This window comes from Rhizobium oryzicola (assembly GCF_030504645.1).
Lineage (GTDB): Bacteria > Pseudomonadota > Alphaproteobacteria > Rhizobiales > Rhizobiaceae > Neorhizobium > Neorhizobium oryzicola.
Genome location: NZ_JAUKWQ010000005.1, coordinates 57,672 through 114,461, shown reverse-complemented (window position 1 = coordinate 114,461; position 56,790 = coordinate 57,672). Strand labels below are relative to the sequence as shown.

Below are 56,790 nucleotides of genomic sequence, written 5' to 3'. Positions count from 1 at the left end.
GCGTCTTGCCCTGATCAGTTACCAGCTGGTCGAACGTCACCTTGCCATCCTTCAGCTGCGCGGCAGCGGCATCGGCCATGTCCTTGTTCGGGAAGGTCAGCTGTTCGATGCTACGGGTTTCCGCTGTCTTGTAGCTGTTCTTCGTGCGCTCGTACTCGTCCTTGATCGCCTGGTCGGTCACGGCCTTTTCGTCCGCAACATCAGAGGCCTGAAGCGTGACATAGGCGAACTTGCGCTGCTCGGCGGCACGGTAACGGTTCTTCACGCCATTGTACCAGGTGGTGAGAACGTCATCTGCCGGCGCCTTGACGGGATCGATGTTGGCAAAGGACAGCAGCAGGTAATCGACGCTGCGGCTTTCATCGCGATACTGGCGCAGGGCGTCAATGAGTACCTTCGGCGCCTGGAAGCCATCCGACACCGCATCAACGACCTGGGCGCGCACGGCCACCTTGCTGCGCTCGCTGATATAGTCGTTCTCGCGAATGCCCGCATTGCGCAGGCGCGATGTAAAGAGCTGGCGGTCGAACTGGCCGTTATTGCCCTTGAAGGCGGGGTCTTCGGCAATCAGGCCCGCAAGGCGATCCTGCGAGAGACCGATGCGCATGTCACGCGACAGCTGATCCAGTGCTGCACCGGCGGCGAGCTGGGCAAAGACCTGCTGCTGCACGCCAAAGGCCTTGGCCTGTTCCGACGTCAGCTGGGTGCCGAACTGACGGCTGAGCGCGCTCAACTGCCGCTGATAGGCGAGGCGGAATTCCTCCGGCGTGATCTTCTGGCTGCCGACCGTCATCACCGCATTGCCGGTGGAGCTGACCAGCGAAGACGATACCCCCCAGATGCCGAAGGACACGACGAGAAGCAGAAGAAGCGACTTCGCGACCCACGAACGGGCAGCATCTCTCAGGGAATCAAGCATCGAGCGACATAACCTTCAAAAAAATCGAGCCGCCTCCCGGCGGTTTGAGGGTCAGTCTCTAAAGCAAAGCGTAACGATTTTGAAGGGATGGAACCGCAAAAGAAACGTTGTTGCCGACCAGAAATGCCATGCTTCTGCACAGGGTGCCTTGATGAGGTCCTCGTGACCGCGCCGGTTGCTGTCAAATCAGCTCGCCCAAGGCCCGGTTCCACTCCATGCCCTCGGAGAACTCAATGAAGATCGGGCAATCGCCAGGCTTGTGGTTCTTGTTGTGGGCCGTCTGGACCGGAGCAGGGGCAGCGCCATGATAACGGCAGTCGGTCGTCATCCAAACTCCTCCCATTCTTTTCGATGTGTCTGACCCGAAAGGGGAGCAAAAAGCTCCGTGCCTCTCGCCAACAATCCGTTGTTCATGTTAGGAGCAGAAGACGAACGAAAGGCGAACATGAGCCAGAGATCAGGCAGTGCAGATCTTCCCCTTCACGGCGGGCGCGTACCGCGCTGGCTGGGAGACCGCATGACCAGACTGGGCTCCGTCATCGTCGAGGCGGTGGTTCACCATTATGGTCGCGACGAGCTGCTGCATCGTCTGGCGCACCCCTTCTGGTTCCAGTCCTTCGGCGCCGTCATGGGCATGGACTGGCATTCCTCCGGCATTACCACCAGTGTGATCGGCGCTCTGAAGCGGGGACTGACGCCGCTTTCCCGAGAGCTTGGCATTCATGTCTGCGGCGGGCGGGGCAAGCATTCCCGGCAGACGCCGCAAGAGTTGATCTCCATTGGTGACAGGGTCGGGTTTGACGGCGTGGCGCTTGCCCGCACCAGCCGCCTTGTTGCGAAGGTGGATAGTGCGGCTGTGCAGGACGGCTTCGACCTCTACCTGCACGGCTTCATTGTCACCGATGATGGCAAATGGGTCGTGGTGCAGCAGGGCATGAACGACGAGCGACGACAGGCGCGCCGCTATCACTGGATGTCTGAGGGCCTGAAGGGTTTTCTCGATTCGCCGCATGCGGCGATTGAGGGGCGAGAGCAGGGGACGATCATCAATCTGGCGGATCACCGTGCCAGGCAATCACGCGACGGGCAATTGGATCTTCTGGAGCATCTCGGGCCTGACCGGATCGTCCGCGAAGTGAGCGCCTTGAATGGATCAAACAACGCCCCCGCGCAGCAACCGCTCCTGCCGCATCTCATCATGCCTGACCATCACGATGTCAGGCAGAAGGACGTCAACATGCGCCGCCTTCATGGGGCGCTGGCGGCTGCCGCCGAGCAGGGGCCGAAGGATTTTCAGGACCTGTTGCTAACTCCGGGCGTCGGGGCGCGAACGGTTCAGGCGCTGGCGATGGTCGCGGAGGTCGTTCACGGCGCGCCGTGCCGCTTTTCCGATCCGGCCCGCTTTTCGCTCGCCCATGGCGGCAAGGATCGCCATCCGTTTCCTGTGCCGCTCAAGGTCTATGACGAGACGATCCGCGTGATGAAATCCGCTGTCTGCAAAGGCCGGCTGGGCCGTGAGGAGGAATTGCAGGCGCTGCAGCGTCTCGACACACAGGCGCGCATGATGGAGCGCTATGTCACCGGGCCTGACCTCAAGGAGATCGTCGCTGGCGAATTCGCCCGTTCGCCGGGTTATGGCGGGCGCAGCGTTTTTGGCTGGGAGGCTGATATTCAGCGGTCTCAGAAGGATGATCTACGCGCTTGAGGAGGGTGCGGCGGCGTTCAAGGGTGCGGTCTCCGTTTCTTTCTTCCGTGCCTTGGCGACGCGGAACACGCCTTCGGAAATCAGGGAGACGGGCAGGGCGATCGCCAGCGGAATGAAGAAATAGATGACGCGGAAGGCGACGAGCGCGCCGATGGATGCCTGCTCGCCCATCACATGCCGGACGGTCACCTCCAGCACGCCAAGCCCACCCGGCGCATGGGTGATCAGGATCGCCACATTGGCGAGAACGAAGGCCGTCGCGGCCTTGAGATAGCTGACGTTCTCCGTCGCCTGCATCAGCTCCATCAGGCAGGCGGACACCAGCGCGAAATTCACCGTTCCCACCACAACCTGGGCAATGGCGAGAGAGACAGGCGGCATCTGGAACGACCAGGAACGGATTTTTAGTGGCGTGCGGAGCACTGCCGACAGGACGATGTAGGCGATGGCTGTCGCCAAGCATGCCGCGCCGATCAGGAAGACCGCCGACTGGCTTATGCGGAGGATTTTGGCGGTATCGGACGGGTTCAGGACCATAACGATGCCGCCAAGCACGGCAAGGCCGAGGCCAACCGTCACGCCCGACATCAGCACGATCTTGGCGACATCTTCAGTCGACATGCCCCAATGGGCGTAATAGCGATAGCGGATCGCGCCGCTGCTCAAACCTGCAAGACCGACCGTCTGGCCAATGCCGAGGCTGACAAAAGAGGCCAAGGCGATCTTGGGGTAGGGCAGGTCGTTTTTCACATAGCGCACGCCTGTCCAGTCGAAGGCCGTCAGGCAGAGGTAGGAGAGGGCGCAATAGAGCAGCGCCAGCGCGAAATTGGCGCTGGGTATCGCGTAAACGGAATCAACGATCTGCCGGTAGGTGAACGGGCTGAGGCCCTTGTAAAGCAGGAAGGCTGCCAGGCCGAAACCGATGACCATGGTGACATAGGTGAAGATGCGCTTGCGCCCGCTCATCGGTCACCTCCGCAAAGGCTGCAAAAGACGGTGGCGGCAAGGCTTGAATTGGAAAAGACCATGGGCGTGCTGATCCGAGTTAACCCGCATCAACACGCCCACGGCAAAAATGTTCCGCAACTTCAATGGGTAGTTCAGAGAGCCGCCGGATCAATCCTCGCTGGCGGCAAGCTGCCCCAGAACCTCGCCACGACCGCGTGCCCTGAGAATCAGCGGTACGATCAACGCCAGCGCGGCGATCGCCAGAAGTACAGCGGCAATCGGCGAGGTGACCAGCACCGTGAAATCGCCCTGGCTGATGGCCAGCGCCCTCCGCAATTGCTGTTCCGCCAGTGGCCCAAGAATAAGCCCCACGACGACTGGTGCGATCGGGTAGCCGAAGACGCGCATCATGTAGCCCATCACGCCGAAGGCCAGCAGCATGCCGAGTTCGAACACCGATGGGTTTGCCCCGATGGTTCCGAGTGTCGCAAACAGCAGGATGCCCGCGTAAAGCCACGGCTTCGGAATGGTCAGCAGACGCACCCAAAGGCCAATGAGCGGCAGGTTGAGCACGAGCAGCATGAAATTGGCAATCAGCAGGCTCGCAATCAGACCCCAGACGAGCTGCGGATTGGTGGCGAACAGCAGCGGTCCCGGCTGTAGTCCGTATTGCTGGAAGCCCGCCAGCATGATCGCAGCCGTCGCCGTGGTGGGAAGCCCGAGCGTCAAGAGCGGCACCAGCGTGCCGGCCGCAGACGCGTTGTTGGCGGCTTCCGGTCCGGCCACCCCTTCGATCGCGCCATTGCCGAATTCTTCCGGATGTTTGGTCAGCCGCTTCTCTGTCGCATAGGACAGGAAGGTGCCGATCTCTGCGCCGCCCGCCGGCATGGCGCCGATCGGAAAGCCGATGATCGTTCCGCGCAGCCAGGGCTTCCAGGAGCGCGCCCAGTCTGCCGCCGTCATCCACAGCGAGCCCTTGACGGCCTCGACCTTGTCCGGCCCCGTATTGCCCTGTGCGGCGATGAAGAGCGTTTCGCCAATCGCGAACATAGCAACCGCCAGCGTCGTCACCTCGATGCCGTCGAGCAGGTCCGGCACTTCGAAGGCCAGCCGCGTCTGGCCGGTCAGCTGATCGATGCCGATCAGCGCCAGCGCAAGGCCGATGAAAAGCGAGGTGAGGCCACGCAGTGTCGAGTCACCGAAGGCAGAGGATACGGTGACGAAGGCCAGCACCATCAGCGCGAAATATTCACGCGGACCGAAGACCAGAGCGAGCTTGACGATGGCGGGTGCGATGAAGGCCAGTCCGATCGTGGCAATGAGACCCGCCACGAAGGAGCCGATGGCGGCTGTTGCCAGCGCCGGTCCGCCGCGTCCGTTGCGGGCCATCTTGTTGCCTTCCAGCGCCGTGACGATGGAGGAACTTTCTCCGGGCGTATTGAGGAGGATGGACGTGGTCGAGCCGCCATACATGCCGCCGTAGTAGATGCCGGCAAACATGATAAGCGAACCCGCGGGGTCCAGGCGATAGGTCACCGGCAGCAGCAGCGCGACAGTCAGTGCCGGGCCAATGCCGGGGAGAACACCGACCGCCGTTCCCAGCGTCACGCCAATCAGCGCGTAGAGAAGGTTCATGGGCTGGGCCGCGACAAGCAGGCCCTGCAGCAGAAAATCGAATGTGCTCATGGCAATGCCTTCAAAGGAACAATTGTTCGAGCGGCCCTGCCGGCAGGGACAGTTGCAGAAGGCCCGCGAAAATCAGCCAGACGACCAGACAGAGGACGATGCCGAGCGGCAGCGAGATCCACAGTTTCCGGCGACCAAAACCCGCCGCCGTGGCGGCAAACAGCACGCCGGTCGCGATGGAAAAGCCTGCCGTGTTCAGGAGCAGCATTTGCGCTGCAAGCCCTCCAACGATCCAGACGACGGGGCCGACCTCCTGCCGCTCCCGTTCCGGGAAATCGCCACGGAAGGCGGCAATCACGGTCCAGATGGCAAGCCCCAGCAGAACGACCGCGACAGCGCCGGGCACGGTCGCCGGGCCAACGGGCGAATAGCCGGTGACTTCCCTGAGGCGAGACGCATCGAGATAAATGACGGCGGCGATTGCTACAAGGACGGCGGCGATGACAAGCGCCGCCCAATCGGGGCGGCGCTGTTCAACCTTGTTGGGGTGATCGAGGCTCATTTGACGAGTCCGATGTCCTTGAGGACGGTTTCGGTGGCGGCGACATCCTTGGCAAGCTGCTCCTCAAAGGCCGGCCCTGCGAGATAGGTATCCTGCCAGCCCTTGGTCTTCAGGGCTTCCTGCCAGGTCTTGGACTTGGCAAGCTTCTCGACATCCGCCGTCACAGCAGCCTTCTGTTCCGCCGTCAGGCCGGGAGGTGCCGCAACCATGCGCCAGTTCTGGACCACGACGTTGAGACCGGCTTCCTTCAGTGTCGGCGCATCAATGCCGGCAATGCGCTGATCGCTGGACACGGCGAGCAGGCGCAGCGTGCCGGACTTCACCTGCGATTCGAATTCGCCATAGCTGGAAATGCCGACGGTCACCTGAGAGCCGAGAATGGCAGCCAAAGCCTCGCCGCCACCGGAGAAGGCGATGTAGTTGATCTTGGTCGGATCGACACCCGCTGCCTTGGCAATCAGGCCAGCCGCGATATGGTCCACACCACCGGCCGAACCGCCGCCCCAGGAAACCGCGCCCGGGTTCTTCTTGAGCGCGTCAACGAGGTCTGCGACAGACTTGATATTGGACGAGGCCGGGACGACGATCGCTTCATACTCGCCCGTCAGGCGCGCGATGGGTGTGACTTCCTTCAGCGTCACCGGTGCCTTGTTGGTGAGGATCGCACCGACCATGACATAGCCGCCGACGATCAAGGCGTTGGCCTTGCCCTTCTGCTGGCTGGCAAACTGCGCGAGGCCGATGGTGCCACCGGCACCCGGCACATTGACGACCTGAACATTCTTGGAAATGCCCTCCTGCTGCAGGGCGGTCTGCAGGGTGCGGGCGGTCTGGTCCCAGCCGCCGCCCGGCGCTGCCGGTGCCATTATGGTATAATCGGCGGCAAAAGCGGGCAGGGCGATGGAGCCTGCGATCAGCGAGGCGATAAAGACGTGCTTCAATGTATCCTCCGTAAGCGTCCCGGACGCTGGTGCATGGACAGGGACGGGGAGGATGAGGGCGCGGCGGCTGGATATTGCCCCGGCACGAAATCCCCTCCCGCGTCAGCCGGACTCGCCTCCACGAGCCCGAATGCGGCAAATTGACCACAATTTGCTGTCATCCACCTGTCGCTGCACTGCGAAGGTTTTCATTGGCCATTACTGAAGCCGAAGGACGCGGTTCCAGTGAGCGATCAGCCGAGAGCGCTTGACCTGATCCAGATAGACCATCAGGCCGGGGCTGACCGGAACGGGCTTCAACTGCCCGCCCAGCATTTCGCGCATGGTGGTCGCCGTATTGCCCTCGGCTACGTCAGGGTTGACCGCTGGTATCTGGAGCTGCCGGGCAAGGATCGTCTGGCCCTCGCGGGACATGAAGAATTCGAGGTAGCGGCGTCCAAGCTCCGGCGAGGCGGCGGCCTGCGGCACAAGGCCGATACGCGACATGACAACCGTATAATCCCTTGGCAGTGTAATGCCGATGGTGGGATGCGTGGACGCCCAGGCAGCCGCGTAGGAGCCGAGGATATTATAGCCCATGACGAAGCGGCCATCGGCGACGCGCTCTAGGATTGCCTGGCTGGTTGAGTAGAGTTTGACCCCTGCCACCCCCATGGCCCGGACAACGGTCCAGATATCATCGAACTGTTCCTGATCGCGCGACATGAACAGGAAGCCGACGCCGGAGCGTTCGATGTCATAAGTGCCGATCCGTCCGAAAATGCTCTCGCCCTTCGCTTGCAGATACTGCACGAATTCCGCCCGCGTCGATGGCGGTGTTTCTGCCTGAAAGCTCGGCTTGTGGTAGACGAAGACGGCAGGCTCGAAGGTCAGCGCGTAAGCCGTGTCGCGCCAGTTGGCCCAGCCCGGCCAGCGGGCGCTCAAGGCAAGACGGCTCGGCTGCGCATAGCCGTCATTGGCAAGCTTCACCTGGAGATCCATGGCGGAGGAAAATGCGAAGTCAGCTGTCTTCTGGCCGCTATCGGTTTCGCGTACAATGCGATCATAGATCTCGCCGGTCAGCATGTCCTCATAGCGTACTGCGACCTCCGGATTGGCCGCCTGGAAGGCTTTGATCATCGGCGCTGCAAGTGGCTCGTCCAGCGAAGAATAGACCTGCAGAACCGAGGCATCCTGCCTTCCGGACACTGCCGGAAAAAACACGGCCTCATCCGCGATGCAGGGCAGGGCGCTGGCGAGAAACAGAAGGGTGGCGGCAATCCTCATGAGAGCGATGATGACGCAAGGCACTTCCCCGGACAAGCGCAAGCCGCCAGCAACACGCGCGGGCCGCGTGACATCAGGCAAATTCCTCTTTATCTTCATGGCACAAGAGGGGGATAACGTTGCGCATCTTGCTGGTCGAAGACAATGTACCGCTTGCCGAAGGGCTATCGGCCATTCTGCGGGGAAGCGGCTACGCAGTGGATGTCGTGGGCGACGGCGCCTCCGCGGAAGCCGTGGCGCTTGCGGAAAGCTTCGATCTCATCATCCTCGACCTCAACCTGCCGGAGATGGATGGGCTCGAGGTGCTGCGCTCGCTGCGCGCCCATCAGTCGCAGGCCGCCGTCATCATCCTCACAGCGCGTGGAACGCCGGAAGAGCGGGTGAAGGGCCTGGATCTCGGCGCTGATGATTATCTGACAAAACCTTTCGATGTGTCCGAACTGGAGGCACGCATTCGGGTGCTGCTGCGGCGTCAGGCAGGCTTGCGAACTTCGAGGGTAGATTACGGCGGCCTGACCTTTGATCTGACCTCACGCAGCTTCAGCGTCTTGGGCAAGCCGCTCGACATTCCCGCCCGCGAACTGGCGCTTCTGGAGGTGCTGTTCCTGAAGGCCGGCAAGGTGGTTTCCAAGGATGCCATCATCAATTCGCTGACCGGATTCGATGACGATCTTTCCTCCAACGCCGTCGAACAATATGTCAGCCGGCTCCGCCGCCGGCTGCAGATCTTCGGGCTTACGGTCAAGACGGCGAGGGGCATAGGCTACTATCTCGACACGCTGGCAGAGGCGGCATGAGGCTGGTCATCCGGTCGCTGCGCCGAAGACTGCTCGCCTGGCTGCTGGCGGGAACGGCAGCGCTTGGCATGATCGCGCTGGCCGATACCTGGGAGGAGGCCCAGCAGACGGCGAACGAGGTCTCCGATCGTGTGCTCGCAGGGTCTGCGCTCGCCATCGCAGAGCGCGTCGTCGTCAGTGAGAGTGGCGGGCTGGAAGTCGACATTCCCTATGTGGCGCTAGAAATGCTGACCTCGGCAGCGCAGGACCGCGTCTTCTATCGGGTGGACGGTCCGAAAGGCTTCATCACCGGTTATGAGACGCTGCCGGCACTGGCTCGGGAGGAGGGGCAATCCACTGCCTTCGACGACATGCGCTTTCGCGGCGACCCGATCCGCGTGGCGACGCTCGCCCGCTCCGCCTCGACCGGCATCGATTCCGTGCCCTTCACGGTGACGGTGGCAGAGACCACCATTGCCCGCCGTCAGCTGGCGCAATCCATTCTCCTCCATTCGGCTGCCCGTCTGCTGCTGATGATGATCGGGGCGGCCGTCATCGTCTGGATTTCCGTCACGCTGTCGCTGAGGCCCCTCTATCGGCTGAGGGGTGCCATTGCACGGCGCAGCCCGGACGATCTTGAGCCGATCCGCGAAGATGTACCGAGCGAAGTGGAAGGGCTGGTCGAAACGGTCAACTCGTTCATGGTGCGCCTGCAATCGGCTCTGGAGGCACTGCGGCATTTCACCGGCAATGCCAGCCACCAATTGCGCACGCCGCTTGCGGTGATCCGCACGCAGCTGGCTCTTGCGGCAAGGGCTGACGAACCGGCCATAGCGACGGCGGCCATTGCCCGCGCCGACGAATCTGTCGCGAAGGTCGAGCGCATTCTTGCGCAGCTGCTGGTCATGGCGCGTCTCGACGCCGAAATTCGCAGCAGCGATGCAATGACGGTCGATGTCAATCTTCAGGAACTGTGTCGGGATATTACTGCCGAAAGCGTACCGCGCGCAGCCGAAGCCGGCATCGACCTGGGCTTCGCCGCCGAGGCTGAGGCAGTCATACGCGGACAGCCTCTTCTGATCGAGGAGATGGCGCGCAACCTGCTCTCCAATGCGATCCTCTATTCAGGCTCCGGAGCAGAAGTCACGTTAACAGTTGGGCAAACGGACGACGGCCCGTTTCTGCAGGTCGAGGACGATGGTCCCGGGATTCCCGACGAGCGGCGCGAAAGCGTTCGCAGACGCTTCGACCGAGGTGCGCGCATGGATGATGGCGGTACGGGCTTGGGGCTTCCGATTGTCGAAGAAATTGCCAGCCTGCATGGTGGGCGGCTTGATCTGTCGCGCGGAACCAAGGGCAGGGGCTTGCGCGCAAGGGTAGCCTTTCCTCCCGCGCAATCTCCCGAACGTCAGATTAGTGGAGGGTCTCCTGACCAACTTCCTCCTGAAGAAGCCGAAGCGCCTCATCCAGGGCTTCGACCAGAATATCGGTAAGCTGATCAGGATCGTTTTCCTGCAGAAACAGGGCCACGGTAACATCCTGCAAATCGGTACGGGCTTCGAGATCGCTCATGTCGTTCATGTCATTGTCCCTCGTCTACGCCGTGTCTCATTCCGGCTGTGTTGCCACAATAAGTCCCGTCGCTTGCGCCGGGCTTTCGCCGCTGGACCCGAGGCAATAACGGATATGGCTCGATGCGAACGGAGTTGCAGTCAATATGTTCCGTTATGGTGCATCGCTCTCAACCGACAAGGCAGATGCTCTCAAAAAGGGACATAAATCCGGCGGCCATGCCCAGTTTCCGGAAAGTGATCGACCGGAGAATCGCACGCCGCTTCGTCAGCAATCGGCAGACTTCAAACGTTTCCGTCTACACAAAGTCAATCCGAATCTGCGATAACAACGTCATGAGCAACGTCATCAAATTCGAACGCCCTAAGCCCGTCAAACCGCCACGCCAGACACCGCCATGGCTGCGCAAAGCCGCGATCGTCGCTGCGATCATTGCAGCCTTCGTGTTGGCATGGTTCTATTTCACCATCACGGGAAACAGTGCCGGCCTCGGCCAGTGAGGTGGGGAAGTGGCATGTCGCACTTGGAAATAGAATGTACTCCGCTACAGGCAAAGATCGCATAATTTAGATTATGGAACAAATATCTTATGACATACTAACGATGGCTTGATGTCGCGAGCTGAAGTTATGCCGGACGTTACAATTGATCTTTTGAGATCTCCACCTCGAACGCGAGGCCGTCATAAGCCGGTTCGACATGGTCAGGTGTTTCAGCCTGTACAGTCTCATAGTCCAGCGGCACGTGCATGTGCGTGAGGATCGCGCGGCGTGAGCCGAGACGCTCGATCCACTCCAATGCCTGCTCGAGGGACAGATGGCTGGGATGGCGTGTGTATTGAAGCGCGTCGATAATCAGGACGTCGAGGCCTGAAAGCTTCGGCAGGCTTTCCGGCGGGAAATCGCTGACATCGCTGGAATAAGCCACGTCACCGATCCGGAAGCCGAGCGAGCGGATATCGCCGTGCACTTGGGCATATGGGAGGACCCTGATCGGCCCGCCGGCGCCGGAAATGAGCAGCGGTTCATCGAGATCCTCGATGACATGACCCTTGACGATCGGCGGGTAATTGCCGCCAGGCGGTGTTTCCAGGCAGTAGCCGAAGCCTTGACGAATGCGCTCCATGGTGACGGGCTCGGCATAGATCGGAATGCGCGTTCGCTGCGTCAGGCTGTAGAGCCTGATGTCATCAATGCCGTGCAGATGGTCCGCATGGGCATGCGTGTAGAGAACGGCATCGAGATGCTGCACATTGGCGGCAATCATCTGCTCGCGAAAATCCGGCCCCGTGTCGATGACGATGCTCGTGACGCCGCCATCCGGCGCGATCTGCTGTACCAGGAAGGCTGCGCGCAGCCGCCGGTTCTTCGGGTTTTCAGGATCGCAATTGCCCCAGTCACCGTTCAATCGCGGCACTCCCGGCGAGGATGAACAGCCGAGAATAGTGAAGCGACGCCGGTACATGGTCACGGATTCAAACCCTCGTCATCTTGGAGAAGATCCGGAAGGCATTCTCCGTGGTGATGCTTGCAATTTCCGCATAGGAAAGGCCGAGCGTGTCGGCCAGAACCTCGGCGGTATTCACAACATAGGATGGCTCGTTGCGTTTTCCACGCCAGCGCTTCGGCGCCAGATACGGCGCATCGGTTTCCACCAGCAGGCGATCATGGGGCACGGTCTTGGCGATCGCACGCAGTTCCTCGGACTTCGGAAACGTCAGGATGCCGGAAAACGAGATGTAGCCTCCAAGCTCCACGCCGACGCGTGCCAGTTCGGCGCCGGACGAGAAGCAGTGCAGGATGAAGGGGAAGGTGCCCTTCCCTGTTTCCTCGGTCAGGATTTCAGCCATGTCCTGGTCGGCGCTGCGGCTGTGGATGACGAGCGGCAGCCGCGTCTCGCGTGCCGCTTCGATGTGACGGCGCAAACCCGTCTTCTGGTCGGCAGGCGTCTGCGTGTCATAGAAATAGTCCAGACCCGCCTCGCCGATCGCCACGATCTTGTCATGGCCATTCGCCAGCCGAATGAGATCTTCTGCCGTGATATCAAGCTCTTCGCCGGCATTGTTCGGATGCGTACCGACCGAGCAGAAAACGCTTGGGTAACGCTCGGTCAGCGCCAGCAGCCCATCCAGCTTTGCCACACGGGTGGAGATCGTGACCATCTGTTTGACGCCGGCATCATGGGCGCGCTTCACCAGATCGTCGCGCTCTTCTTCGAAATCGGCGAAGTCCAGGTGGCAATGGGTATCGATCAGCATCAGCTCAGGCCTTGTCTGCTTCCGGTGCGATATAGCGCGGGAAGACAGGAGCGGGGGCTGGAAGCTCAGTACCGGGCGCCAGGCGACCCGCCTCACCGAGATAGACAAAGCTACGCTTTTCCTCCGGCACGGCGACGAGATCCAGCAGCTTTGCTGCACTGTCCGGCATGATCGGCTGGAACAGGATGGCGATCTGGCGCACCACTTCGGCAGTCACGTAGAGTACGGTCGCCATGCGCGCCACATCCGTCTTGCGCAGCACCCAGGGCTCCTGCGCCGCGAAGTAACGATCCGACTCGTTGACGATGTTCATGATCGCGCCGACCGCCTTGTGGATCTGCTGGCGACCCATTTCCTCACGGCAGATAGCAATCGCCTCGTCAGCGGTGGCGAGAATGGCCTTGTCGGCATCCGTCAGCGGGCCGGGTTCCGGCATCTTGCCCTCGAGGTTCTTGGCGATCATCGACAGCGAGCGGCTGGCGAGGTTGCCGATACCGTTGGCGAGGTCCGCATTGATGCGCGTGCCGATCCCCTCCTCCGAATAGCTGCCGTCCTGGCCGAAGGACACTTCGCGCAGGAAGAAGAAGCGCACCTGATCCAGGCCGAAATGGCTGACCAGATTGACGGGGTCGACGACGTTGCCGAGCGACTTCGACATCTTCTCGCCCTTGTTGAGCAGGAAGCCGTGGGCGTAGACCCGCTTCGGCAGCGGAATGCCGGCTGACATCAGGAAGGCAGGCCAGTATACCGCGTGGAAGCGGATGATGTCCTTGCCGATGATATGCGCATCCGCCGGCCAGTATTTCGCACGTGGACCGTTCTGATCGGTCAGGTAACCGGTCGCTGTAACGTAGTTCGTCAGCGCGTCGACCCAGACATACATCACATGCTTCTCGTCGCCCGGAACCTTGATGCCCCAGTCGAAGGTGGTGCGCGAAACCGACAGATCCTTGAGCCCGGATTTGACGAAGGAGATCACCTCGTTGCGGCGTTCGTTGGGGCCGATGAAATCCGGCTGGTCCTCGTAAAGCTTCAAGAGCTTGTCTTCATAGGCGGAGAGCTTGAAGAAGTAGCTTTCCTCTTCCACCCATTCCACCGGCGTGCCCTGCGGCCCGTAGCGAACGCCATCGGCGCGCACTTCCGTTTCGTCTTCGGCGTAATAGGCTTCGTCGCGCACCGAGTACCAGCCGGCATAGCTGTCCTTGTAGATATCGCCATTGGCCTCCATGCGCCTCCAGATTTCCTGGCTTGCCTCATGGTGGCGTGGCTCGGTGGTGCGTATGAAATCGTCATTGGACGCATTGAGCAACTTGCCCATGGCGCGGAATTCATTCGAGTTCCGCTCGGCGAGCGCTTCCGGCGTGATGCCTTCATTGCGGGCCGTCTGCTGCATCTTCTGGCCGTGCTCATCCGTGCCCGTCAGGAAGAAAACATCCTTGCCATCCAGCCGCTGGAAGCGAGCCATGGCATCCGTCGCGATCAGTTCGTAGGCATGGCCGATATGCGGCTTGCCATTGGGATAGGAGATGGCGGTGGTGATGTAATACGGGGTTTTCGAAGACATTGCGGCCAGCGTCAGCTTTCTCGATCAAGATAGGGTCCCGCGTCTTAACCCATGTTTCGCCGTTGCGAAACACCCTGATTGCACCCGAGAGAAGGATCAGGCCGAAACATCCTCCAGCAGGTTCAGGATTGTCTGCTTGCGATCGAGATTATAGGCCTGCGACACCGTAATCTTCTCGTTGATCTCGCTGGCAAGACGGGCCGTCTTGTCGGCGCCGAAAAGGTCGCCTTGCAACGCAAGCGCCCTCGCCCGCTCAGCCAGCACGTCACCCAGATGTTCCAGGAAAAAGCCGAAGATGACGTCATTGTCTTTCCCCGAAAGCACGTCGGCCAAGCGATGCATGGCACGCCGTGCAGCAGGTCCGCTGGCCGACAGGATTTCCTCGAACGCCGCAATGATTTCCGTGCCGCCGTAATTCAGCAATTTGAGCGCCTGTGAAACACTGCCATTGGCCAGGCGCAGAACCTCTTCTTCCGTCCGCCCACCATCCAACGGAGAGCCCAAGGCGGCGAGCGATTGCCGCAGATCGGCGTCCGAAAGCGGAGCAAGCTTCAGCGGCAGGCAGCGGGAGCGGATGGTCGGCAGCAGCTTGCCTGGGGCATGGCTGAGCACGAGAAACAGCGCGCGACGCGGCGGTTCCTCCAGGATCTTCAGGATGGCATTGGCCGCATTGCGGTTCAGGTCATCGGCCGGATCGATGATGACGATACGCCAATTGCCCGTACCCGATGTCTGCGAAAAGAAGTGCCCTGCCCTCCTCACCTCGTCCACGGTAATGGCGCTCTTCATCTTGCCGGTCTTTTCATCCACCGGGCGGCTCAGATGCAGAAGATTGTGCGAGGCACCAGAAGCGATCTGGCGGCTGACAGCCGAATGCGGATCGGGCGCCGTTAGATGATCGGGTGCTTTGGCCGGGTCAGGATGACTCAAGACATGATTGGCGAAACGAAAGGCGAGCGTCGCCTTGCCGATCCCCTCAGGACCTTCGATGAGGATCGCGTGGTGGCTCTTTCCGGACTTGTAGGAGCGCGCCAGAAAGGCCTCCGCCGCTTCATGCCCGAAAAGATGCGTGTTGGTCTGGGGCGGGATCGCGCCGTCCAGCACCCCTGGATGTTGTTCCGTCATGATGCGTTTTCAGCCTTGGCGACGGGTACGTCAAGCAGCGTCGGCAAATGCGCCTGTACGAGCGAGAGGATGTCGGCTGCCACGATCTTCTCGCTTCGCGTCGCATCGACCACCTGGCAACGTTCCGGCTCTGCGGCTGCAATATCAAGAAAGGCCTGGCGGCGCTTTTCGTGAGTCTCGATCTCCTCCTTCTCGAAACGATCGGGCGGCGCATTGTCGCCAGTCGCCTCGGCACGCTTTCGAGCTCTCTCCAGACCGATGGCCGCCGGGATGTCCATGATCAGCGTCAGATGAGGGTAAAGGCCGTTGACGGCCACACGCTCCAGCGCCTTCAAGAATTCAGGCTCCAGATTGCCGGTCACGCCCTGATAGACGCGCGAGGAATCGATGAAGCGGTCACAGAGCACCACAGTGCCGCGCGCCAGCGCCGGCCGGATCACCTCTTCCACGTGGTCGTTGCGGGCAGCGGCAAACAGCATGGCCTCCAGGCGCGTGCCGAAGGCTTCAGCAGCACCAGACAAAATAACATGGCGTACCGCCTCCGCTCCGGCGGATCCGCCCGGCTCTCGGGTGACAAGCACGGAGTAGCCCTGTTTGCGCAGCGTTTCCGCCAGTCGCCGAATCTGGCTGGACTTGCCGGCGCCCTCCCCGCCTTCAAAAGTTACAAACAGGCCTGATGATGTCGTCACGCGGTTGCCGATAATGTTCAAAGCATTTCTGCTTTCTATCCCATTGCTGAAGGTTGCGAAAGCAACGGCAATTCTAAAGCCAGAAGAATATCAGTTCGAGAAGCGCATCGGTGGCCTTCGAAGTCAACGTCCCCTCGCCAACTGGACCTTCAGCATAAAGCGGTACTTCCCGCAACTGGCGCTCCCCGGCAGAAATTTTGAGAACACCAACTTGCTGACCGGCAGAGACCGGCGCGCGCAGCGGCCAATGATAGACAATGCGACCACTCAGCCGATCGGGATTTCGTGTCGGCACATAGATCTCGATCGGCCCCTTGGCGACAAGGTTCACATGACTGCTGGCACCACCATAGACCGCGACCTGGCCGACCACTTCACCTTCCTTGAAAAGCGCACGCGTTTCGAACGAGGAAAGCCCCCATTCCAGAACACGGCGCGATTCCTCCAGGCGCTCCTTGTCACTCGCGAGACCGGCCATTGCCATGAACAGGCGGGTGCCATTGCGCTCCACAGAGGCGACAACCGCATAGCCTGAGCCTTCCGCGTAACCGGCGCCCAAACCGTCCACGCCGATGTTGAGGGCCATCAGAGGGTTCTTGTTGCGCTGGAAGATCTTGTTCCAGGTGAAGTCCGGTTGGGCGTAGAGCTTGTAGAAATCTGGATAGGTCGTCTGGATATGACGCGCCAGTTCCACAGCATCACGCGCAGTCATACGGCTCTCCTGCTGCGGCAGGCCGGTGGAGTTGCCGAACACGCTGCGGGCAAGACCGAGATCCTTGGCACGTGCCGTCATTCGGGCCGCGAACTCGGCCTCTGAACCGGCCATGCCCTCGGCAATGATGATGCACGCATCATTGCCGTTCTGGATCACCACGCCCTTGATCAGATCCTCAAGACGCACTTCCGACTTCAGTGCCGCAAACATTGTTGAGGTGCCCGAAGGGGCACCGCCGGTGCGCCAGGCATTTTCGGAAACGCGGTAGGTCGCATCAAGAGAGACCTCCCCTTTGCGCAGGGCCTCAAACACCAGATCCATGGTCATCAGCTTGGCGAGCGACGCGGCCGGAAAGGACTGGTTCTCATTATCCGCCAGGAGCACCGTCCCGGACTTTGCCTCGATCATATAGATCTGCTTGGCCTTCAGATCGGGCAGACGCGGCTCGTCAGCGGCGACGGCAATGGGCGCGGCACCGACAGCAACCAGAAAAGCAAAGAAGGCAAAAACAGTCGAAAAGGCGCGGTGGCGCATGGAGTATCCCATCTGTCACGTGCCTTCCCTGCCTAAACGCTAATAGCGGTCAGGGCAACCTGAGCTGTTTCAAGGTGAGACAGTTTTTGCCTCACCGTGTTTTGCAGCACACTATTTCGCTGTTTCGAGTACACCGTCTTCGCGCAGGATGACGTTGCCAAACATGACCTGAGGCTTGCTTGGCTTCGGCGCCGCGGCATAGGCCGTTTCGGATGCCATCGGCTGAACGCGCTTTGCCGTCTGGACGGGCTTGATCGCCTGGGTAGGCGCGACAGCGGAACGCGCCTGCTGCTGCGCGACAGGAGCCGGCTGAGCAACAGGAGCAGGACGGGCCGGCTCAAGTCGAGCAACCTGAACGGGCGCCGGTGCCGGCTGCACATGTTTCTGCGCAACGGGCGCTGCAAGTGCAGGAGCAGCAGACGCAACCGCCACAGGACGAACCTCCGTCTTGCGTTCAACCGGTGCCGGAGCCTTTTGAAGCTGAGGAGCAACCGATGCGACCTGCGTGGTTCTCGAACCGGTTGCTGCCGGTACTGACGGCTTGGCTGGCTGCTGCTTGCTGCTGAAGATGGGGGCGGGTTCGGGGCTGTTGCTGCTGTAGCGGCCGAAATTCTGCAGCTGGTCCTTGAAGGACTGATTGGAGGCTACCATCACGCCCGTTGCAATCTGTCCCTCAGGACCGATACGCGGCAGGCGCTCGCCCTTGCGCACGTAGGAGGCCATCATGAACGGCATGTCGCGGCCGTCCATGCGCGCACGTCCTACATACTGCACATTCACATGTGCCGTACCTGTGCTCTTGAAATCCAGGAGTTCGGCGGCCTTGCTGGAAACGTCGATGATGCGACCCGGATGGTAGGGACCGCGATCGTTGACGCGCACGATCAGGGAGGTACCCGTATCCAAGTTCGTCACGCGCGCATAGCTGGGAAGCGGAAAGGTCGGATGCGCTGCGGAAATATATTGGGTGTCGTAGATTTCGCCATTGGCGGTCAGACGGCCGTGGAAGGCAGAACCATACCAGGATGCGAGACCGGACTTATTGTAGTTCGGATCTTCCTTCGGCACATAGGTCTTGCCCTTGACCTGGTAGGGATCGCCGACGAGTTCGCGCCCGCCGCCACGGGGAACCGGCTGCCCATCGGCAACGACGCGCGGGCTTGCCTTCACGCCGTAAACGCTCTCCGCGAAATATTCCTTGCTTCTGGGCTTCGGCTTATTTTCTGCCTGACGAGTGGTGGTCGTGGCGCAGGATGCCATACCTGCACACATCAGGGTTACACCAAGCCACTTGGTTCCCCGAACAAGTTTACCAGACTTTGAACTCAACACACTGTCCCACGCCGCTTGGGGCTTACGCTTTGCCTCGTGCGAAACACCCCGCGCCCCACCATGATCGCAATTAACCATAGCCGGGCTCACACACAGGCAGTTTTGCCCTCAACGTGGCTAAAATGCGATCCAAAAAGCGTGGATAATTAAAATTCTACGAATTATAGTTAATGAATTCTTATTTTTTCGAAAAATAAACCAAACAAGTTAACGAATATTAAGTTTTAAGTATCACTCACTCTTGCGTTGCAGCAAGATGCTCGCGACGTTATCAACCCTTATGTTCAAAACACTTCTGTTCAAGCTGCTTCCCTGGCTCTGTCTGATCGCCATTATCGTGGTCACCGTCTCGCCCATTCGCTGGCGTCCGCCGGATCCCCTGCCCGTCAGCGTGGATCGCGCCATGGCGTTCGCCCTGCTCGCCTTCCTCTTCGGTTTGGTCTATCCCCGCCGCCTCTTGTGGCTGGCAATCGTGCTGATCCTAGGTGCAGGCGCAATCGAGATGCTTCAATATCTGTCGCCGACCAGACATCCGCAGTTGCGCGATGCGCTGGTGAAGGCTGCGGGCGCGGTGATCGGTCTGGTCGCCGTCGCTATCCTCCAACGGCTGCAACGATCGAAAAAGATCGCGGAAACGGAGTGACGTCAGCGGCCCAATCAGAGACCGAGCAAACGGCTCAAACCGGCTGACGGCGAACCAGATCGAGAACGAGCTTGCGCTGGGTCAGCATGACAAGCACGCCATAGATCACGCCACCAATCGCGGCTCCCGCCAGCAACCGAGCAAGTGGCGTGTGGGACAGGAGCAGTTGGTCTGCCAAGGACAGCCTGACGGCAAGCGCCATGACTGCAGCGATTACCAACGGCACCATGACATCCTTGATGCCCTGCCGAAGCGCTAAGCCCGCGACCCGAAGGACGACGGCGAGATAGGCAAACAGAATCCCCAGATTGACGATGCACATGGCAACGCAAAGCCCGACCAGACCATAGAACCAGGTGCCAAGGATCATGGCGATCAGTACGCTGATCGCTCGCCCAAGACCGAACCACCAGAGCGTCGAGGCATGGCCTGTGGCCTTGAGATATGGTATGAAGCTGCCGCAGGGCGACATGATGCCCTTCGAGACCGCAAGCCAGGCCAGCACAGGCGCGGCGAAAGCCCATTTTTCCCCGAAGACGACAATCATCGCCGGCTCCGACACCGCCCAGATGCCGAACAGCATGGGCGCCAGCAGAAGCGTCGTGGCACGTGTCGTGCGCGACAACACTTCCGCCTGCCGCCTGCCATCATCATTCATCCGGCTGAAAGAAGGAAACAAAACACTCATCAATCCCGTAAGAACAATCTGGTTCGGCAGGTCGGACAGACGATTGGTGAGGTTGAACGTGCCGGCATCCGGCAGACCAAGCATGCGCGTGATGACCACAATCGGGGACTGGAAGGACAGGAAGTTGACGAAGTCGGCGCCGACGAGCCGCACGCCGTAATTCATGTGGCGCTTGAGATGCAGCCCGGAAAAGTGAAAGCCGGGCCGATACCGCGACACCAGAAAGAGGCCGACGAACCTGAACACGGCTGAGACGTAAAGCTGAGCGATCAGCGCCCATATGCCGCCACCCATCAGCACGACGACGACAGCCGCAATGGACCCCAGCGCTTCCGATATCACAGAGCAGATCGCCTCCTTGTCGAAGGCCATGCGGCGGGCAAGTTTCGAGCTTGCCACATCAGGCCCCAGATAGAGAACGAACAGCGGCGCAAAGACTTGCAGCAGCCAGTTGGCTTCCGGCGCACCGAGCAGTTCTGCCAGGGGCGAGGCAAACAGATAGACAAGGATCGCAAGGGTCGTGGCGACGCCGAGGTTGGCCCAGAACACCGTATCATCGCTGACGCGGTCCTCGACAGCTTCGCGGATGAGCCCGGACGTCAGACCCGCCCCGGCGAACATCAGCAGGAAGGTCACGACGATCATCCCGCTTGCCACCATGCCCAGTTCGGCCGGCTGCAGGTATCGGGCAAGAATGGGCACACTGACGAATTTCAGGGTAAAAATCGCAATCTTGGAGCTGATGCTCCAGACCACATTTGTCATCGTACGCCGTTCCGCCATTGGGTTCGCTCCAGCCTCGGATGCCTGCTCCCCGCCCTGCAGAAGAGAGACGTGAGCATTATTCAGATTTATTGAATACCATTGTCCATGGACGATCTAGGGCGTTGGCGCTGCATCGCCAGAAAAAATGCTGCAGACGCTCACATTTCTGCAGCGTATTCCACAACGGGCCATTGTCTTTAGCGGTTGACGCAGGCTGGGGCCGCGCTGTAAACCGCATCGACCATTGGAGACGAACTATATCCGAAGCACCTGTTTTCGGATGTGGCCGTTAAGCTGGAAGAGTGTCCGAGTGGTTTAAGGAACCGGTCTTGAAAACCGGCGTGCGGGAAACCGTACCGTGGGTTCGAATCCCACCTCTTCCGCCATAAACCGTTGAATCGGCGACCTTATTATACCTTCATTGTGCGAACTGTGTGTTGGTTTCAAAATGCGATTTTGGCCTGAAACAGGCTTTGGCCGGCCTCGGTCGTAATCGAAGAAAGCTCCAGGCGCGCATTCATCTGGGCCAGCAGTCGCTCGGTGATGGCAAGACCGAGTCCCGAGCCCGGTTTGGTATTGTCACCGCGGACGAAGCGCCGACGGATGTGCGCTAGTTCTTCATCCGACATAGCCGATGCCTTATTTCGAATTGTGATCGCACCGCCCTGCCCCATCTCGATGTGAACAGGTGCGTCTGCAGCGCCGTATAGAAGCGCATTTTCTATGAGGTTGCGCAGGATGATGGCAAACGCATCCGGGTTAGCGGGCTTGATCAGCGATAAACCAGCATCGCGTTGATAGATCAGGCGGCCGGAGCTATCCCTGCGGTCAAACTCCTCCACCACCAGATCCAGAATGGGGGCCAGATCAACCGCATTGCCGCTGGCGCCGATCCCGGCTTCGGCGCGGGCCAGTTGAAGCAGGCGTTCATTCAGCGTGGCGAGTTTCTGCAGCGCCGACTCCACCTGCATGGCTCGGGGCTGGGCCGGGCTTTGCGCCAGTTCCGATATCAGCATCTGGGTCTGCGCCAGCGCCCCGGCGATCGGCGTTCGCAATTCATGCGCACTATTGGCCGTCAGTTCGCGCTCCGCTTCTAAGGCACCCCGCAATCGCGTCAGCAACAGGTTGACCGAATGCATGATAGGCTGCAGCTCGACAGGCATGCGGTCGAGTTCGATCTCCGATAGATTGCCACTGTCCTTGGAAGAGATCGCCTGGCGCAGTTGGTCGACCGGCCGCACAGCACGTTTGACGATGTAGATGACCGCCAGCACACTCAGCGGCAGCAGCAGAAGGCCGGGCAGCAGAAGCGCAAATCCACCCTCCGTTGCCGCTTCCTTGCGATGATCGAGCGAGTCGGCCACCTGCACGAAGACGGTGCCACTGACCGCCGAGACTGTATAGATCCGCCGGTGTTCATCCTCCCAAAAGCCCGCCTTCAGGGGTGCCGGATAAGGATCCGCAGCCACATTATGGGAATGCAGGAGAACGCGGCCAGAGGCATCCCGCACCTGATAGGTCAGATATTCATCCGGCATGGTGCCGTAGAGCGATTCAAGTTGTCGCGTGGCGGTATTATCATCACGCAGGAAGAGATCGTCGACGACCAGCGGCGCGAGGCGCTCTGCTGTTTCCTGAAGCGAACTGTCGAAGATTTCGCCGAACTCGTCCTGCATGACATACACGCCCAGGCCGACGGCGATCAGCCAGAACACCAGCAGGCCACCGCTGAGCCAAACGGTAAGAAGACGTGATATGCTGGGCTGGTTTGGCATGCATGGACCTATCAATGACACTTGCAGTGGACCGACTGGCCCATGCAATCCGAGTCATACTCCGTGGTCGCCCGTGACGGAAGCGGTGCTAGTCCGCCTTCACGTCATCCACCTTGATCCGATATCCGACACCCCGCAAAGTTTCGATCACCTCGCGCCCGAGCTTCTTGCGAAGGCGGCTCACATAGACCTCGACGGTGTTGCTCTCGATTTCCGCCCCGAACGCATAGAGCGCTTCCTCGATCTGGCTTTTCGAGACGATGGCCGTTCGACGTGCAAGAAGCGTATCCAGCACCGCCCATTCACGTCCGGAAAGGGCAATGTCCTCACCTTTTCTCAGAATGCGTCGTTCCGTGGGCTGTACCTTCAGCTCACCCAAACAGAGAAAGGTGGAGGGAATCCGGGCGTAGCGCCGCGCTACTGCGCCCATGCGCGCCGTCAACTCACCGAGGTTGAAGGGTTTGACAAGGTAGTCGTCTGCACCGCAGTTCAGGCCTTCGATACGGTCGGAGATCTGGTCGTGCGCCGTCAGGATGATGACGGGCGTGGCATCCTCTCGACCGCGCATGTCTCGCAGCAGGGTCAGGCCACTGCCGTCGGGCAAGCGTAAATCCAGAAGCATCAGCGAATAGGTGACCGCCCGCAACGACACAGATGCATCTTCCAGCGTCGTCACCCAGTCCACCGCATGGCCCAGGCTCGCCACATGCGCCTTGACCGCGTCTCCCAGAATTGCGTCATCCTCGACGAGCAATACTCTCACACCATTGCTCCTCTGCTTCTGGTCTCCACCCCTGATGAAACAATGAAGCTGACAATGCGCTTAAGGGCAACTGCCGATTTTCATGGAGCTTTTCAGGTGCGTGTCAGGTCAGGGCGCCATTTTACCGTGAAACGCAACGAAGGGAGAACGAGGTTGCGCATTTTCATCTCGCTTTCTGTCGTCCTTATAGTCATTGCAAACCATGCGTTTGCCTCGGAGAAATGCCATGTGCCGGTGGCAGATTGGCAGCCCCGGACGACGTTGCGCATGAAGCTGGAGGGCGAGGGCTGGAAGGTCAGAACCATCCATGCTGAGGATGGCTGCTATGAAGCCTTCGCCGTCAACCCTAACGGTCAAACGGTCGAGGCATCTTTCAACCCGAAGAGCCTCGAGACCGTCGAGGTGCGCGTGCCGCAGTAACGAGGAATGGATTCCGATCAGCTGTGCAGGATGAGGTGCGAAAAGAGCACGTAGAGAACGAGGCATCCCCAGGCACCGAGCAGGCAGAGGACGGCGAAGGAACCAAGATCCTTCGCATGGCGGCCGGTGCTGGATAACTCCGGCGAAATGCGGTCTATGATCTCTTCAATGGCGGTGTTGAGCGCTTCGACCGCGCACAGCATCAGGAAGACGATCACCAGAGCAACAAACTCGCCAAGGCTTGCGTGAACTGTCGCAAAGAGCGCGAGGGAGACCGCCATTGCAGCCAGTTCATGACGAAACGCCGTTTCCCTGACCAGCCTCATAAACCCGCCTAATGAAAATCCCAAAGCGGCCAACAGATGCCGGGGACCGGTGACCTTGCGGAGATCGTGCTCGTTGCCACTCATGATCATCGACCCTTGAGGCAGGCAGTGTAGAGATCGAGGCTCTGGTCGCGCACCTTGGTTTCGACATGCATCATGCCAAGGACGGTGTGGAAAAGATTGTCGTGCGATTGCGCTGCATCCTGCTTTGTCTTCAGGCAGGATAAGTCGATTTCATCGCGAGCGCTGTCGCCGAGCCAAAGCACGAAAGGGATATGCGTCTGCTGCGAAGGCGCAATCAGGTAAGGTGCTCCGTGAAGAAACAAGCCCAGTTCTCCCAAGGATTCGCCATGGTCCGACATGTAGATCATGGCAGTATCCATCACGGCCTCACGTTCGCGCAAGCGGTCTATGACGGTTGCAAGGATATAGTCCGTATAGAGCAGCGAGTTGTCATAGGCATTCATGATTTCATCATGGCTGCACTTGGCGAAGTCCACGGATCTGCAGTCGGGCGTGAAGCGACGGAAGCGTTCGGGGTAACGCTTCGAATAGGCTGGACCGTGACTTCCCAGCTGATGAAGTACCAGGACGCTATCGCCTTTGACATTGTCCAACCAGTGATCCAGGCCATCCAGAAGAATGTCGTCGGTGCACTCGCCCTCTGCACAAAAGCGCGGGTCTTCGCTACGAAACAGCTCCTTGTAAGGCACACGGTCAGCGACAGCTTTGCTGCCGGTATTGTTATCCCACCATTCCACCTTGACGCCGGCATTGGTCAGCACGTCGAGAACATTCTGCGTGGAGAGGCCTTTGCGATGGGTGTACTGCTGGCGTGTGTAGACCGAGAACATGCATGGTACGGAGACGGCCGTTGCAGTGCCGCAGCTGGATGTATTGCTGAAATAGCGGACATCGCGCTTGCTGAGCTCCGGATTCGTCTCCCGGGCATAGCCTCCCAGCTGAAAATTCTCGGCACGTGCCGTTTCGCCCACCACGACAATGCGCACGCGCGGCTTGCGCTGCGGCAGCGGCGTGCCGGAAACTTTTGCATCGGTGCCCAGTGGAGCCGCAACAATGTTGCGCTCCGCCTGTGAACCAATAGCGTAGCGAATTGCGCTGCCGATCGGAACAATCGGGTTCAATGTGGCAAACCAATCCCGATGCTCGCGGATGAGTGAAGAGTAGACCCGTGCATTGGCGAGACCGATGCCCAGGAGAATCAGCACGCAAGGCACGATCACGGCCAGATTGTGCCACAGCTTGCTCCAGAAAGGCCGATGCTCGATCCGCACCACAAGCAGCAGAAGCGATGGCACGATCGCGAACAGAAGCACATGCGCGACAAGCTCGATGTCGACGAAATGTCCGGCTTCCGATGAGGTGGTTTCGACCGCATTACGAACCATTTCAGGATCGATAATGACCCCATAGCTATCCATGAACCACGAAGCGCTGCCCGCCGTCAGGAGCAGGAACAGCAGGAATGGTTTCGTCAGGTAGCGGACGGAGAAGGTCACGCAGAGCGCGATAAAGCCGGCGGCAAGGGCTATGGCGAGCATCGCCAGTGCCGGCTTGTCCTGCCCCAAATATGCGATGCCCTTTGACCAGAAGGTGCCGTTCAAGGCGGCGAGAAGATAGAGTGCAACAACAATACAAACAGTGATGCTGCCGAGCACCGGTTGCCGCAGTCCAAGCCTTTCAAAGATGTTCAATTGCTTTAACGCCTGTCTATCCAGCGGGCTCCGCTGGCCGCCGGCAATTTATCAAGTCCGCTTCGTGCCGATGCTCTAAACGAGACAGAATCGCAGCACTAGTACAAACAGGCTGATGCAGCTAGATCCTGACATCTACCTGAATGAAGCTGAGCCTGCTTCAGCTTGCCGCAGCTGTGAGCAGCGACCGTATGTCCATAAACACATTGAAGCGTCCTTGGGAAGGGAACAGGATTTCCAGCTCACGGTTAGGAAGTCGAACCCGGACCGTGTCAAGCGGACGCGACAGAGATGGAGAACATGGGCATTTTTCCGCTTTCTGCCCATGGCCAACGAAACGGCAGGCGAGCTCCCCACCTGTCCGGTCCGGGATCGCCCACTCAACTTTATTCCGCGGCCTTCGGCGTTTCCGCCTCCAGTTCGTAGGAATATCCTTCGAGCATAGAATAGGCCTGCTCGATCACCTTGATCTCGGCTTCTGCCTTGCCGATAGCATCGGCGATGGCGTCGCAGCGCGCGTTCAACATCCGCCCCAGCACATCGCTTTCAGGGCGGCGCCCTATCCGGTCCATGTGATTGCGGATACGCCCGCGATGGCGCTCCAGTTCAAGGATGTGAAAGCGGGTGTTGACGATCTTGTCGGTCAGGCGCCGGCGCATGGCGGCGACGGGATCGAAACTTCCCGGTTGCCGCTCGTCCAGAATGATCTCGTTGACCAGCGTGTCGAGCATCAACAGACCTTCCAGGTCCTTCGCGTCGGTCAGCTGCGGATCGTAGCCTGTGTCGTCATAGATTTTGCGACGAACCGGATCGAGCAGCAGCTCATAAGACGCAGTCAGGCGCGAAAAGGCGTCGACATCGCCCCCTGCATCCGGATGGGCAGACTTGGCATGTTTGCGATAGGCAGACTTGATCGTTGCCCCATCGGCATCACGCGAGACACCGAGGGTTTTATAGGGATCGATTACGGTTGTGCTTGGCTTTGACGTCTCCAAGGTCACCCCTTCTGCTCTTCTCAAACGTGCGGAAATTATTCCCTTACGCCGCCTTGTGGCGAATTGGGGGCTGCACCCGCATTATCCCCATGCGATCGACTCACCGCCCGCCGCAGGAACAACGGCAACTGTCCCTTGGCAACCGGCGCCATGATGAAGCTTAAGGCGACGAAGGGCAACAGCACCGCGAAACTCATCTTCAGGCTGGAATGCTCGGCAATGAAACCGAGCGCCGGAGGGACGCCGAAATTGGCGATCAGAAGCGTCATGGCAAGTGCTGCGAGATTATCGGACACATTTCCACGGCCACGCTCGACCGTGGTCGCCACGGCAAGCGGGAAGCCAAGCGCGACACCGCAGCCGATCAGGAAGAAGGCAAGGCCTGCCGCAATCGGTTCATGCGCAATCAGAAGCACCAGAATTCCGACGGCGACGGATATTGCGGAACCGCGTACCAATGTTGAGGGGCCGGTCATGCCGCGCAACTTGTCGCCAACCATGCGCGTAAGACCCATGCCAATCGTAAAGACCGCGAAGAGGATGCCTGCCGTCTGCGCATCAACGCGGATGACCTCGCGAAGATAGAAGATACCCCAGTCATAGATCGCTCCCTCGCAGACGCAGACGCCGAAGATCATGATGCAGATCAGGAGGATGATCCGGTCCGGCAGTACGAAGACAGAGCGTCGCTGCGTCTCCTGCACAATGCCCACATCCGCCGGCAGAAGGCGCCAGACCAACACACAAATCCCGATGACCGCCGCCATTGCGCCGGTCTGATGCACGAAGGGCGAGACACCTCGCTCGGCCAGAAAGCCCGATACCAGCGAACCGACGAGAAGCCCGATCGACCAGAAGCCATGGCTGCGGGCAAGGATCTTCAAGCCGGTTTGCCGCTCGATGCCGGTAGAGATCATATTGGCTGCGACATCATGAATGGCGCGGAAAAAGCCGAACAGGACAAAGCAGATAAAGAAGCCTGCATAAGGCAGTATGGACAGAAGCGGCGGAAAGCATGCGGCGATCGAGAGCATGAGCGGCGCAGCGAAGCGCGGCGTCAGTCGGTCGGCGATGCGACCCGCGATCGGCAAAGCAATGATGGTGCCAAGCGGCGAGCCGAGGATGCCAAGACCCAGCATCGCCTTGTCCACTCCCAGTCCCTCCTGAATGGTTGGCATGCGGGTAAAGAGTGAGATGACAAGGATCGCATTGCAAAAGAAAAGCAGCGCGGGGGGCGCAAAGACAGGCATCGGGAATATCCGGGGGAATCGGGGATGCGCATTCGTCGCATTCAACGGGCATGAGAGCAAGCGAAGGAAGACGCTTCTCCATCACGTTTTGCGACATCTCATCGAAGAGAAGTGGGAGAACGGGCCCCTCGCGAAGCGGCCCGCTTCTTGCTAGACTGGCGAGAAAATCGAGGAAGAGACCATGCTGAAGCGTATTGCCTGCATTGCCTTCTGTTCTGTTCTTCTCGCCCACGCCTCAGCGCGCGCTGGCGACCCACTGTCTGAGGCGCAACAGGTCATTTCGGACCAATTGTCGGCCTTGGTGGCAAGAGATGCCACAAAGGCCTATGCCCTCGCCTCACCCGACATCCGCGCAAAATTCCCGGATGAGAACCGCTTTGTCGATATGGTGCGGAAATATTACGGCCCGCTTTCCACCTCATCCAGATACGCCTTCGGGCGCTCCAAACTTCTGACGGACGGCGAAACCGTGCTGCAGGAAGTGACGATCAGCGCCCGTGACGGCAAGGACTGGACGGCCGTCTACGAGCTGAAGCACCAACAGGACGGCAGCTACAAGATCAATGGCGTGCGGATGCTGTCCAAAAGCACCAGCACCGGCATATGAGGCAAATCAGTCGTCGCCGCGCGTCCATGCTTCTTGCGTCTCGGCCATGAAGTCTTCAAAGCGGCCTTCTGCGATTGACTGACGGATGCCCTTCATCAGATCCTGATAGTAGGACAGGTTGTTCCAGGAGAGCAGCATGCCGCCAAGCGCCTCGTTGGAGCGCACGAGGTGATGCAGATATGCACGTGAATAGTCGCGCGCGGCCGGGCAGCTGGACTGCTCATCCAGCGGGCGCTTGTCTTCTGCATGCTTGGCATTGCGGATGTTGACCTTGCCCTTGCGGGTAAAGGCCAGGCCGTGACGGCCTGAGCGCGTCGGCATCACGCAATCGAACATGTCGATGCCGCGGGCGACGGACTTGATGATGTCATCCGGTGTGCCGACGCCCATCAGGTAGCGCGGCTTTTCGGTCGGCAGGACCGGCAGCGTAATGTTGAGCATATCCAGCATCACCTCCTGAGGCTCACCGACAGCCAGACCACCGACCGCGTAACCCTTCAAGTCCAGCTGCTTCAGCCCTTCGGCTGAACGGATGCGCAGATTAGGCTGATCGCCGCCCTGCACGATGCCGAACATGGCCTTGCCCGGCTGATCGCCGAAGGCAACGCGGCAGCGTTCCGCCCAGCGCAGCGACAATTCCATGGCGCGCTCAATCTCCTTCGGCTCGGCCGGGAGTGCCACGCATTCATCGAGCTGCATCTGGATGTCGCTGTCGAGCAGGCCCTGGATCTCGATCGAGCGCTCCGGCGACATGTGATGCGTGCTGCCGTCCACATGGCTCTTGAAGGTCACGCCCTTCTCATCGAGCTTGCGCAGGCCAGACAGAGACATGACCTGGAAGCCGCCGCTATCGGTGAGGATGGGTTCTGGCCAGCGGATCAGTTCGTGCAGACCGCCGAGACGCGCCACACGCTCAGCGCCCGGACGCAGCATAAGGTGATAGGTATTGCCGAGAATGATATCGGCACCCGTATCGCGCACCTGATCCAGATACATGGCCTTGACGGTGCCGACCGTGCCGACCGGCATGAAGGCGGGCGTGCGGATCGTGCCGCGCGGCATGGTGATCTCGCCGAGACGCGCCTTGCCGTCGGTGGCCTTGAGGTTGAAGGTAAAACGTTCGCTCATGGAGTGGTCTTCCGGAACAGCAGGCTGCCATCGCCATAGGAGTAGAAGCGATAGCCCGTCGAAATGGCGTGATCATAAGCCGCGCGCATGGTCTCAAGGCCGGAAAAGGCAGAGACGAGCATGAACAGCGTCGAGCGCGGCAGGTGGAAATTGGTCATGAGAACATCGACCGCCCGGAACCGATAGCCGGGGGTGATGAAGATATCGGTAGCACCCGTCCAGGCATGGATCGTGCCGTCTTCGGCGGCGGCGCTTTCCAGCAGGCGCAGCGAGGTGGTGCCAACGGAGATGATCCGCCCTCCCCGCGCCCGAACCGCGTTCAGCGCCTCGGCCGTCGAAGCAGATACATACCCGATTTCGGAATGCATCTTGTGTTCTGTCGTATCATCCGCCTTCACGGGCAGGAAGGTTCCCGCCCCCACATGCAGCGTCACGAAATGCCGCTCGACACCGGCAGCATCAAGGGCTGCAAAGAGCTCCGGCGTGAAATGCAAGCCCGCTGTGGGCGCAGCAACAGCGCCTTCCTCACGGGCATAGATGGTCTGGTAATCCTTGCTGTCCTGTGCGTCCTCCGCCCGCTTTGCGGCGATGTAGGGCGGCAACGGAATATGGCCCACCGCCATGATCGCCTCATCCAGCGCAGGGCCCGAGAGATCAAAGCGCAGCGTCACCTCGCCGCCCTCGCCCTTGTCCTCGAGCACAGCATCCAAAGCGCCGATGGCACAGGTTTCCGCCGAATGGCCGAAGCGGATGCGATCGCCGATCTTCAGGCGCTTGCCGGGCTTGGCGAAAGCCTTCCAGCAATCGGGGGCGGCGCGCATGTGCAGCGTCGCGGAAACATGGAGATCCGGCGCACCTTCGCGAGAACGCACGCCTTCCAGCTGCGCCGGAATGACCTTGGTGTCGTTGAAGACAAGCGCATCGCCGGGGCGCAGCAGCGAGGGCAGATCGCGCACGATGCGATCCTCAAGCTGATGTTCGCCCTCCGGCTTGACGACGAGCAGCCGGGCGCTGTCACGCGGACTGGCAGGCCGCAATGCAATGTTTTCCTCGGGCAGGTCGAAATCGAAAAGGTCTACGCGCATCTTTGGAGCATATTACCGGATAGTGTTGAGGCGGTCAGATAACCGGGTCCGCCCATAAAGAAAAGCGCTCCGGCCAGGCCGAAGCGCCTTTTGATGTCACACAGGCGTCAATCAGGCCGCGATATCGGCCGCAACCTTCATGGACACGATCGAATCCGGGTCAGCGACAGGCTCGCCCTTCTTGACCTGGTCAATGACTTCCATGCCTTCGATGACCTGGCCCCAGACCGTGTACTGCTTGTTCAGCCACGGAGCATCCGTGAAGCAGATGAAGAACTGCGAGTTGGCCGAGTTCGGGTTCTGCGAACGGGCCATGGAGCAGGTGCCGCGCACGTGCGGAACCGCGGAGAATTCAGCCTTCAGGTCCGGCTTGGAAGAGCCGCCCATGCCGGCACGACCCGGGCTGAAGGTCTCAGAACCTTTCTTGCCGTACTGAACGTCGCCGGTCTGTGCCATGAAGTCGGCGATGACGCGGTGGAAGACAACGCCGTCATAGGCGCCTTCGCGCGTCAATTCCTTGATGCGAGCCACGTGACCGGGAGCGAGATCCGGCATCAGGGCGATCACGACCTTGCCCTTCGTGGTTTCCATGACGATGGTGTTTTCCGGATCCTTGATCTCGGCCATAGGTACTCTCCTTGGGTTTGAACTTTATCGTCCGATTACTTGCCGACCGTAACCTTGACCATGCGATCGGGATCGGTGACTTCGCCGTTACCGCCCTGCCCGCGCTTGATCTTGTCCACGAATTCCATGCCGGACACGACCTTGCCAACAACCGTATACTGACCGTTCAGGAACGGACCATCGGCAAACATGATGAAGAACTGTGAATTTGCGGAATTCGGATCCTGCGAACGCGCCATGCCGACGGTGCCGCGCGTAAACGGAACCTTGGAAAACTCGGCCGGGATGTTCGGCAGGTCGGAGCCGCCCATGCCTGCACGGCGCGGATCGAAGCCCTTGGTCATGTTGCCGAACTGCACATCGCCGGTCTGCGCCATGAAGCCGTTGATGACGCGGTGAAACGCCACATTGTCATACTTGCCGTCGGCCGCGAGCTTCTTGATCTGTGCCACATGCTTGGGCGCCACATCCGGCATCAACTGGATGACAACAGGACCGTCCTTGAGCTGGATCTTCAGGAACTCATCCGCCGCGGACGCGACCGATGCGGCCAGAGAGGCGGCAGCCAGAACGCCTGCAAAGGCAAGGGAGAGAAGCTTCATCGGGAAAACTCCGTTTTTCGAAAACTGCGTGTCAGCGGTTCAGTTTCTTGGTCAGCGCATCGAGAACCGCTGCGGGCACGAAGGCGCGGACGTCACCGCCCATAGCCGCGATCTGACGAACCAATGTGGCCGTAATGGGCCGTGAGGCAACCCCGGACGGCAGGAATACTGTCTGAATGTCCGGCGCCATCTGCGCATTCATGCCGGCCATCTGCATTTCGTAATCGAGATCGGTTCCGTCGCGCAGCCCGCGGATCAGCAGCTTTGCTGCATGCGCTCGCGCGGCGTTGATGACAAGGCCTTCGAAGGCGACGACGTCCAAGGCATCGCGTCGCTTTGGCAGCACTTCCGCCAGAGATTGGCGGATCAGATCCGCGCGTTCATCAAAGCTGAACATGGGCGTCTTGCCCGGATTGATGCCGATGCCAACGACCACACGCTCGGCCACATTCAAAGCCTGGATCAGCACATCCAGATGGCCATTGGTGAGTGGATCGAAAGAGCCGGGATAAAAGGCGGTCGTCATCAAGCCTCGCGTCGCGATTTTCCCGCCTTGTGTCATGGACGGTGGCAAAGCGCAAGGTTTGGCCTCGCCACAGCTATGAACCGATTATGAACGCTGCGTTCAAGGGCGTTTCAGACGCGATGATGTTTAATCTCACCATCCGATGAGAAGTAGATGTGTACATCGGACGTCGAGGGAAACATGCTGGTCCTGCTGATCCTCATAGCTGCTGCGATGTCACTGGTCGTTGAAGCACTATTCATGCAGGAAGCCGAAGACTGAAGTCTTAACGAATCCTGAACGCCAGATGAACGGCGCTTTCAGGGACGCTTCAGAGGACGGGCAGTAGTTTCCGCTCAATTCAATGCGGAACCCGTGCGCGCCATGCGCGTTATGGAAAGTGAAAAGGAAGTCGGAGATGTTCGCCAATCGGAAAACGGTCATGCCGGATACCATCACTATGATCAACCTGGTGTGGACTGCCATGATCGCGGTCATGATGACTGCAACGATCACGCTTTACCAAGGCAAATCCGATCTGAAGCCAATCAACTACTCTCAGATGTCTGGCCACATTGTGGAGCAGCCTTACTACTGAGAGATCTAATCTCAACGAGATGAGGTCCCGCCATGTATGTTGCCATGATTATGCTTTCCGGTTTGATTAGCACAATGTTCGTGGCATCGGTGGCGTCGACCATCAGCGAGCTGAGGCGTGAGCAGGAAGGCCTGCGCGAATTCGCGCGCCGCCACAGCGCTTTCTGAACGAACATGAACAAACTGAAGTGTGCGGCCTTAGTAAATATTGTTGCCAAGCTCGTTCGGTGAGCCAACGGTTATTCAGCTCATAAAGTTTTGTAGAGAAGTCGGCACGGTAGAACGCTTTGCCGACTTTTTCTTTGCTGAACCGTCAGATCGACAGCACAGCTATCATTATTGAGCGGTCCCGTGATTGTCGGAAACGACGATCAACGGGGTTGTGCCGCGTTCGCGGTACAGCCTGACGCAATTTCGCCCGGAGGCCTTTGCCTCGTAAAGCGCAGCGTCAGCATTTCGCACCGCAACGGACAGTTCACCGGCAGCCTGGAAGGTCGCCACGCCAAAACTGGCGGTCATGCGGAAGCTCGACGGCATGCCTGGCAAAACCTGCATTGCGAAGGAACCACGCACCGCCTGTGCAAACATGAGCGCAGCATCTGCCGGAACACCTGGCAACAGGACGCAGAATTCTTCCCCACCCAGACGACCAACCACGGCATTTTCGGGTGCGCTTGCCTTCAGGAGATCAGCAAAGGCCCGGATGACGCAGTCGCCGGAATAATGGCCGTAAGTATCGTTTATCTTCTTGAAGTGATCGAGGTCGCACAGGATCAGTGCATGCGGTCCGGGTAGCCGCCGCAGCCGCATATCACAATGATTGTCGAAGCCGCGGCGATTGAGAACCTCGGACAGCGCATCCACTTCCGAATTGCTGCGCTCCTGTGCCATGATTTCGAGAACGAAAACGGACAGCAGCATCAGGCCGACCAGAACGACAAATACGCCCGTCGAGCTCTGGGACACCAGAGCATAATAGGAATGAACATAATCCTTGGCTGTGGCACCAGCACCCAGCAACACAGCGGCGGCGGCCTTTGCGATGAACATAAAGCCCGTCATAAACAGAAGACATGCAATGGCGCGATCGATCGGCGCACGACGCGACGACCGCAACACCGCGGTTGCACTAAAGAAAATGGCCAGAGCAAACGGTGTCTGATAGCTGAACGAATGAACCCAGGTACCACGCGGCAACTCATAGACAATCAGATCAAGCACCAATGCGATGCCGTAAAACACGATCAACGGCGCGGGGCTGGCCGGGACGCCGTATAGACGACCAATGCCGATCCGGATCAGCAAAAGACCGGCGAGAACAGTGGCAAAAGCCGTCAGCGCAAAAAATTTCACGAATTCGGTGTGAGCAACGAGCAATTCAGAAATGGTCGAGAACGAAGCGATTGCATAGGCCGCCGCAATCCAGCGGGCAGCAATGCGAGAACGACTGCGGGTCGAAACGATCAGAAAGACGACTGCAAACGACAAGCCGATCAGGAAATTGACCACCAGGAAAAAGTCCGCTCCATTCATCCCGGTGTCCTTAAACGTATCCCAATCGCAGCATCGGCATTTCACTCCTCAGGTCAGACCCCATCAGGTTCCTGGCATTGCACCAATGCTCTTTTCTTAAAACATAAGAATGTATCACAGATAAAGCAGACATGTGGGTGCTTGCAATTGCGAACTTGCTTCCTTTCGGTGGCAACGTCGCTGCAGATTGAAGCCGCCATTTGCGCCCATGCTACGCAAATCTTCCTTATCGAGCGCGGCGGAATCCCACAAACTCTAGAAGGAGTAAAAGAATGAAGTGTTAATTGGCGGCTGCATGTGCCGCCACCAGCCTTCCTCGCTCCAAGGGACTGAGCAAACGACGTCACTTTAGGCGTGATTATGCTGCAAAACAGTGGTAGAGGCGCCGCATCATCTTCCTACCCGAACAGAGATCAGGTCCATGTCCAGGTTCAAGTCCGACTTCCTCCGCACGCTCGATGAACGCGGCTTCATCCATCAGGTTTCCGATGAAACGGGCCTGGATGAACTGCTGACCAAGGAAAGCGTGACGGCCTATATCGGTTATGATCCAACGGCATCCAGCCTGCATGTCGGCCATCTGATGCAGATCATGATGCTGCATTGGTTCCAGCAGACGGGTCATCAGCCGATTTCGCTGATGGGCGGCGGAACGGGCATGGTCGGCGACCCCTCCTTCAAGGAGGAGGCGCGCAAGCTGATGACGCTTGAGACGATCGAGGAAAACATCGCGTCGATCAAGCGCTGCTTCTCGCATTACCTTGATTACGACAAGGGGCCCAAGGGCGGCGCCCTGATGCTGAATAATGCCGAGTGGCTGCGCTCCCTCAACTACCTGGAATTCCTGCGGGATGTCGGCCGCTTCTTCTCGGTCAACCGCATGCTCTCCTTCGATAGCGTGAAGACGCGCCTCGACCGCGAGCAGTCGCTCTCCTTCCTGGAATTCAATTACATGATCCTCCAGGCCTACGACTTCGTCGAGCTGAACAAGCGCTACGGCTGCCGCCTGCAAATGGGCGGTTCTGACCAGTGGGGCAATATCGTCAACGGCATTGATCTCGGTCACCGCATGGATACGCCGCAGCTCTACGCTTTGACCGCGCCGCTGCTGACCACATCGTCCGGCCAGAAGATGGGCAAGTCTGCCTCTGGAGCGGTCTGGCTGAACGCCGAGCTGCTGCCGGTCTACGACTTCTGGCAATATTGGCGCAACACCGAAGACGCGGACGTCGTTCGCTTCCTGAAGCTCTTCACAACGTTGCCGCTGGATGAGATCGCTAAGCTTGCGGCTCTCGGCGGCTCCGAGATCAACGAGGCCAAGAAGATCCTTGCGACAGAGGTCACCGCGATCCTGCATGGCCGTGCTGCTGCCGAAGAAGCCGCAGAAACCGCCCGCAAGACCTTCGAAGAGGGTGCACTGGCGGATAACCTGCCGTCGATCGACGTAGCGAAGTCCGAGCTCGAGGTCGGCATCGGCTTGCTGTCGCTGATCGTCAAGGCCGGCCTCGCGGCCTCCAACGGTGAAGCCCGCAGGCATGTCCAGGGCGGCGCCGTGAAGATCAACGACCAGTCCGTGGCTGACGAGCGTGCGGTAATCGGCGCGGGCGAACTGACGGCTGATGGCGTGATCAAGCTGTCGCTGGGCAAGAAGAAGCACATTCTGGTTCGCCCGGCCTGAAACAGTATGGGCAAAAGCGTAGGTCGCTTTTGCCCAACACTTCAACAGACTGCCTGACGCAACCCACCCAAAGGAAAAGCCCGGAGCGATGGACAATCGCTCCGGGCTTTGTGTTATGCGCTTCGCTTTATTCGCTGGCGCCGTCGGATCCTTCTGCACCACCAGGTGCTTCCGTGATGTCACCCGCTTCGGCAACAATCTCCTCTGGCAGATCGCCAGCCTCATCGTCACCCTCAGGCTCGCTGATGCGCTCGACGGACACGACCTTTTCGTCCTTCGCAGTCGAGAAGATCGTCACGCCCTTGGTGGCGCGGCTGGCGATGCGGATACCATCGACGGGCACACGGATCAACTGACCACCGTTGGAGACAAGCATCAGTTGGTTCTTGTCCTCGACCGGGAAGGCCGCGACCAGCTCGCCAATCTCATTGGTCTTCGATGTATCGGTGGCGCGGATACCCTTGCCACCTCGGCCCGACGTGCGGAAATCGTAGGAGGAAGAGCGCTTGCCGAACCCACGTTCCGACACGGTCAGAACGAACTGCTCATGCGCCTTCAGGTATTCGTAGCGCTCGTCGCTGAGCTGACCTTCTTCCGTCACTTCTTCGCCGACGAGAGCGATGTCTTCTTCATCAACACCGGCAGCACGCCGTTCCGCTGCGGAGCGCTTCAGATAAGCAGCACGCTCCCACGGTTCTGCATCGACATGGCCAACGATGGTCATGGAGATCAGGCGATCACCGTCTGCGAGCGTGATGCCGCGCACGCCGATCGAATTACGACCGGCAAACACTCGCACATCATCGACGGGGAAGCGGATGCACTGGCCGAGCGCCGTCGTCAGAAGGACATCGTCGCCCGGCAGATTGAGGTCCGGATTCGGCGGCAGGCAGGTTTCGACGGAGAGGATTTCGTCACCCTCCTCTTCCAGCTTCATCGCGATCTTGCCATTGCGGTTGACCTGAACGAAGTCGGACAGCTTGTTGCGGCGCACGGTGCCGCGCGTCGTGGAGAACATGACGTCCAGGTTCTCCCAGCTCGCTTCGTCCTCGGGCAGTGGCATGATCGTGGTGATGCGCTCGCCGGGCTCCAGCGGCAGCATGTTGATCAACGCCTTGCCACGCGAGGTCGGCGTGCCGATCGGCAGGCGCCAGACCTTTTCCTTGTAGACGATACCGCGTGACGAGAAGAACAGAACCGGCGTATGCGTGTTGGCAACAAATAGCCGGGTAACGAAATCCTCGTCACGCGTCTGCATGCCCGAACGGCCCTTGCCGCCACGGCGCTGCGCGCGGTAGGTCGTCAGCGGAACGCGCTTGATGTAGCCGAGATGCGAGACGGTCACGACCATGTCCTCACGGGCGATGAGATCCTCATCGTCCATGTCAGGACCGCCTTCCATGATCTCGGTGCGGCGGGGTGTGCCGAACTCATCACGGATTGCGCCAAGCTCGTCCTTGACGATCTGCTGGATGCGCAGACGCGACGACAGGATGTCGAGATAATCGCTGATTTCAGCGCCTATCTTATTGAGTTCATCGGCAATTTCGTCACGACCAAGTGCGGTGAGGCGGGCCAGACGAAGCTCGAGGATAGCACGGGCCTGCTCTTCCGAGAGGTTATAGGTGCCGTCCTCATTGATCTTGTGGCGAGGGTCGTCGATCAAGCGGATCAGCGGCTCCACGTCATGTGCCGGCCAACGGCGCTCCATCAACTGCTCGCGGGCCGTCTGCGGATCCGGCGCGCGACGGATGAGGTTGATCACCTCATCGATATTGGCGACCGAGATAGCAAGGCCGACCAAGACATGCGCGCGCTCGCGCGCCTTGCGCAGCAGGTACTTCGTTCGCCGGCTAACGACCTCTTCACGGAAGGTCACGAAGGCCTTCAGCATGTCGATCAGGGTCAACTGCTCGGGCTTGCCGCCATTCAGCGCGACCATATTGGCGCCAAAGGAGCTCTGCAGCGGGGTATAGCGATAGAGCTGGTTGAGGATCACTTCCGCATTGGCATCGCGCTTCAGCTCGATGACGACACGATAGCCCTGACGGTCGGACTCGTCGCGCAGGTCGGAGATGCCCTCGATCCGCTTTTCGCGCACGAGTTCGGCGATCTTCTCAATCATCGCCGCCTTGTTCACCTGATAGGGAACTTCGGTGATGATGATCTGTTCGCGGTCGCCACGCATAGCTTCTACGGTGGCGCGGCCGCGCATGATGATGGAGCCACGGCCTGTTTCATAGGCGGAGCGGATGCCGGAGCGGCCGAGGATCAGCGCGCCGGTCGGGAAATCCGGGCCAGGAATGATACGCATGAGTTCCGGCAGTTCGATTGCCGGATTTTCCATCAGCGCGATACAGCCGTCGATCACTTCGCTGAGATTATGCGGCGGAATGTTGGTGGCCATGCCAACTGCGATGCCGCCTGCCCCGTTGACCAGCAGGTTCGGGAACTTGGCAGGCACCACGACCGGTTCCGACATGGTGCCGTCGTAGTTGTCGCGGAAATCGACTGTCTCCTTGTCGAGATCGTCCAACAGGGTCTGCGTCACCTTCTGCAGGCGGCATTCTGTGTAGCGCTGTGCGGCCGGCGGATCGCCATCGATGGAACCGAAATTGCCCTGACCATCGATCAGCGGCATGCGCAGCGACCAGTCCTGCGCCATGCGCGCCAAGGCGTCATAGATCGCGGCGTCGCCGTGTGGGTGATATTTACCCATCACGTCACCGGTCACGCGGGCGCTCTTGACGTATTTCTTGTTCCAGTCGAGGCCGAGTTCGTTCATGCCGTAAAGGATACGGCGATGCACCGGCTTCAGGCCGTCGCGCACGTCAGGGAGAGCGCGGCTCACGATCACGCTCATCGCGTAATCGAGGTAGGAGCGCTGCATCTCCTCCATGATGGAAATAGGTTCGATGCCGGGAGGCAGCTTACCGCCGCCGGGTGTGCTCTGTTCAGTCAAAACGGGTCACGATCTCTGTTCGGAATCAGTTGGATTTTTATAGCGGAAAGGCTTTGGCAAAGCCAATTTGTCAGTATGTTTTGAACAGCCTTTTACGGCTTTCGCGAGGCGTTGCGCGGGAATGGGAACAGACCGATGCGAAAGCTTGCGCTGATGTCCTAACAATGTCATCGCTGGAGAGCAACCATTACGGAGGATGAAGCGGATATGGCAACGGCTGATACCATCATGAGTGCCTTCACCACGCTTCTGGTTACGCTGGACCCGCCCGGTCTCGCTCCGATCTTCCTCGGCCTTACGACCGGCATGGACCGGTCGCAGCGCCGCCAGGTGGCGTTTCGCGGCTCGCTGATCGGGTTTGGCATCCTCACGGTCTTCGCCTTGTTCGGCGCGGGCATCCTCGGCCTGCTCGGCATTTCCATGGGCGCCTTCCGCATCGCCGGCGGACTTCTTCTCTTCTGGATCGCCTTCGAAATGATTTTTCAGAAGCGCAATGAGCGGAAGGAAGAGACGTCTAAGACGGCGATCACTGTGGACCACATCCAGAACCTTGCCGTCTTTCCGCTGGCCCTGCCCCTCATCGCCGGCCCTGGCGCGATTTCCGCCACCGTTCTTCTGGCCGGCTCGTTTGCCGCGCCGCTCGATCGCGCCATCCTGATCGGCATGCTGGTCATCACGCTCGGCAGCGTGCTGGTTGCGCTTCTGGCAGCTGAAAAGCTGGACCGTTTTCTCGGCGTGACTGGCCGTGCGCTCCTGACGCGCCTGCTGGGCGTGCTTCTTGCCGCGCTTTCCGTGCAGTTCGTGGTGGACGGCATCCGCTCAGCTTTTGAGCTTTGACGCGGCGTCCTCATTCATTAGAACGCACTGAATAAGATCCTCGGCAGCGCACGCTTGCCAGGATATTCACCTTTCCGATTTTTTCAGCGGACACCCCAATCATGCTATCCAGCCTGCGAGGCCTGCTTCCCGACACAGCACCCGTGAGCCCCAGGGAACGCATACGTTCTGGCTCAACTGCACTGATCGGCATCCTGCTGACCGGCCTTATCGGAAGCGCCGCAGCAAGCTACCTGCCCGGCTTCCCGGCATTGGTCGCCCCCATGGGCGCATCGGCTGTCTTGCTGTTTGCGGTGCCGTCCAGTCCCCTGGCACAACCCTGGTCGATCTTGGGCGGAAACATGCTGGCAGCCCTCGTGGGCGTGACGACTGCAGCCTTCATTCCACATCTTTATCTGGCAGCCGCCGTCGCAGCCGGTGTTGCCATCGCGATGATGATGACCTTCCGCTGCCTGCATCCGCCAAGTGGCGCCATTGCCCTGACAGCCGTTCTGGGCGGCCCGGCCATTCACGATCTCGGTTATGGCTTCGTGCTTTGGCCTGTGCTCGGCAATTCGCTGCTGTTGCTGGGCATGGCATTGGCGCTCAACAAGCTGTCGGGCCGTACCTACCCGCATCGCATCAGATCAACGCCCGTGCAGCACGGTACGCAGGATCCGGCCCCCATCCAACGCATCGGCTTCACCTCCACCGACCTCGATGAAGTGCTTGAGGACTACGACGAGTTCCTCGACATCAACAGGGAAGACCTGGAAACGATTCTGCGGCGGACGGAACTAAAATCCTATCGACGCCGGGCAAGCCATACGGATTGCGCCAGCATCATGTCGCGTGACGTGGTGGCCGTGGCACCGGATACGACACTGAAAGAGGCGCATGAACTGATGCGGCGCCACCATTTCCACGCTTTGCCCGTCACCAATGACCGGGCGGAAGTGGTCGGCATCATCACGCATGGTGACTTCTTGAACAAGCCGACATGGACCGGCGGACGCCCCAGGATCGGCTTCATGCAACGCCTCCGCCTTGCTCTGTCAGGCGCCAGCGCGCCGAACGATACGGTCAAGGACATCATGACCTTCCCGGTAAAGACGGTTCAGCCCGAAACACCGATTGCCGATGCCATCATCCTGTTTGCGGAACAGGGTGTTCATGACTTGCCCGTCGTACGCGACAACAACAAGTTGGCCGGCATCGTCTCTCAATCTGACGCATTGGTTGCCATGCTGGCCGACAAGGCAGCCTGACAGCCACATACAAAACGGGCGCCCGCTTTAACAGGCGCCCAGGGAAGTTCTCAGAACGGAATGTCGTCATCCAGATCGCGGGCGAAACCACCGCCGCCGCCACCGGACGAGCTGCCGCCGCGGCCGGAGCTGGCAGGCGCACGATCATAATCATCGCCATAGCCGCCGCCAAAATCGCTTGAACCACCGCGGGAAGACCCGCCGCCATACCCCATGCTGCCGCCACCGGCGCCCTGCCCGCCGCCTTCACCACGACCATCCAGCATGGTCAGCGTGGAATTGAAGCCCTGCAGAACCACTTCCGTCGAGTAACGGTCATTGCCGTTCTGGTCCTGCCACTTGCGGGTCTGAAGCGCGCCTTCGATGTAAAGCTTGGCACCCTTCTTGACATATTGCTCAACGACCTTGCACAGGCCTTCGTTGAACACGACCACCGTGTGCCATTCGGTCTTTTCGCGGCGCTCACCGGAATTGCGATCGCGCCAGCTTTCGGATGTCGCGATGCGCAGGTTCGCGATCGGCCGACCATCCTGTGTACGACGGATTTCGGGATCAGCGCCCACATTACCGATCAAAATTACTTTGTTGACGCTGCCCGCCATCACAATCACCCTATTCGCCGTCTTACACGGCGCCTGCATTCATGGAAGTGGCACACTCTAAACCATTGCCGTGACCGAAAGGATTTTCCGGTGCGTTAATCCACAAGCAAATTGTTCTTTATTTGTTCTATTATTTGGTTATGATCCTGTCAACGGATTCCTTCGTAGGCCCCAACAAGAATGCGGTTCCGGCTTCGATCCTGCCTCGACAGCCGCCGCTCAATCACTAAATAAGGGTTGGCCGCAACGCGATCGTTGCAGGCTGGACCTCCCACCAGAGCTTTTGACCGATGAGCGAACTCAAGACGATCTCCATTCGCGGCGCGCGCGAACATAACCTCAAGGGCATCGATCTCGACCTGCCCCGCAACAGCCTGATCGTCATGACGGGCCTGTCGGGATCGGGAAAATCGTCGCTTGCCTTCGACACCATCTATGCGGAAGGTCAACGCCGCTATGTGGAAAGCCTTTCGGCCTACGCCCGCCAGTTTCTGGAGATGATGCAGAAGCCGGATGTCGATCAGATCGATGGCCTGTCGCCAGCTATTTCCATCGAGCAGAAGACCACGTCGAAGAACCCGCGCTCGACGGTCGGAACCGTGACCGAGATCTACGACTATATGCGCCTCCTGTTTGCGCGCGTCGGGGTTCCCTATTCGCCGGCGACGGGCCTGCCGATCGAAAGCCAGACGGTCAGTCAGATGGTGGATCGTGTACTCGCTTTCGACGAAGGTACCCGCCTTTATATTCTGGCGCCGCTCGTGCGCGGGCGTAAGGGTGAGTACAAGAAGGAACTGGCAGACCTGATGAAGAAGGGCTTCCAGCGCGTCAAGGTGGACGGCCAGTTCTACGAGATCGCCGAGGTTCCCGCCCTCGACAAGAAGTACAAGCACGATATCGACGTCGTGGTGGACCGCGTCGTGGTGCGCGGGGACATCGGCGCGCGTCTTGCTGACAGTCTCGAGACCTGCCTGAAGCTCGCCGACGGTCTGGCTGTCGCGGAATTCGCCGACAAGCCGCTGCCGCCCGAGGAAACCGCGGCCGGCGGTTCGGCCAACAAGTCGCTGAACGAAACCCATGAACGGGTTCTGTTTTCGGAAAAATTCGCCTGCCCCGTCTCCGGCTTCACCATTCCGGAAATCGAGCCGCGCCTCTTCTCCTTCAACAATCCCTTCGGCGCCTGCCCGACCTGCGACGGCCTCGGCGCGCAGCAAAAGGTGGATGAGAACCTTATCGTGCCTGAGACAGAGCGGACGCTGAAGGATGGAGCGATTGCCCCCTGGGCCAAGTCCAGTTCGCCTTATTACAATCAGACGCTGGAAGGGCTTGGTAAGGCGTTTGGCTTCAAGCTCTCCGATCGTTGGTCGAAGCTGTCGAAGGAGGCGCAGCGCGCCATCCTGCATGGCACAGAGGAGAAGATTGAGTTCAACTACGCCGACGGTGCGCGCTCCTACAAGACGACCAAGACGTTCGAAGGCATTGTGCCGAACCTGGAACGCCGCTGGAAGGAAACCGACAGCGCCTGGGCGCGTGAAGAGATCGAGCGTTACATGTCGGCGGCGCCCTGCCCGGCCTGTAACGGTTTTCGCCTGAAGCCGGAGGCTTTGGCGGTCAAGATCGACACGCTGCATATCGGCCAGGTCACGGAGATGTCGATCCGGATCGCGCGCGACTGGTTCGAGGCGCTGCCGGAAAAGCTGACGGCCAAGCAGAACGAAATTGCCGTCCGTATCCTCAAGGAAATCCGCGATCGCCTGCGCTTCCTGAACGATGTCGGCCTGGATTATCTCAGCCTGTCGCGATCGTCCGGCACCTTGTCCGGCGGCGAGAGCCAGCGAATCCGTCTCGCCTCGCAGATCGGTTCAGGCCTGACAGGTGTTCTCTACGTTCTCGACGAACCGTCGATCGGCCTGCACCAGCGGGATAATGCGCGGCTTCTCGAAACGCTGAAGCACCTGCGCGATATCGGCAATACCGTTCTCGTTGTCGAACATGACGAGGATGCCATCCTGACAGCGGATTACGTGGTGGATATCGGCCCGGCTGCCGGTGTTCACGGCGGCCAGGTCGTGGCTGCGGGAACGCCGAAGGAAATCATGGCGAACCCGAAATCGCTGACCGGCAAATACCTGTCCGGCGAATTAGGCGTCGCGGTTCCCGCAGAACGCCGAAAGCCGAAGAAGGGCAAGGAGATCAAGGTCGTCGGCGCACGCGGCAACAACCTTAAGAATGTGACTGCCTCCGTGCCGCTCGGGCTGTTTACGGCAGTGACAGGCGTATCGGGCGGTGGCAAGTCCACCTTCCTGATTGAAACGCTCTACAAGGCAGCCGCGCGTCGCGTGATGGGTGCGCGCGAAATTCCTGCCGAGCATGAGCGCATTGACGGCCTGGAGTTCATCGACAAGGTTATCGATATCGACCAGTCACCGATCGGCCGCACGCCGCGCTCCAACCCGGCCACCTATACCGGAGCTTTCACCCCAATCCGTGACTGGTTTGCGGGGCTTCCGGAAGCCAAGGCGCGCGGTTATCAGCCGGGCCGCTTCTCCTTCAACGTCAAGGGCGGACGCTGCGAGGCCTGCCAGGGCGATGGCGTCATCAAGATCGAGATGCACTTCCTGCCGGATGTCTATGTCACCTGTGATGTCTGCCACGGCAAACGCTATAACAGGGAAACGCTTGACGTCACCTTCAAGGGCAAGTCGATCGCCGATGTGCTTGATATGACAGTGGAGGAAGGCGTCGAGTTCTTCTCGGCGGTGCCGGCTGTGCGCGACAAGCTGCAGGCGCTGCTGGAAGTGGGCCTTGGTTACATCAAGGTTGGCCAGCAGGCCAACACCCTGTCCGGCGGTGAGGCGCAGCGCGTCAAACTGGCCAAGGAACTGTCAAAACGCTCCACCGGCCGAACGCTTTATATTCTCGATGAGCCAACCACGGGCCTGCACTTCCACGATGTCGCAAAACTTCTGGAAATGCTGCACGAACTGGCGAACCAGGGCAATTCGGTCGTGGTGATCGAGCACAATCTGGAAGTCATCAAGACTGCCGATTGGATCATCGATATCGGACCGGAGGGCGGCACGGGCGGCGGCGAGATCGTGGCCGTTGGCACGCCAGAAGATGTGGTGAAGGAAAAGCGGTCCTATACCGGCCAGTTCCTGAAAGAGCTTATCGAGCGGCGGCCGGTTCGCAAAATCCAGGCTGCAGAATAGGGAGAGAGATCATGGCGCTGGCAAGCATCCGCACCGGTATCGGCGGCTGGACCTTCGATCCCTGGGATGAGAGTTTCTATCCGCCGAAGCTTGCCAAGAAGCGGCAGCTGGAATTTGCCAGCCGCCAGTTGCGGGCGATCGAGGTCAACGGCACCTATTATTCCAGCCAGAAGCCGGAAACCTTCGCCAAATGGGCATCCGAAGTGCCTGAAGATTTCGTGTTCTCGCTGAAGGCCAGTCGGTTCTGTACCAATCGAAAGGTCCTGGCGGAAGCCGGACCATCAGTGGAAAAGTTCCTGGGGCAAGGCATTGCTGAACTCGGATCCCATCTCGGGCCGATCCTGTGGCAGTTCATGGGCACCAAGAAGTTCGAGCCAGACGACTTCGAGGCGTTTCTGCAATTGCTGCCGAAGACGCTGGAGGGTCTGCCACTACGCCATGTGGTGGAGCCGCGCCATGAAAGCTTCTGCACGCCTGAATTCGTCGAGCTTCTGGCGAAATATGAGGTGGCTGCCGTCTGCGCCGACCATCACGAGTATCCGATGTTTGCGGACGTGACGGCCGATTTCGTCTATGCCCGGCTGCAGAAGGGCACGGATGACAACCCGACCTGCTATCCGCCCGGCGATATCGATCTCTGGGCCAAACGGCTTCAGACCTATGCCGGCGGCGGCGTGCCGGAAGATCTTCCGGTCAATGCGCCCGACCGGAAGGTGGAAACAAAACCCCGCGACGTCCTTGCCTTCTTCATCACAGGCGGAAAGGTCAATGCGCCGAACGGGGCACAACTGCTGCAAAAAGCGGTGGGGTCCAAGATCTGATCTAAGAATGCAAAAGATCAAACGCTGAGGGAATGTGAGGGATCAGCGTTTCCGCAGTCATACCGGGCCCACTCGCGTTTGCTGCCTCGCCATGCAGCCAGACGCCGGCGGCCGCCGCCTCGAAAGCTGGCACACCCTGCGCCAGGAGCGCACCGATGATGCCGGCGAACACGTCGCCGGAGCCGGCGGTGGCGAGCCATGGTGGTGCGTTCGTATTGATGAAGGCGCGCCCATCGGGTGCGGCGATTACGGTATCTGCCCCTTTGTAGACGATGGCGGCATTGGCGCGTTTGGCGGCGGCCTGCGCCTTCTCGACCTTTCCAAGACCCTCACTTTCGGCAAGGTCCGGAAACAGCCGCGCGAACTCCCCTTCATGTGGGGTCAGCACAAGGCGGGTCGGACCGTTTGCAAACAACGTGAATAGCTCCGCAGGGTCATCCTTGAAGGAGGTGATGCCATCCGCATCGACGACCACAGACCGATCCGCCAAGAGCCTGACGAAGTCCCTTGTCTTGCTGCCGACGCCAAAGCCCGGACCGAGGACGAAAGCGGAGAGCTTGGCGGTATCGAGCCATGACTGGAGACTGCTGGTGTTATCGATCTCTCGCAGCATGACGGCGGTCAGGGCGGGCGCCAAAACACTGATCGCGTCGGATGGTGCAGCGACGGTCACCAATCCCGCCCCCGACACGAGACCCGCCGCAGCACTGAGACGCGCGGCGCCTGTATGGGATGCGCCGCCGCTGAAGACGGCGAGATGGCCGCGTCTATATTTGTGCGTGTTCGAGGAAAGAGCGGGCAGCGTGTGCCGCCAAAGATCGGGATGGTTTTCGAAGAGCTTGCCCCCAGCCCGGTCCAGTATCCTCTGCGGAATTCCGATATCGAAAACCTCCAGCTCGCCACACAGCTCTCGACCTGGCAAAAGCAGATGGCCGGGCTTGCGTGACATGAAGGTCACCGTCCGTGCGGCACGGAACGCAGCACCCAGCACCACGCCGTGGCGACCACTAACACCGGAGGGAAGATCGACCGCAAGTATCGACAGCTCAAGATCATTGACGGCCGAGATGAGTTCCGCAACCGGATCAGGAACAGGACGCGACAGGCCTGCGCCAAACAGCGCATCGATGATGACGTCACCCTTGGTGGGCACATAGGCCGCGAGCGGCGCCAAGTCTCCGTGCCATATCTGCTTAGCCTCTCGCGCATCAGCCTGCAGGCCTTGAGGGTCGCCCAGATGGTAAACCGAAACGGCAGCCCCGGCAGATGCCAAGGCGCGCGCCGCCACATAGCCATCGCCACCATTATTGCCAGGCCCGCACAGCACCACGAAACGGAGAGCGTCCGGCCAGTGCTTTAACGCCGACGCCGCGACAGCCTGCCCTGCCCGCTCCATCAATGCGAACGAATCGATGCCCGATTCGGCAGAGAGGCGATCGGCCAGACCCATTTCTTCAGGTGTGAAAAGACGATGATTTCTGCTGGTCATGATGGCCATTGAATAGGCGATAAGGAAAAAGCACAAGTTGCTTATGAAGCAACACTGCATAAATAATGAGCTGCATGCTCGAAAAACGGGCAAATTAGTTGCTCCATCTGAGGCACTTTGCACGCTGCCTGGCGCGGAAGGCGGAGCATAGTCTCCCGAAAGCTGGCGACGAGCAACAATTGCGCCGTGTGTCGGGGCCTGCTGCATTCTGCTGATAACTGAAGGAAGTTCTGGCATTTCCCGTTTGCGTTTGGCACGATACCTGCATCAGAGGGGGCGAGCGGGCAGAGGTTCGCTCCAAGGGAGAAGCGGAGAGATATTTTCTCATGAAAAAGATCGAAGCGATCATCAAGCCTTTCAAGCTCGACGAAGTGAAGGAAGCCCTTCAGGAAGTCGGCTTGCAGGGCATTACGGTGACCGAGGCAAAGGGTTTTGGCCGTCAGAAGGGCCACACGGAATTGTACCGTGGTGCGGAATATGTCGTTGATTTTCTGCCGAAGGTGAAGGTCGAGGTTGTGCTGGCGGACGAGAATGTCGACGCAGTCATCGATGCCATCCGGAATGCAGCCCAGACTGGACGCATTGGTGACGGCAAGATATTCGTATCCAACGTTGAGGAAGTTGTTCGCATCCGTACCGGCGAAACCGGTGTGGACGCCATATAAATAATAAGCGCGACCGATAAGAACGCGTAAGAGACCCAAAGCATCTCACAAAGGGAGACCCAATGACGACCGCAAGCGACATCATGAAGCAGATCAAGGAAAACGACGTGAAGTTCGTCGATCTGCGCTTCACCGACCCCAAGGGCAAGCTGCAGCACGTTACGATGGACGTGGCAGCGGTTGACGAGGACATGTTCGCCGACGGCGTCATGTTCGACGGCTCCTCGATTGGCGGCTGGAAGGCAATCAACGAGTCCGACATGGTGCTGATGCCAGACCCGGCGACCGTGCACATGGACCCGTTCTTCGCTCAGTCGACCATGGTCGTCATCTGCGATATTCTGGACCCGATTTCCGGCGAGGCCTATAACCGCGACCCGCGCGGCACGGCCAAGAAGGCGGAAGCCTACCTGAAGGCTTCCGGTATCGGCGATACGGTCTTCGTTGGCCCCGAGCCGGAATTCTTCGTCTTCGACGACGTGAAGTACAAGGCGGACCCGTACAATACGGGCTTCAAGCTCGATTCCTCCGAACTGCCGTCCAATGACGACACCGATTACGAAACGGGCAACCTTGGCCACCGTCCGCGCGTCAAGGGCGGCTACTTCCCGGTTCCGCCGGTCGACAGCCTGCAGGACATGCGCTCCGAGATGCTTACGGTTCTCGCCGAAATGGGCGTGGTCGTTGAAAAGCACCACCACGAAGTGGCTTCCGCCCAGCATGAGCTTGGCGTGAAGTTCGACACGCTGGTGCGCAACGCCGACAAGATGCAGATCTACAAGTACGTTGTGCATCAGGTTGCCAATGCCTATGGCAAGACGGCGACCTTCATGCCGAAGCCTGTCTACGGCGACAACGGTTCGGGCATGCACGTTCACCAGTCGATCTGGAAGGACGGCAAGCCGACCTTCGCCGGCGACGAATATGCAGGCCTGTCTGAAAGCTGCCTCTATTACATCGGCGGTATCATCAAGCACGCCAAGGCCATCAACGCCTTCACGAACCCGACGACCAACTCCTACAAGCGTCTGGTTCCCGGCTATGAAGCGCCGGTGCTGCTGGCCTATTCCGCCCGCAACCGTTCCGCTTCGTGCCGTATTCCGTTCGGCACGGGTCCGAAGTCAAAGCGCGTGGAAGTTCGCTTCCCAGATCCGGCGCAGAACCCCTATCTCGGCTTTGCTGCCATGCTGATGGCCGGCCTCGATGGCATCAAGAACAAGATCCATCCCGGCAAGGCCATGGACAAGGATCTGTACGATCTGCCGCCGAAGGAACTGAAAAAGATCCCGACGGTGTGCGGTAGCTTGCGCGAAGCGCTCGAAAGCCTCGACAAGGATCGCAAGTTCCTCACTGCAGGCGGCGTGTTCGATGATGACCAGATCGATGCCTATATCGAACTGAAGATGCAGGAAGTCATGCGTTATGAAATGACGCCGCATCCTGTCGAATTCGACATGTATTACTCGGCATAAGCCGAGCATCTGCACAAGCTTTATCGGGGCCGGCGGCAACCATCCGCCGGCCTTTTACGTTTGAGCAACAAGAGCGGAGGATGATAAAGTTCTGACGTCAGGACCTCTTGATGTCAGATTTGTGAATTCCCACATGGATGTCGAAAGGAAGTTCGCACCATGAAACAGAGAAACGCAAAATTCACGATCGGTGAAGTTGTTCGTCACAGGGTCTTTCCGTTCCGCGGAGTCGTGTTTGATGTGGATCCGGAATTTGCGAACACCGAGGAATGGTGGAATGCAATTCCGGCCGAGATCAGGCCATCCAAGGACCAGCCCTTCTATCACTTGCTCGCCGAAAATGATGAGCAGGCCTACATCGCTTATGTCTCGGAACAGAACCTCATCCATGACGACAGCGAGCAGCCGCTGAAAAACCCGCAGGTGTTCCAGATCTTCGATAAGGCGCCGAGCGGCCAGTTGAAGCCAAAGGCAATTCTGGCGCACTGACCAGAGGCAGCAGTCCGGAAATGATAAGGGGAGGTTGCACGAGCAACCTCCCCTTTTTCGATAGCGATCTGTCAGACCGCGATTACTGCTTGGCAGCGTTCTGAGCGTCTTCCAGCTTCTTGCGGGCTTCTTCAGCCTTCTTCTGCATGCTTTCCTGCAGGCTGCGCTGGCTTTCAGCAAGCTGCGACTGCGAGATCGGCTGGCCATCGAAAGCGCCGGTGAAGCCACCGAGCGAAACCTTGATCGGGTTCGGAGCACGACGGAAATTGATCGATGTGAAGACCACGTCGGTGCCCTTCTTGAGGCTGGCGATCATCGCGTCCGTCAGTGGCAGTTCTGCCGTGCAGCGATCCGGAATGCAGAGGACGTAGTCCATCTTCTGGCCCTTGCCGCCATCGATCTGCATGGTGATGCCTGGCTGGATCAGACGAGCAGAAGGTACGGAAACCTGAAGAATCTTGCGGTTCACCTTGCCTTCGACCGTGATGAGGCCGACTGCCGTGATAAGCTGACCGTTCTGCGAGAGCAGGACATTCTGGACTGCGCAAACGTCGCTATCGTCCTGCTTGTCGCAGGTCTTGAACCAGCCAAGCGGGGGCGCGCCGGGAGCGGCAGCCTGAGGGGCTGCGTTCTGGGCGAAAGCGGCCATGGGAGCTGCACCGATGGAAAGTGCGAGAGCGGACATAGCCGTCCGCAGAACGTTGTTTGCCTTAAGCATCATACCGAGATCCGTCTCCTGAAAGCGGTTTTTGGGAACAGCTATACTGCTCCGTGCAGGGGTCGTCTGTTGCGCTCACCTTTCGTTCAAATGAGGCAATTGAATGACCCCACGCATTCGGCCAATCCTGTTACATGGCAAGCGGGCCGATATCCAGCCTTACTTTCGCATTTTCCTTGGTGCATCTCAAGTTTCGGCTATGCATTTGGTTTGAGCGCTGCAATCGGCTAATTTGCAGCGAATCCCCGAATACCCAAGGATGGATGATGCGGCACCTGATCACCTTTCTCGTTGCCTTTGCGTGGCTCGGCACCAGTGCATTTGCAGAACCGGTTCACGGAATCGCGATGCACGGGAAGCCGGCGCTTGGGCCCGATTTCAAGAACCTCCCTTACGTAAACCCCAATGTGAAGAAGGGCGGGCGAATCACTTACGGTGTCGTCGGCACCTTCGACAGTCTCAATCCCTTTGTGCTGAAGGGCATGCGCACCACGGCGCGCGGTGTCTGGGATCCGGAGATCGGCAATCTCATGTACGAGCCGCTCATGCAGCGCTCTGCCGACGAGCCCTTCACGCTCTATGGCCTGCTGGCCGAAAGCGCGGAGTGGGATGACGAGCGCACGTTCATCCAGTTCAACCTGAACCCGAAGGCGCATTGGCAGGATGGGCAGCCGGTCACGGCGGACGATGTGATTTTCACCTTCAACCTTTTGAAGGACAAGGGACGTCCGCCCTTTGACAGCCGCCTGGCCGCTGTCGCAAAGATGGAGAAGATTGGCGAACGCAGTGTCCGCTTCACCTTCAACGACAAGGCGACGCGAGAGACGCCGCTGATTCTCGCCGCCTCGACCCCGATCCTGCCCAAGCATGCGATTGATACCGCAACCTTCGACAAGGGCGGCTTGAACCCGGTCATCGGCTCTGGTCCCTACACGATCGCTTCCATCCAGCCGGGCGAAAAGATCACCTGGAAGCGGGACCCCAACTATTGGGGCAAGGATGTGCCAATCAAGGTGGGCTTCGACAATTACGACGAAATCAGCGTCCTCTATTTCCTGCAGGTCACCACCTTGTTTGAGGCCTTCAAGAAGGGCGAGGTGGATTTCTACCCCGAGGGAGATGCCATTAACGGCAACCCGGATGCTGCACATTGGGGGCAGGCCTATGATTTCCCGGCGGCGCAACGCGGCGATATCGTCAAGGAAATCTTCGAGCCGCGTCTGCCGACCGGCATGTTCGGCCTTGTCTTCAACACCCGCCGTCTGGTCTTTGCCGACCAGCGTGTACGAGAAGGCCTATCCTACGCCCTGGATTTCGAGTGGATGAACCGCAACATCCTCGGCGGCACCTTCAAGCGCACGCAAAGCTTCTGGCAGAACTCCGCCCTGGGAGCCTATGGCAACGCGGCGGACGACCGGGAAAAGAAGCTTCTCGGCGAGACTGCCAAGAAGCTGCCGCCTGCCCTGCTGGCCGGCACCTACAGGATGCCGGAAACGGACGGCACCGGCAGCGACCGCAAGGTGCTTCGGCAGACGGTAGATCTCTTGCGGCAGGCCGGCTACAACATCAAGGACGGCAAGATGCTGGACAAGGAAGGTCGCCAGCTGTCCTTCGAGATCATGACGCAGAATCCGGCCCAGGAGAGGATCGCCATTGCATACCAGCGCTCGCTGTCGCTGATCGGCGTCGCCATGTCGATTCGCTCGGTGGACGATGCGCAGTATCAGGCGCGTTCCAACACGTTCGATTACGACATGATCATCCGCGCCTTCCCCTCCTCGCTCTCGCCCGGAACGGAGCAGATCAATCGCTGGGGCTCATCCTCAAGGGACGCGCAGGGCAGCTTCAACTTCGCGGGCACAGCAGATCCCGAGATTGACCGGATGATGGACGCCATGTTGAACGCCCGCACCCTGGAGGATTTCCAGGCGGCCGTTCGTGCCTATGACCGGCTTCTCGTCGCGGGTCATTATGTGATACCGCTCTACCACATCGGCGCCCAATGGGTGGCGCGCTGGAAGTATATTGATAGGCCCCAGGTCACTCCCATGTTCGGCTATCAACGCCAGACCTGGTGGGATGCACGGATGCAGTAACGGCATAAGTTTTGAAAGGAAACACCATGGAACGCCTCACCATCGACCTCGTCTCGGATGTGGTCTGCCCATGGTGCTATCTCGGCAAGGCCCGGCTGGAACTGGCGATCGCAGATGTTCAGGACGTTGTCGGCATCGACATCAACTGGCGTCCCTATCGCCTGAACCCGGATTATCCGCCTGAGGGCGTTGACCAGAAGGCCGCTCTGGAAGCCAAGCTGGGCGGGGCGGAGAAGGTGCGCGGCGCCCACCAGATGCTGACCGAGCTTGGCCGCGAGGTTGGCATCAACTTCGATTTCGACGCCATCAAGATCGGTCCCAACACGCTGGACGCCCATCGCCTGATCCACTGGGCCGGCACGGAAAGCCGTGAAGCTCAGGAGCAAGTGGTGAGCGCTCTCTTCAAGGCCAATTTTGAAGAAGGCCGCAATGTCGGCGATCACGCCGTATTGCTCGACATCGCCGAGAAGGCGGGCCTGAACCCTCAGGTGATCGGCACGCTGCTGCAATCGGATGCCGATAGCGACCTGATCGTGTCTGAAATTCAGGCGGCGCAGCAGATGGGCGTCAATGGCGTACCCTTCTTTATTATCGACCAGCAATATGCCGTCAGCGGGGCGCAGACGCCGGATGTATTGGCCGACGCCTTCCGCCAGATCGCGGCGGCGAAAGCAGAAGCGCGCGCAAATCTGAATTGACGCGTTACGGGCTCGGCTCTAAGTCAGCAGGCATATTCTTCATTCGGAATTTCCTGCTTGTCTCCCTCCGATTCCACCACGCTCAAAGGCGGGCTCATCGCCCTCCTCTCCTTTGCCGCCTATTCCTTCAGCGATGCGGCCGTCAAACTGGTGGATGGGCGCGTGCCGCCCTTCCAGGCGGGTTTCATCGGCACGCTGGTCGGCTTTCTCGCCATTCCCTTCCTGCTGAAGCGCGGGGATCAGTGGACGGATCTTGTGCGGACCACCCATCGTCCGCTCTGGCTCTTGCGCTTTGTCTGCTCGTCCATCGGCACGGTCGGCAGCATCATTGCCTTTACGCATCTTTCGATGGCAGAGGCCTTCTGCCTGATCTTCCTACTGCCCTCCTTCGCCACGATCATGTCCGTGATCTTCCTGAAGGAACGGGTGGGACCCAACCGCTGGGCCGCTGTCGTGATTGGATTCCTCGGCGTTCTCGTCGTCCTGAGACCGGGTTTTCGAGAATTATCTTTCGCGCATCTGGCCGCTCTCGCGTCCGGTTTTACCGGTGCCGTCTCCGTCATCATCTACCGGGCGCTGGGGTCGAAGGAAAAGAACATTTCAATGTATGGCGCAGGCCTGCTTGGCGGCCTTGTGGTGTGCGCGGCCGCGATGATCCCGCAGCTGATGATGCCAACCGCGTGGGATCTCATTCTCCTGACCGCCTTTGGCCTGTTGGCGGCTGTTGGAACCGTGCTGCTGATGTTTGCGTCTTTTTATGCCCCCGCGGCCATCGTTACACCGATCCAGTACAGCCAGATGCTCTGGGCGATCCTGCTCGGCTATCTCGTCTTCGGTGATCACGTGGATGTCTGGATGGGCCTCGGCATCCTGCTGATCGTCGGCTCCGGCCTGCTGACGCTGATCCGTGAGCGCAAACGCGGAACGCCGCTTCCCCCGCCAGTGGCAGGTCCATCGGAAGCGGCGCTTGCGGTGAAGCCGGAGGCCGAATAAAGACCAAACCTTATTCTAGCTATTAAATGAGATACACCTAACTGAAATAATAAGCATTGATCGAATCTTCACCGAAAGGGCGCGGACATACGCGGGAAAGCATTAGCGAAATCACCGCGCATATCTTCGAGAAGTTATCGACCTTCGCTTCTTCGCCATCAGGATCGAAGGTTGCCCAACCGGGAATTAATCCGTTGTCCACCCACAATTTTCCATAAGTATCTAGTAATCCACTTCCGGTTCCTACAAATGCTTGGCCCGGTACACGCCATCCCCATCTCTCGGCGTCAGGTCTCGTAGCAGTTGTATAAAAGATTGGTGGATGCCCGTCACCCACAAAAATGCCGGTACCAGACCCGTTCCGTCTAAACAAAGAACGAAATCAGGCGAGAAATCTATTTGGTCCAGAATCTGAATCATTTCGCTGGATGAAATCTGAGACCGCAACGCAACTATCCCAAATACCGGCGCGCATGATGAATTATTATGCCTCCCGATCCGGATGTTAACTATATTAGTAGTTAGGTCTTGCTTATGAAGCAGCAAATCCGTGTCAGAGCATATCTTTCGAATATGTCGCACCGCCGCACTAAAACTCTCTTTATTTAGGGAGCGCTTTATTTCCACAATACCAAGAACTAATTCCTGAGGGATAACGTCTATACCGGACTCTCTCAGGGTTACGATAGGGGGATACTGCGAATCATATAACAAGAGGTCGCACTGACGAAGATTTTTGTCAGATTTTAGGATGTTAGGAGCCGCAACATATCCGCTGGTGACATTAATATGGCTTGGACAAATAACCTTTGAAAATATTCTTTTTACGAAATTTTCGGCAATCGCACCACTTGTGCGGAGCTCTCCATTAAGCCCCCCTTCTTTCTGCAAAAGAAGTTCAGACTCATATAAGATAGTTTGTAGTTCGTGGTGATAGATTTTCCTTAAGTCGTTCAGCGTCGGCATTTTGCTTCATCCCTTCGCCAGTTCCGCCAGCTGCGTCATGATCTGCGCCGCCGATGCCAGGCGCTTTTCCGGCGTCGGCAGATCGCGGGTCAGTACCACGCTGTGGTCCGGCCGGATCTTTGCCATGCTGCCCTGCTTGGCGATATAGCCCACCAGGCCTGCCGGGTTCGGGAACTGCTTGTCGCGCAGTTGCAGCACGATGCCTTTCGGCCCCGCTTCCAGCTTCTCGACATTGGCGCGGCGGCAAAGCGACTTGATGTAGACGACCTTCAGGAGGTTCTGCACCTCGACCGGCATAGGGCCGAAGCGGTCGACCATTTCCGCACCAAAACCGTCGATCTCGGACAACTCCGTCAGTTCGCCGAGACGGCGGTAGAGGCCCATACGCAGATGCAGGTCCGGCACATAGGTTTCCGGGATCATGACGGTGATGCCGACCGAGATCTGCGGCGACCAGCCGGTGTCCTGCAGCTCGTCATCGCCCTTCACTTCGGCAACCGCCTCCTCCAGCATCTGCTGGTAAAGCTCAAAGCCGACTTCCTTGATATGGCCGGACTGTTCCTCGCCGAGCAGATTGCCCGCGCCGCGAATATCGAGGTCGTGGCTTGCCAGCTGGAAGCCTGCCCCCAGTGTGTCGAGCGACTGCAGCACTTTCAGGCGGCGTTCCGCCGTCGTCGTCAGCTGCTTGTTGACCGGCAGCGTGAAGAGCGCAAAGGCGCGGACCTTGGAGCGACCGACGCGGCCACGCAGCTGGTAGAGCTGGGCAAGACCGAACATATCGGCACGATGCACGATCAGCGTATTGGCGGTCGGAACGTCCAGACCCGATTCGACGATGGTTGTGGACAGCAGCACATCATAGCGGCCATCATAGAAGGCATTCATGATGTCTTCCAGCTCGCCCGCCGGCATCTGGCCATGGGCGATCGCCACCTTGAGTTCCGGCACATCCGATTCGAGGAAGGCCTGGATTTCCGGCAGGTCGGCCAGACGCGGGCAGACATAAAAACTCTGGCCGCCGCGATAATGCTCGCGCATCAGCGTTTCGCGGATGACCAGCGGATCGAAAGGCGAGATGAAGGTTCTGACCGCCATGCGGTCGACCGGCGGCGTGGTGATCAGCGACAGCTCGCGCACACCCGTCATGGCGAGCTGAAGCGTGCGCGGAATCGGCGTGGCCGACAGCGTCAGGACGTGAACGTCGCTCTTCAGTTCTTTGAGCTTTTCCTTGTGCTTGACGCCGAAATGCTGCTCCTCGTCGATGATCAGCAGGCCGAGATTGGCGAACTT

The 56,790-nt window shown here is 59.3% G+C and carries 53 protein-coding genes and 1 tRNA gene (2 of these 54 running past the window's edge); 21 read left to right on the top strand and 33 right to left on the bottom strand.

The features are described from left to right. Window positions 1-919, bottom strand: partial view of a peptidylprolyl isomerase gene (locus tag Q2T52_RS16530; RefSeq protein WP_302077894.1) — the start only. The gene continues 968 nt to the left of window position 1, outside the view; the window shows 919 of its 1,887 coding nt (coding positions 1-919); the start codon lies at window positions 917-919; the stop codon falls past the left edge of the window. A gap of 181 nt (window positions 920-1,100) precedes the next feature. Next, window positions 1,101-1,247, bottom strand: coding sequence for a hypothetical protein (locus tag Q2T52_RS16525; RefSeq protein ID WP_302077893.1), 147 nt, complete (start codon window positions 1,245-1,247; stop codon window positions 1,101-1,103). A 117-nt stretch (window positions 1,248-1,364) separates the two neighbouring features. On the opposite strand from Q2T52_RS16525, the gene Q2T52_RS16520 reads away from it, so the two are divergent. Continuing rightward, the gene (locus Q2T52_RS16520; protein ID WP_302077892.1) at window positions 1,365-2,624 is read left to right on the top strand and encodes a DUF763 domain-containing protein; all 1,260 of its coding nucleotides are present in this window, start codon (window positions 1,365-1,367) and stop codon (window positions 2,622-2,624) included. Here Q2T52_RS16520 and Q2T52_RS16515 read toward each other — a convergent pair. The 5 genes from Q2T52_RS16515 to Q2T52_RS16495 form a co-directional block, all read right to left on the bottom strand. Then, window positions 2,613-3,590 (bottom strand): lysylphosphatidylglycerol synthase transmembrane domain-containing protein, encoded by a 978-nt coding sequence (locus Q2T52_RS16515; RefSeq protein ID WP_302077891.1) that lies wholly within the window; start codon window positions 3,588-3,590, stop codon window positions 2,613-2,615. The genes Q2T52_RS16520 and Q2T52_RS16515 overlap by 12 nt on opposite strands. A 150-nt stretch (window positions 3,591-3,740) precedes the next feature. Further along, on the bottom strand, window positions 3,741-5,258 hold the full coding sequence (locus Q2T52_RS16510) for a tripartite tricarboxylate transporter permease (protein WP_302077890.1): 1,518 nt from the start codon (window positions 5,256-5,258) through the stop codon (window positions 3,741-3,743). Between the two features lie 10 nt (window positions 5,259-5,268). Further along, window positions 5,269-5,760, bottom strand: coding sequence for a tripartite tricarboxylate transporter TctB family protein (locus tag Q2T52_RS16505; RefSeq protein ID WP_302077889.1), 492 nt, complete (start codon window positions 5,758-5,760; stop codon window positions 5,269-5,271). Beyond that, complete coding sequence (locus tag Q2T52_RS16500; RefSeq protein WP_302077888.1) at window positions 5,757-6,701, bottom strand: Bug family tripartite tricarboxylate transporter substrate binding protein; 945 nt, start codon at window positions 6,699-6,701, stop codon at window positions 5,757-5,759. Before Q2T52_RS16500 ends, Q2T52_RS16505 begins: the two co-directional genes overlap by 4 nt. Window positions 6,702-6,899: 198 nt before the next feature. Continuing rightward, entirely contained in the window at window positions 6,900-7,967 is a 1,068-nt protein-coding gene (locus tag Q2T52_RS16495; protein ID WP_302078157.1) for an ABC transporter substrate-binding protein, read from the bottom strand. Window positions 7,968-8,086: 119 nt separating this feature from the next. Here Q2T52_RS16495 and Q2T52_RS16490 point away from each other — a divergent pair, with 119 nt between their 5' ends. The 3 genes from Q2T52_RS16490 to Q2T52_RS16480 all read left to right on the top strand — a co-directional run bounded on the left by Q2T52_RS16490 (window position 8,087) and on the right by Q2T52_RS16480 (window position 10,815). Further along, window positions 8,087-8,764, top strand: a complete 678-nt coding sequence (locus Q2T52_RS16490) for a response regulator transcription factor (protein WP_302077887.1) — start codon at window positions 8,087-8,089, stop codon at window positions 8,762-8,764. Then, window positions 8,761-10,236, top strand: coding sequence for a sensor histidine kinase (locus Q2T52_RS16485; protein WP_302077886.1), 1,476 nt, complete (start codon window positions 8,761-8,763; stop codon window positions 10,234-10,236). Before Q2T52_RS16490 ends, Q2T52_RS16485 begins: the two co-directional genes overlap by 4 nt. 414 nt (window positions 10,237-10,650) lie before the next feature. After that, window positions 10,651-10,815, top strand: a complete 165-nt coding sequence (locus tag Q2T52_RS16480) for a hypothetical protein (RefSeq protein WP_302077885.1) — start codon at window positions 10,651-10,653, stop codon at window positions 10,813-10,815. 139 nt (window positions 10,816-10,954) lie between these two features. Here Q2T52_RS16480 and Q2T52_RS16475 read toward each other — a convergent pair whose 3' ends face one another. The 7 genes from Q2T52_RS16475 to Q2T52_RS16445 form a co-directional block, all read right to left on the bottom strand. Then, entirely contained in the window at window positions 10,955-11,785 is an 831-nt protein-coding gene (locus Q2T52_RS16475) for an MBL fold metallo-hydrolase (RefSeq protein WP_302077884.1), read from the bottom strand. Between the two features lie 4 nt (window positions 11,786-11,789). Further along, window positions 11,790-12,572 carry a TatD family hydrolase gene (locus tag Q2T52_RS16470; protein WP_302077883.1) on the bottom strand — a complete coding sequence of 261 codons (783 nt, stop codon included), beginning with the start codon at window positions 12,570-12,572 and terminating at the stop codon, window positions 11,790-11,792. 4 nt (window positions 12,573-12,576) lie between these two features. Further along, window positions 12,577-14,136, bottom strand: coding sequence for a methionine--tRNA ligase (metG, locus tag Q2T52_RS16465; RefSeq protein WP_302077882.1), 1,560 nt, complete (start codon window positions 14,134-14,136; stop codon window positions 12,577-12,579). A gap of 96 nt (window positions 14,137-14,232) precedes the next feature. Continuing rightward, window positions 14,233-15,261: a DNA polymerase III subunit delta' gene (locus Q2T52_RS16460; RefSeq protein ID WP_302077881.1), complete on the bottom strand. Its 1,029-nt coding sequence runs from the start codon at window positions 15,259-15,261 to the stop codon at window positions 14,233-14,235. Then, entirely contained in the window at window positions 15,258-15,950 is a 693-nt protein-coding gene (gene tmk, locus Q2T52_RS16455) for a dTMP kinase (RefSeq protein ID WP_302078156.1), read from the bottom strand. Before tmk ends, Q2T52_RS16460 begins: the two co-directional genes overlap by 4 nt. A 73-nt stretch (window positions 15,951-16,023) precedes the next feature. Further along, complete coding sequence (locus Q2T52_RS16450) at window positions 16,024-17,199, bottom strand: D-alanyl-D-alanine carboxypeptidase family protein (RefSeq protein ID WP_302077880.1); 1,176 nt, start codon at window positions 17,197-17,199, stop codon at window positions 16,024-16,026. A gap of 111 nt (window positions 17,200-17,310) precedes the next feature. Then, a complete protein-coding gene (locus Q2T52_RS16445) occupies window positions 17,311-18,471 on the bottom strand; it encodes a septal ring lytic transglycosylase RlpA family protein (RefSeq protein ID WP_302077879.1) in 1,161 nt (386 codons plus the stop codon). Between the two features lie 340 nt (window positions 18,472-18,811). Between Q2T52_RS16445 and Q2T52_RS16440 the strand changes: the two genes are divergently transcribed. Further along, on the top strand, window positions 18,812-19,174 hold the full coding sequence (locus tag Q2T52_RS16440; RefSeq protein WP_302077878.1) for a VanZ family protein: 363 nt from the start codon (window positions 18,812-18,814) through the stop codon (window positions 19,172-19,174). A gap of 34 nt (window positions 19,175-19,208) precedes the next feature. Here Q2T52_RS16440 and Q2T52_RS16435 read toward each other — a convergent pair whose 3' ends face one another. After that, the gene (locus Q2T52_RS16435) at window positions 19,209-20,645 is read right to left on the bottom strand and encodes a lipopolysaccharide biosynthesis protein (RefSeq protein ID WP_302077877.1); all 1,437 of its coding nucleotides are present in this window, start codon (window positions 20,643-20,645) and stop codon (window positions 19,209-19,211) included. A 278-nt stretch (window positions 20,646-20,923) separates the two neighbouring features. Here Q2T52_RS16435 and Q2T52_RS16430 point away from each other — a divergent pair. Next, window positions 20,924-21,013: transfer RNA gene (locus Q2T52_RS16430), tRNA-Ser, on the top strand. 57 nt (window positions 21,014-21,070) lie between these two features. Here the strand turns inward: Q2T52_RS16430 and Q2T52_RS16425 are convergent. Both Q2T52_RS16425 and Q2T52_RS16420 read right to left on the bottom strand, forming a co-directional pair. Continuing rightward, window positions 21,071-22,402, bottom strand: coding sequence for a sensor histidine kinase (locus Q2T52_RS16425; RefSeq protein WP_302077876.1), 1,332 nt, complete (start codon window positions 22,400-22,402; stop codon window positions 21,071-21,073). 88 nt (window positions 22,403-22,490) lie between these two features. After that, window positions 22,491-23,165 (bottom strand): response regulator transcription factor, encoded by a 675-nt coding sequence (locus Q2T52_RS16420; protein ID WP_302077875.1) that lies wholly within the window; start codon window positions 23,163-23,165, stop codon window positions 22,491-22,493. Between the two features lie 42 nt (window positions 23,166-23,207). Here Q2T52_RS16420 and Q2T52_RS16415 point away from each other — a divergent pair, with 42 nt between their 5' ends. Then, the gene (locus Q2T52_RS16415; protein WP_302077874.1) at window positions 23,208-23,585 is read left to right on the top strand and encodes a PepSY domain-containing protein; all 378 of its coding nucleotides are present in this window, start codon (window positions 23,208-23,210) and stop codon (window positions 23,583-23,585) included. Window positions 23,586-23,602: 17 nt separating this feature from the next. Here the strand turns inward: Q2T52_RS16415 and Q2T52_RS16410 are convergent, their stop codons facing one another. The 4 genes from Q2T52_RS16410 to Q2T52_RS16395 form a co-directional block, all read right to left on the bottom strand. Beyond that, window positions 23,603-23,995 (bottom strand): diacylglycerol kinase, encoded by a 393-nt coding sequence (locus Q2T52_RS16410; RefSeq protein WP_302077873.1) that lies wholly within the window; start codon window positions 23,993-23,995, stop codon window positions 23,603-23,605. A 2-nt stretch (window positions 23,996-23,997) separates the two neighbouring features. Then, the gene (locus Q2T52_RS16405) at window positions 23,998-25,626 is read right to left on the bottom strand and encodes a phosphoethanolamine transferase (RefSeq protein ID WP_367187330.1); all 1,629 of its coding nucleotides are present in this window, start codon (window positions 25,624-25,626) and stop codon (window positions 23,998-24,000) included. A 386-nt stretch (window positions 25,627-26,012) separates the two neighbouring features. Beyond that, window positions 26,013-26,621, bottom strand: a complete 609-nt coding sequence (locus Q2T52_RS16400; RefSeq protein WP_302078154.1) for a J domain-containing protein — start codon at window positions 26,619-26,621, stop codon at window positions 26,013-26,015. A 35-nt stretch (window positions 26,622-26,656) separates the two neighbouring features. Further along, window positions 26,657-27,871, bottom strand: a complete 1,215-nt coding sequence (locus Q2T52_RS16395; RefSeq protein WP_302077872.1) for an MFS transporter — start codon at window positions 27,869-27,871, stop codon at window positions 26,657-26,659. 181 nt (window positions 27,872-28,052) lie between these two features. On the opposite strand from Q2T52_RS16395, the gene Q2T52_RS16390 reads away from it, so the two are divergent. Beyond that, a complete protein-coding gene (locus tag Q2T52_RS16390; RefSeq protein ID WP_302077871.1) occupies window positions 28,053-28,478 on the top strand; it encodes a DUF4864 domain-containing protein in 426 nt (141 codons plus the stop codon). Window positions 28,479-28,484: 6 nt separating this feature from the next. Here Q2T52_RS16390 and tgt read toward each other — a convergent pair whose 3' ends face one another. The 5 genes from tgt to coaD all read right to left on the bottom strand — a co-directional run bounded on the left by tgt (window position 28,485) and on the right by coaD (window position 32,446). Next, a complete protein-coding gene (gene tgt / locus Q2T52_RS16385) occupies window positions 28,485-29,606 on the bottom strand; it encodes a tRNA guanosine(34) transglycosylase Tgt (protein ID WP_302077870.1) in 1,122 nt (373 codons plus the stop codon). After that, complete coding sequence (gene queA, locus Q2T52_RS16380; RefSeq protein WP_302077869.1) at window positions 29,603-30,691, bottom strand: tRNA preQ1(34) S-adenosylmethionine ribosyltransferase-isomerase QueA; 1,089 nt, start codon at window positions 30,689-30,691, stop codon at window positions 29,603-29,605. Before queA ends, tgt begins: the two co-directional genes overlap by 4 nt. Before the next feature lie 111 nt (window positions 30,692-30,802). Beyond that, the gene (locus tag Q2T52_RS16375) at window positions 30,803-31,318 is read right to left on the bottom strand and encodes a peptidylprolyl isomerase (protein ID WP_302077868.1); all 516 of its coding nucleotides are present in this window, start codon (window positions 31,316-31,318) and stop codon (window positions 30,803-30,805) included. Between the two features lie 35 nt (window positions 31,319-31,353). Next, on the bottom strand, window positions 31,354-31,920 hold the full coding sequence (locus Q2T52_RS16370; RefSeq protein WP_302077867.1) for a peptidylprolyl isomerase: 567 nt from the start codon (window positions 31,918-31,920) through the stop codon (window positions 31,354-31,356). A 31-nt stretch (window positions 31,921-31,951) separates the two neighbouring features. Beyond that, a complete protein-coding gene (gene coaD, locus Q2T52_RS16365; RefSeq protein ID WP_302077866.1) occupies window positions 31,952-32,446 on the bottom strand; it encodes a pantetheine-phosphate adenylyltransferase in 495 nt (164 codons plus the stop codon). Window positions 32,447-32,843: 397 nt separating this feature from the next. Here coaD and Q2T52_RS16360 point away from each other — a divergent pair, with 397 nt between their 5' ends. Together Q2T52_RS16360 and Q2T52_RS16355 are read left to right on the top strand one after the other, a co-directional pair. Next, on the top strand, window positions 32,844-33,023 hold the full coding sequence (locus tag Q2T52_RS16360) for a hypothetical protein (RefSeq protein WP_302077865.1): 180 nt from the start codon (window positions 32,844-32,846) through the stop codon (window positions 33,021-33,023). Window positions 33,024-33,055: 32 nt separating this feature from the next. Further along, window positions 33,056-33,190 carry a hypothetical protein gene (locus tag Q2T52_RS16355; RefSeq protein ID WP_302077864.1) on the top strand — a complete coding sequence of 45 codons (135 nt, stop codon included), beginning with the start codon at window positions 33,056-33,058 and terminating at the stop codon, window positions 33,188-33,190. A gap of 168 nt (window positions 33,191-33,358) precedes the next feature. Here the strand turns inward: Q2T52_RS16355 and Q2T52_RS16350 are convergent, their stop codons facing one another. Further along, window positions 33,359-34,555, bottom strand: a complete 1,197-nt coding sequence (locus Q2T52_RS16350; RefSeq protein ID WP_302077863.1) for a GGDEF domain-containing protein — start codon at window positions 34,553-34,555, stop codon at window positions 33,359-33,361. 421 nt (window positions 34,556-34,976) lie between these two features. Here Q2T52_RS16350 and tyrS point away from each other — a divergent pair, with 421 nt between their 5' ends. Further along, entirely contained in the window at window positions 34,977-36,233 is a 1,257-nt protein-coding gene (gene tyrS / locus Q2T52_RS16345) for a tyrosine--tRNA ligase (RefSeq protein ID WP_302077862.1), read from the top strand. A 127-nt stretch (window positions 36,234-36,360) separates the two neighbouring features. On the opposite strand, the gene gyrA is transcribed toward tyrS, so the two are convergent. Further along, the gene (gyrA, locus tag Q2T52_RS16340; RefSeq protein ID WP_302077861.1) at window positions 36,361-39,195 is read right to left on the bottom strand and encodes a DNA gyrase subunit A; all 2,835 of its coding nucleotides are present in this window, start codon (window positions 39,193-39,195) and stop codon (window positions 36,361-36,363) included. 207 nt (window positions 39,196-39,402) lie between these two features. On the opposite strand from gyrA, the gene Q2T52_RS16335 reads away from it, so the two are divergent. Beyond that, window positions 39,403-40,032 (top strand): MarC family protein, encoded by a 630-nt coding sequence (locus Q2T52_RS16335; protein ID WP_302077860.1) that lies wholly within the window; start codon window positions 39,403-39,405, stop codon window positions 40,030-40,032. A gap of 101 nt (window positions 40,033-40,133) precedes the next feature. Then, the gene (locus tag Q2T52_RS16330) at window positions 40,134-41,279 is read left to right on the top strand and encodes an HPP family protein (RefSeq protein ID WP_302077859.1); all 1,146 of its coding nucleotides are present in this window, start codon (window positions 40,134-40,136) and stop codon (window positions 41,277-41,279) included. A gap of 50 nt (window positions 41,280-41,329) precedes the next feature. On the opposite strand, the gene Q2T52_RS16325 is transcribed toward Q2T52_RS16330, so the two are convergent. Further along, window positions 41,330-41,881 carry a single-stranded DNA-binding protein gene (locus Q2T52_RS16325; protein ID WP_302077858.1) on the bottom strand — a complete coding sequence of 184 codons (552 nt, stop codon included), beginning with the start codon at window positions 41,879-41,881 and terminating at the stop codon, window positions 41,330-41,332. 290 nt (window positions 41,882-42,171) lie between these two features. On the opposite strand from Q2T52_RS16325, the gene uvrA reads away from it, so the two are divergent. Beyond that, a complete protein-coding gene (gene uvrA, locus Q2T52_RS16320) occupies window positions 42,172-45,093 on the top strand; it encodes an excinuclease ABC subunit UvrA (protein WP_302077857.1) in 2,922 nt (973 codons plus the stop codon). An 11-nt stretch (window positions 45,094-45,104) separates the two neighbouring features. Further along, window positions 45,105-45,914: a DUF72 domain-containing protein gene (locus Q2T52_RS16315; protein WP_302077856.1), complete on the top strand. Its 810-nt coding sequence runs from the start codon at window positions 45,105-45,107 to the stop codon at window positions 45,912-45,914. 1 nt (window position 45,915) lies between these two features. Here the strand turns inward: Q2T52_RS16315 and Q2T52_RS16310 are convergent, their stop codons facing one another. After that, on the bottom strand, window positions 45,916-47,403 hold the full coding sequence (locus Q2T52_RS16310; protein WP_302077855.1) for an NAD(P)H-hydrate dehydratase: 1,488 nt from the start codon (window positions 47,401-47,403) through the stop codon (window positions 45,916-45,918). A gap of 326 nt (window positions 47,404-47,729) precedes the next feature. Here Q2T52_RS16310 and Q2T52_RS16305 point away from each other — a divergent pair, with 326 nt between their 5' ends. The 3 genes from Q2T52_RS16305 (at window position 47,730) to hspQ (ending at window position 50,029) form a co-directional block, all read left to right on the top strand. Continuing rightward, window positions 47,730-48,068: a P-II family nitrogen regulator gene (locus Q2T52_RS16305; RefSeq protein WP_062554525.1), complete on the top strand. Its 339-nt coding sequence runs from the start codon at window positions 47,730-47,732 to the stop codon at window positions 48,066-48,068. 62 nt (window positions 48,069-48,130) lie between these two features. Further along, on the top strand, window positions 48,131-49,540 hold the full coding sequence (gene glnA / locus Q2T52_RS16300; protein ID WP_302077854.1) for a type I glutamate--ammonia ligase: 1,410 nt from the start codon (window positions 48,131-48,133) through the stop codon (window positions 49,538-49,540). Between the two features lie 159 nt (window positions 49,541-49,699). Further along, complete coding sequence (gene hspQ, locus Q2T52_RS16295; protein WP_302077853.1) at window positions 49,700-50,029, top strand: heat shock protein HspQ; 330 nt, start codon at window positions 49,700-49,702, stop codon at window positions 50,027-50,029. Window positions 50,030-50,111: 82 nt separating this feature from the next. Here hspQ and Q2T52_RS16290 read toward each other — a convergent pair whose 3' ends face one another. Then, window positions 50,112-50,750 (bottom strand): invasion associated locus B family protein, encoded by a 639-nt coding sequence (locus tag Q2T52_RS16290; protein WP_302077852.1) that lies wholly within the window; start codon window positions 50,748-50,750, stop codon window positions 50,112-50,114. A gap of 263 nt (window positions 50,751-51,013) precedes the next feature. On the opposite strand from Q2T52_RS16290, the gene Q2T52_RS16285 reads away from it, so the two are divergent. From Q2T52_RS16285 to Q2T52_RS16275, 3 genes are read left to right on the top strand one after another with little or no spacing between them, the layout of a single operon-like run. After that, complete coding sequence (locus Q2T52_RS16285; protein WP_302077851.1) at window positions 51,014-52,843, top strand: extracellular solute-binding protein; 1,830 nt, start codon at window positions 51,014-51,016, stop codon at window positions 52,841-52,843. A gap of 26 nt (window positions 52,844-52,869) precedes the next feature. Beyond that, window positions 52,870-53,541: a DsbA family oxidoreductase gene (locus Q2T52_RS16280; RefSeq protein WP_302077850.1), complete on the top strand. Its 672-nt coding sequence runs from the start codon at window positions 52,870-52,872 to the stop codon at window positions 53,539-53,541. 57 nt (window positions 53,542-53,598) lie between these two features. After that, a complete protein-coding gene (locus tag Q2T52_RS16275) occupies window positions 53,599-54,534 on the top strand; it encodes a DMT family transporter (RefSeq protein WP_302077849.1) in 936 nt (311 codons plus the stop codon). A gap of 243 nt (window positions 54,535-54,777) precedes the next feature. Here Q2T52_RS16275 and Q2T52_RS16270 read toward each other — a convergent pair whose 3' ends face one another. Further along, window positions 54,778-55,500 carry a DUF6602 domain-containing protein gene (locus tag Q2T52_RS16270; protein ID WP_302077848.1) on the bottom strand — a complete coding sequence of 241 codons (723 nt, stop codon included), beginning with the start codon at window positions 55,498-55,500 and terminating at the stop codon, window positions 54,778-54,780. A 6-nt stretch (window positions 55,501-55,506) separates the two neighbouring features. After that, window positions 55,507-56,790, bottom strand: the final stretch of a protein-coding gene (gene mfd / locus Q2T52_RS16265) for a transcription-repair coupling factor (RefSeq protein WP_302077847.1). Its footprint extends 2,226 nt past the window's final position; 1,284 of the gene's 3,510 nt are visible here — the last part of the coding sequence; its start codon lies beyond the right edge, outside the window; it ends in the stop codon at window positions 55,507-55,509.

What these genes read in the sequence shown, in the direction of transcription:
- uvrA (WP_302077857.1), top strand. Translation starts at nt 42,172, where the DNA reads ATGAGCGAACTCAAGACGATCTCCATTCGCGGCGCGCGCGAACATAAC.
- Q2T52_RS16505 (WP_302077889.1), bottom strand. Translation starts at nt 5,760, where the DNA reads ATGAGCCTCGATCACCCCAACAAGGTTGAACAGCGCCGCCCCGATTGG.
- tgt (WP_302077870.1), bottom strand. Translation starts at nt 29,606, where the DNA reads ATGAGCGAACGTTTTACCTTCAACCTCAAGGCCACCGACGGCAAGGCG.
- Q2T52_RS16355 (WP_302077864.1), top strand. Translation starts at nt 33,056, where the DNA reads ATGTATGTTGCCATGATTATGCTTTCCGGTTTGATTAGCACAATGTTC.
- Q2T52_RS16515 (WP_302077891.1), bottom strand. Translation starts at nt 3,590, where the DNA reads ATGAGCGGGCGCAAGCGCATCTTCACCTATGTCACCATGGTCATCGGT.
- coaD (WP_302077866.1), bottom strand. Translation starts at nt 32,446, where the DNA reads ATGACGACCGCCTTTTATCCCGGCTCTTTCGATCCACTCACCAATGGC.
- Q2T52_RS16310 (WP_302077855.1), bottom strand. Translation starts at nt 47,403, where the DNA reads ATGACCAGCAGAAATCATCGTCTTTTCACACCTGAAGAAATGGGTCTG.
- Q2T52_RS16305 (WP_062554525.1), top strand. Translation starts at nt 47,730, where the DNA reads ATGAAAAAGATCGAAGCGATCATCAAGCCTTTCAAGCTCGACGAAGTG.
- Q2T52_RS16375 (WP_302077868.1), bottom strand. Translation starts at nt 31,318, where the DNA reads ATGGCCGAGATCAAGGATCCGGAAAACACCATCGTCATGGAAACCACG.
- Q2T52_RS16435 (WP_302077877.1), bottom strand. Translation starts at nt 20,645, where the DNA reads ATGGCGGAACGGCGTACGATGACAAATGTGGTCTGGAGCATCAGCTCC.
- metG (WP_302077882.1), bottom strand. Translation starts at nt 14,136, where the DNA reads ATGTCTTCGAAAACCCCGTATTACATCACCACCGCCATCTCCTATCCC.
- Q2T52_RS16450 (WP_302077880.1), bottom strand. Translation starts at nt 17,199, where the DNA reads ATGCGCCACCGCGCCTTTTCGACTGTTTTTGCCTTCTTTGCTTTTCTG.
- Q2T52_RS16285 (WP_302077851.1), top strand. Translation starts at nt 51,014, where the DNA reads ATGCGGCACCTGATCACCTTTCTCGTTGCCTTTGCGTGGCTCGGCACC.
- Q2T52_RS16460 (WP_302077881.1), bottom strand. Translation starts at nt 15,261, where the DNA reads ATGACGGAACAACATCCAGGGGTGCTGGACGGCGCGATCCCGCCCCAG.
- Q2T52_RS16270 (WP_302077848.1), bottom strand. Translation starts at nt 55,500, where the DNA reads ATGCCGACGCTGAACGACTTAAGGAAAATCTATCACCACGAACTACAA.
- Q2T52_RS16520 (WP_302077892.1), top strand. Translation starts at nt 1,365, where the DNA reads ATGAGCCAGAGATCAGGCAGTGCAGATCTTCCCCTTCACGGCGGGCGC.
- Q2T52_RS16360 (WP_302077865.1), top strand. Translation starts at nt 32,844, where the DNA reads ATGTTCGCCAATCGGAAAACGGTCATGCCGGATACCATCACTATGATC.
- Q2T52_RS16330 (WP_302077859.1), top strand. Translation starts at nt 40,134, where the DNA reads ATGCTATCCAGCCTGCGAGGCCTGCTTCCCGACACAGCACCCGTGAGC.
- Q2T52_RS16395 (WP_302077872.1), bottom strand. Translation starts at nt 27,871, where the DNA reads ATGCCTGTCTTTGCGCCCCCCGCGCTGCTTTTCTTTTGCAATGCGATC.
- Q2T52_RS16290 (WP_302077852.1), bottom strand. Translation starts at nt 50,750, where the DNA reads ATGATGCTTAAGGCAAACAACGTTCTGCGGACGGCTATGTCCGCTCTC.
- Q2T52_RS16315 (WP_302077856.1), top strand. Translation starts at nt 45,105, where the DNA reads ATGGCGCTGGCAAGCATCCGCACCGGTATCGGCGGCTGGACCTTCGAT.
- Q2T52_RS16480 (WP_302077885.1), top strand. Translation starts at nt 10,651, where the DNA reads ATGAGCAACGTCATCAAATTCGAACGCCCTAAGCCCGTCAAACCGCCA.
- Q2T52_RS16335 (WP_302077860.1), top strand. Translation starts at nt 39,403, where the DNA reads ATGGCAACGGCTGATACCATCATGAGTGCCTTCACCACGCTTCTGGTT.
- Q2T52_RS16510 (WP_302077890.1), bottom strand. Translation starts at nt 5,258, where the DNA reads ATGAGCACATTCGATTTTCTGCTGCAGGGCCTGCTTGTCGCGGCCCAG.
- Q2T52_RS16485 (WP_302077886.1), top strand. Translation starts at nt 8,761, where the DNA reads ATGAGGCTGGTCATCCGGTCGCTGCGCCGAAGACTGCTCGCCTGGCTG.
- tyrS (WP_302077862.1), top strand. Translation starts at nt 34,977, where the DNA reads ATGTCCAGGTTCAAGTCCGACTTCCTCCGCACGCTCGATGAACGCGGC.
- Q2T52_RS16415 (WP_302077874.1), top strand. Translation starts at nt 23,208, where the DNA reads ATGAAGCTGACAATGCGCTTAAGGGCAACTGCCGATTTTCATGGAGCT.
- Q2T52_RS16390 (WP_302077871.1), top strand. Translation starts at nt 28,053, where the DNA reads ATGCTGAAGCGTATTGCCTGCATTGCCTTCTGTTCTGTTCTTCTCGCC.
- queA (WP_302077869.1), bottom strand. Translation starts at nt 30,691, where the DNA reads ATGCGCGTAGACCTTTTCGATTTCGACCTGCCCGAGGAAAACATTGCA.
- Q2T52_RS16350 (WP_302077863.1), bottom strand. Translation starts at nt 34,555, where the DNA reads ATGAATGGAGCGGACTTTTTCCTGGTGGTCAATTTCCTGATCGGCTTG.
- hspQ (WP_302077853.1), top strand. Translation starts at nt 49,700, where the DNA reads ATGAAACAGAGAAACGCAAAATTCACGATCGGTGAAGTTGTTCGTCAC.
- Q2T52_RS16410 (WP_302077873.1), bottom strand. Translation starts at nt 23,995, where the DNA reads ATGAGTGGCAACGAGCACGATCTCCGCAAGGTCACCGGTCCCCGGCAT.
- Q2T52_RS16525 (WP_302077893.1), bottom strand. Translation starts at nt 1,247, where the DNA reads ATGACGACCGACTGCCGTTATCATGGCGCTGCCCCTGCTCCGGTCCAG.
- Q2T52_RS16445 (WP_302077879.1), bottom strand. Translation starts at nt 18,471, where the DNA reads ATGTGTGCAGGTATGGCATCCTGCGCCACGACCACCACTCGTCAGGCA.
- Q2T52_RS16495 (WP_302078157.1), bottom strand. Translation starts at nt 7,967, where the DNA reads ATGAGGATTGCCGCCACCCTTCTGTTTCTCGCCAGCGCCCTGCCCTGC.
- Q2T52_RS16370 (WP_302077867.1), bottom strand. Translation starts at nt 31,920, where the DNA reads ATGAAGCTTCTCTCCCTTGCCTTTGCAGGCGTTCTGGCTGCCGCCTCT.
- Q2T52_RS16470 (WP_302077883.1), bottom strand. Translation starts at nt 12,572, where the DNA reads ATGCTGATCGATACCCATTGCCACCTGGACTTCGCCGATTTCGAAGAA.
- Q2T52_RS16440 (WP_302077878.1), top strand. Translation starts at nt 18,812, where the DNA reads ATGTTCAAAACACTTCTGTTCAAGCTGCTTCCCTGGCTCTGTCTGATC.
- glnA (WP_302077854.1), top strand. Translation starts at nt 48,131, where the DNA reads ATGACGACCGCAAGCGACATCATGAAGCAGATCAAGGAAAACGACGTG.
- Q2T52_RS16425 (WP_302077876.1), bottom strand. Translation starts at nt 22,402, where the DNA reads ATGCCAAACCAGCCCAGCATATCACGTCTTCTTACCGTTTGGCTCAGC.
- Q2T52_RS16325 (WP_302077858.1), bottom strand. Translation starts at nt 41,881, where the DNA reads ATGGCGGGCAGCGTCAACAAAGTAATTTTGATCGGTAATGTGGGCGCT.
- Q2T52_RS16280 (WP_302077850.1), top strand. Translation starts at nt 52,870, where the DNA reads ATGGAACGCCTCACCATCGACCTCGTCTCGGATGTGGTCTGCCCATGG.